36 protein-coding genes and 2 pseudogenes are annotated in these 41192 nt (G+C 67.2%); 17 read left to right on the forward strand and 21 right to left on the reverse strand.

Translation table 11 applies throughout. From position 1 onward, the window contains the following. The coding region (locus tag DM816_RS15105) for an AfsR/SARP family transcriptional regulator (protein ID WP_211588702.1) at positions 1 to 723 on the reverse strand (723 nt) is incomplete at its 3' end. A 148-nt stretch (positions 724 to 871) separates the two neighbouring features. Here DM816_RS15105 and DM816_RS15115 point away from each other — a divergent pair. From DM816_RS15115 to DM816_RS15155, 8 genes are all read left to right on the forward strand, one after another. Beyond that, positions 872 to 2290 (forward strand): DUF8189 domain-containing protein, encoded by a 1419-nt coding sequence (locus tag DM816_RS15115; protein ID WP_162907489.1) that lies wholly within the window; start codon positions 872 to 874, stop codon positions 2288 to 2290. A 17-nt stretch (positions 2291 to 2307) separates the two neighbouring features. Further along, on the forward strand, positions 2308 to 3339 hold the full coding sequence (locus tag DM816_RS15120; protein ID WP_162907490.1) for a hypothetical protein: 1032 nt from the start codon (positions 2308 to 2310) through the stop codon (positions 3337 to 3339). A gap of 342 nt (positions 3340 to 3681) precedes the next feature. Further along, on the forward strand, positions 3682 to 4083 hold the full coding sequence (locus DM816_RS15125; protein ID WP_117210875.1) for a hypothetical protein: 402 nt from the start codon (positions 3682 to 3684) through the stop codon (positions 4081 to 4083). Then, a complete protein-coding gene (locus DM816_RS15130) occupies positions 4083 to 4292 on the forward strand; it encodes a helix-turn-helix transcriptional regulator (RefSeq protein ID WP_117210876.1) in 210 nt (69 codons plus the stop codon). Before DM816_RS15125 ends, DM816_RS15130 begins: the two co-directional genes overlap by 1 nt. Continuing rightward, complete coding sequence (locus DM816_RS15135; RefSeq protein ID WP_162907491.1) at positions 4292 to 5725, forward strand: alpha/beta fold hydrolase; 1434 nt, start codon at positions 4292 to 4294, stop codon at positions 5723 to 5725. The genes DM816_RS15130 and DM816_RS15135 overlap by 1 nt, the downstream gene beginning before the upstream one ends. Positions 5726 to 6909: 1184 nt before the next feature. After that, entirely contained in the window at positions 6910 to 7413 is a 504-nt protein-coding gene (locus tag DM816_RS15145; RefSeq protein ID WP_117210879.1) for an ArsR/SmtB family transcription factor, read from the forward strand. Then, positions 7394 to 8464: a serine hydrolase domain-containing protein gene (locus DM816_RS15150; RefSeq protein WP_117210880.1), complete on the forward strand. Its 1071-nt coding sequence runs from the start codon at positions 7394 to 7396 to the stop codon at positions 8462 to 8464. The genes DM816_RS15145 and DM816_RS15150 overlap by 20 nt, the downstream gene beginning before the upstream one ends. Before the next feature lie 203 nt (positions 8465 to 8667). Then, positions 8668 to 9390 carry a polysaccharide deacetylase family protein gene (locus DM816_RS15155; protein ID WP_117210881.1) on the forward strand — a complete coding sequence of 241 codons (723 nt, stop codon included), beginning with the start codon at positions 8668 to 8670 and terminating at the stop codon, positions 9388 to 9390. On the opposite strand, the gene DM816_RS15160 is transcribed toward DM816_RS15155, so the two are convergent. Next, the gene (locus tag DM816_RS15160; RefSeq protein ID WP_117210882.1) at positions 9381 to 10637 is read right to left on the reverse strand and encodes a glycosyltransferase family 2 protein; all 1257 of its coding nucleotides are present in this window, start codon (positions 10635 to 10637) and stop codon (positions 9381 to 9383) included. The two genes, DM816_RS15155 and DM816_RS15160, sit on opposite strands and share 10 nt — an antisense overlap. A gap of 140 nt (positions 10638 to 10777) precedes the next feature. On the opposite strand from DM816_RS15160, the gene DM816_RS15165 reads away from it, so the two are divergent. Beyond that, positions 10778 to 11683 (forward strand): glycoside hydrolase family 16 protein, encoded by a 906-nt coding sequence (locus DM816_RS15165; RefSeq protein ID WP_117210883.1) that lies wholly within the window; start codon positions 10778 to 10780, stop codon positions 11681 to 11683. 2 nt (positions 11684 to 11685) lie between these two features. Here the strand turns inward: DM816_RS15165 and DM816_RS15170 are convergent, their stop codons facing one another. Genes DM816_RS15170 through DM816_RS15190 form a run of 5 tightly spaced genes read right to left on the reverse strand, consistent with a single transcriptional unit; the run spans position 11686 to position 18644 of the window. Continuing rightward, the gene (locus DM816_RS15170) at positions 11686 to 14193 is read right to left on the reverse strand and encodes a hypothetical protein (protein ID WP_162907492.1); all 2508 of its coding nucleotides are present in this window, start codon (positions 14191 to 14193) and stop codon (positions 11686 to 11688) included. After that, positions 14190 to 15497, reverse strand: a complete 1308-nt coding sequence (locus DM816_RS15175; protein ID WP_117210885.1) for a lipopolysaccharide biosynthesis protein — start codon at positions 15495 to 15497, stop codon at positions 14190 to 14192. The genes DM816_RS15170 and DM816_RS15175 overlap by 4 nt, the downstream gene beginning before the upstream one ends. Beyond that, positions 15494 to 16483, reverse strand: a complete 990-nt coding sequence (locus DM816_RS15180) for a glycosyltransferase family 2 protein (protein WP_211588703.1) — start codon at positions 16481 to 16483, stop codon at positions 15494 to 15496. The genes DM816_RS15175 and DM816_RS15180 overlap by 4 nt, the downstream gene beginning before the upstream one ends. Positions 16484 to 16500: 17 nt before the next feature. Beyond that, positions 16501 to 17784 (reverse strand): glycosyltransferase family 2 protein, encoded by a 1284-nt coding sequence (locus tag DM816_RS15185; RefSeq protein ID WP_117210886.1) that lies wholly within the window; start codon positions 17782 to 17784, stop codon positions 16501 to 16503. Then, complete coding sequence (locus DM816_RS15190) at positions 17784 to 18644, reverse strand: glycosyltransferase (protein ID WP_117210887.1); 861 nt, start codon at positions 18642 to 18644, stop codon at positions 17784 to 17786. Before DM816_RS15190 ends, DM816_RS15185 begins: the two co-directional genes overlap by 1 nt. Before the next feature lie 881 nt (positions 18645 to 19525). Between DM816_RS15190 and DM816_RS15195 the strand changes: the two genes are divergently transcribed. Together DM816_RS15195 and DM816_RS15200 are read left to right on the forward strand one after the other, a co-directional pair. After that, positions 19526 to 20368, forward strand: coding sequence for a hypothetical protein (locus DM816_RS15195; RefSeq protein WP_162907493.1), 843 nt, complete (start codon positions 19526 to 19528; stop codon positions 20366 to 20368). Between the two features lie 518 nt (positions 20369 to 20886). Further along, positions 20887 to 22068, forward strand: coding sequence for a chymotrypsin family serine protease (locus tag DM816_RS15200; protein WP_162907494.1), 1182 nt, complete (start codon positions 20887 to 20889; stop codon positions 22066 to 22068). Positions 22069 to 22466: 398 nt separating this feature from the next. Here DM816_RS15200 and DM816_RS15205 read toward each other — a convergent pair whose 3' ends face one another. The 5 genes from DM816_RS15205 to DM816_RS15230 all read right to left on the reverse strand — a co-directional run bounded on the left by DM816_RS15205 (position 22467) and on the right by DM816_RS15230 (position 28146). Next, complete coding sequence (locus DM816_RS15205; RefSeq protein WP_117210890.1) at positions 22467 to 23573, reverse strand: hypothetical protein; 1107 nt, start codon at positions 23571 to 23573, stop codon at positions 22467 to 22469. Continuing rightward, positions 23570 to 25417, reverse strand: a complete 1848-nt coding sequence (locus tag DM816_RS15210; protein ID WP_211588704.1) for a hypothetical protein — start codon at positions 25415 to 25417, stop codon at positions 23570 to 23572. The genes DM816_RS15205 and DM816_RS15210 overlap by 4 nt, the downstream gene beginning before the upstream one ends. A gap of 530 nt (positions 25418 to 25947) precedes the next feature. Next, on the reverse strand, positions 25948 to 26778 hold the full coding sequence (locus DM816_RS15220; protein WP_117210892.1) for an MBL fold metallo-hydrolase: 831 nt from the start codon (positions 26776 to 26778) through the stop codon (positions 25948 to 25950). Positions 26779 to 27048: 270 nt separating this feature from the next. Next, positions 27049 to 27480: a DUF6069 family protein gene (locus DM816_RS44450; protein ID WP_117210893.1), complete on the reverse strand. Its 432-nt coding sequence runs from the start codon at positions 27478 to 27480 to the stop codon at positions 27049 to 27051. A 105-nt stretch (positions 27481 to 27585) separates the two neighbouring features. Beyond that, entirely contained in the window at positions 27586 to 28146 is a 561-nt protein-coding gene (locus tag DM816_RS15230; protein WP_162907495.1) for a dihydrofolate reductase family protein, read from the reverse strand. A gap of 137 nt (positions 28147 to 28283) precedes the next feature. On the opposite strand from DM816_RS15230, the gene DM816_RS15235 reads away from it, so the two are divergent. After that, entirely contained in the window at positions 28284 to 30953 is a 2670-nt protein-coding gene (locus tag DM816_RS15235; RefSeq protein ID WP_162907496.1) for an ATP-binding protein, read from the forward strand. A gap of 538 nt (positions 30954 to 31491) precedes the next feature. Here the strand turns inward: DM816_RS15235 and DM816_RS15240 are convergent. Next, entirely contained in the window at positions 31492 to 32133 is a 642-nt protein-coding gene (locus DM816_RS15240) for a TetR/AcrR family transcriptional regulator (protein WP_117210895.1), read from the reverse strand. 101 nt (positions 32134 to 32234) lie between these two features. On the opposite strand from DM816_RS15240, the gene DM816_RS15245 reads away from it, so the two are divergent. From DM816_RS15245 to DM816_RS15255, 3 genes are all read left to right on the forward strand, one after another. Next, the gene (locus DM816_RS15245; RefSeq protein WP_117210896.1) at positions 32235 to 32975 is read left to right on the forward strand and encodes an SDR family NAD(P)-dependent oxidoreductase; all 741 of its coding nucleotides are present in this window, start codon (positions 32235 to 32237) and stop codon (positions 32973 to 32975) included. A gap of 128 nt (positions 32976 to 33103) precedes the next feature. Further along, positions 33104 to 33427 carry a DMT family transporter gene (locus DM816_RS15250; protein ID WP_246001951.1) on the forward strand — a complete coding sequence of 108 codons (324 nt, stop codon included), beginning with the start codon at positions 33104 to 33106 and terminating at the stop codon, positions 33425 to 33427. 342 nt (positions 33428 to 33769) lie between these two features. Then, positions 33770 to 34363, forward strand: a complete 594-nt coding sequence (locus DM816_RS15255; RefSeq protein WP_246001952.1) for a hypothetical protein — start codon at positions 33770 to 33772, stop codon at positions 34361 to 34363. Here the strand turns inward: DM816_RS15255 and DM816_RS45505 are convergent. Together DM816_RS45505 and DM816_RS15265 are read right to left on the reverse strand one after the other, a co-directional pair. Further along, positions 34337 to 34486: pseudogene (locus tag DM816_RS45505) on the reverse strand (IS110 family RNA-guided transposase); the annotation flags it as partial. The gene DM816_RS15255 and the pseudogene DM816_RS45505 sit on opposite strands and share 27 nt — an antisense overlap. 162 nt (positions 34487 to 34648) lie before the next feature. Beyond that, positions 34649 to 35431 carry a class I SAM-dependent methyltransferase gene (locus tag DM816_RS15265; RefSeq protein WP_117210898.1) on the reverse strand — a complete coding sequence of 261 codons (783 nt, stop codon included), beginning with the start codon at positions 35429 to 35431 and terminating at the stop codon, positions 34649 to 34651. 454 nt (positions 35432 to 35885) lie between these two features. On the opposite strand from DM816_RS15265, the gene DM816_RS42575 reads away from it, so the two are divergent. After that, positions 35886 to 36059, forward strand: a complete 174-nt coding sequence (locus tag DM816_RS42575; protein WP_162907497.1) for a hypothetical protein — start codon at positions 35886 to 35888, stop codon at positions 36057 to 36059. A gap of 86 nt (positions 36060 to 36145) precedes the next feature. On the opposite strand, the gene DM816_RS15275 is transcribed toward DM816_RS42575, so the two are convergent. Continuing rightward, positions 36146 to 36589: a VOC family protein gene (locus tag DM816_RS15275; RefSeq protein ID WP_117210899.1), complete on the reverse strand. Its 444-nt coding sequence runs from the start codon at positions 36587 to 36589 to the stop codon at positions 36146 to 36148. An 88-nt stretch (positions 36590 to 36677) separates the two neighbouring features. On the opposite strand from DM816_RS15275, the gene DM816_RS15280 reads away from it, so the two are divergent. Beyond that, positions 36678 to 37127 carry a winged helix-turn-helix transcriptional regulator gene (locus DM816_RS15280; protein ID WP_117210900.1) on the forward strand — a complete coding sequence of 150 codons (450 nt, stop codon included), beginning with the start codon at positions 36678 to 36680 and terminating at the stop codon, positions 37125 to 37127. An 881-nt stretch (positions 37128 to 38008) separates the two neighbouring features. Here the strand turns inward: DM816_RS15280 and DM816_RS15285 are convergent. From DM816_RS15285 to DM816_RS15305, 5 genes and pseudogenes are all read right to left on the reverse strand, one after another. Further along, positions 38009 to 38296 carry a zinc finger MYND domain-containing protein gene (locus tag DM816_RS15285; protein ID WP_117210901.1) on the reverse strand — a complete coding sequence of 96 codons (288 nt, stop codon included), beginning with the start codon at positions 38294 to 38296 and terminating at the stop codon, positions 38009 to 38011. Positions 38297 to 38316: 20 nt separating this feature from the next. Then, entirely contained in the window at positions 38317 to 39129 is an 813-nt protein-coding gene (istB, locus tag DM816_RS15290) for an IS21-like element helper ATPase IstB (RefSeq protein ID WP_162907498.1), read from the reverse strand. Then, positions 39126 to 39512, reverse strand: coding sequence for a hypothetical protein (locus DM816_RS15295; protein ID WP_117210902.1), 387 nt, complete (start codon positions 39510 to 39512; stop codon positions 39126 to 39128). Before DM816_RS15295 ends, istB begins: the two co-directional genes overlap by 4 nt. Continuing rightward, the gene (locus DM816_RS15300) at positions 39509 to 40921 is read right to left on the reverse strand and encodes a Mu transposase domain-containing protein (protein WP_211588705.1); all 1413 of its coding nucleotides are present in this window, start codon (positions 40919 to 40921) and stop codon (positions 39509 to 39511) included. The genes DM816_RS15295 and DM816_RS15300 overlap by 4 nt, the downstream gene beginning before the upstream one ends. A 124-nt stretch (positions 40922 to 41045) precedes the next feature. Then, positions 41046 to 41192 (reverse strand): annotated as a pseudogene (locus DM816_RS15305) (transposase); the annotation flags it as partial.

Genomic DNA, 41192 nt, shown 5'->3' on the forward strand with positions numbered 1-41192 from the left:
CTTGGCGCCGGGTTCGACGCCGAGTTCGGCGGCCAGCAGCTGCCGGCACTCCTCGAACGCCCGGCGCGCCTCGGCCGGCTGCCCGGCCGCGTGCAGGCCCTCGATGACGTGACACCACAGGTCTTCCGAGAGCGGGTCGCGGCCGAGCGCGTCGCGTGCCAGCGCTACCGCACGCCGGTGGCTGCCGCAGGCGATGTGCAACGGGAGCACATCGTGCAGCAGCTCGGTGCGCCGCTGCTCGATCCGGTTGAGCCAGGCCCGCCACGTCGAGCAGATGGGCAGGTCCTCCAGCGGCTGGCCCTGCCACAGCTCGCAGGCCCGGTCGAGGATTGCCAGCCCGCCGGCGCGGTCGCCCGAGCCGACCAGGTGCCGTCCTTCGGCGGAGAGGGATTCAGCGAGCGTGACATCCAGGTTGTCCGGGCTGACCATCATCCGGTACCCACCGGGCAGCGTCACGATCTGTCCCGGCGCGGCGGTCGTTTCCAGACAGTCGCGCAACACGCGCATATAGGTGCGCAGGTTGGCCCCCGCCGACTTGGGCGGCCGCCCCTCCCACAGCGCGTCGGTGAGCACCTCGGTCGAGACGAAGTGGTTCGCGTGGATGAGCAGCGTCGCGATCAACTGGCGCGGCTTCGTCTGCGTGATCATTTCACGGACGGGCGCGCCGTTGATCCGCAGCGGCCCGAGGATCTGAAACGGCGTGTTTTCCGAGCGTGTGGACAACCCTGTCGGTATCGCAGCCATCGAAGCCCTCGTGTGATCGCCGGGCATATCACGCAAGCATGCTTGCCTGGCGACCAATGTACGCCCGATGTGCCACCCCGCGACATCGTTCGTCGATCGATGAATCGACAAGGAGGAGGGGATAGTCGTGTTACATCGCATGTTCGCCACCGCGCTGGCGGTGTCGGCGGGGGCGGTGTTGACGGGGGCATCGCTGGCCAGCGCACCGGCCGGCGCGGCCGAGGAACCCGACCGCCCGCTGTTTCAGATGCCGTTCCCGTGCCACGAGGTCCGGCAGGGCGCGACATACGCGGGTCACGGCGGCGCGGGCAATCACTACCCGATCGACTTCAACCGCGGCGCCGGCTCCACCGACTTCGGTGATCCCGTGCTTGCCACTGCCGCCGGGACGGTCCAGACGTGGGTGGAGGCCGATGGCGACCGGGTGGTGCAGATCCGCCACAACGCGGTCTGGACCTCGGACGTACGTCACCTGTCCCGGGCCACCGTGTCCGACGGCCAGCGGGTGCAGCAGGGCGACAAGATCGGCGAAGTGGGCCGATCCGGCACGAGCTCGCCGCACCTGCACTATGCCCAGAAACGCAACGGCGTCGCCGTACACCTCTTCTTCGACGGCGAACCGCTCGACCCCGGATACTCGTTCGTCTACAACGGACCGGACTACAGGAGCCAGAACTGTCCCGACAACGCGCCCTCGGACCTTTCGGTTTCGGGTGTCGCCGACCCGGATGGGACGTTGACCGTGTTCGCCCGGCGTGGTGGGCATCTGGAGACCAATAACAAGACGCCGGACGGCCAGTGGGGCGGCTGGGTGGCTCGCGGCGGCGACCTGGCCTCCGGGCCGGACGCCACGGTCAGCGCGGCCGGCTACTACCACGTCGTCGCGCGTGGCGACAACGGCAACGTGATGTACAAGCGGCAGAACGCGAACGGCTGGGGTGACTGGAACACCGGCTTCTCCGACTTCAACACCCCGTTCGCCCCCGCGATCGTCAAGGTGGACAACGACACACTGATGGCCTTCGCCGTGCGCGCCAGCGACAAAGCGTTGATGAAACGCCGGTTCGAGGCCGGCTCCGACGGCGGCTGGGAAAACTGGACCGTCCTGGGCAGCGAGAAAGGCTTCACGTCCGGGCCCGACGCAGCCGTCCGCGACAACGGGGTCATCGACGTCGTGATCCGCGGCGCCGGCGGATCGGTCCGGCACGCGGCCCGCGGCACCGACGGCTCGTGGAACGACTTCCACGCCATCGGCGAGTTCAAAAGCGCCGTCGGCGCGGCACCCGCGGTCGCCGCACGCGGCAACGTCGTCGACGTGATGGCCCGCGGCGAGCAGGGCTCCCTGTGGCGCACCATCCGCACCGACAGCGGCTGGTCCGACTGGAACCTCACCCCGCTCGGCAAGTTCAACCAGGGACCCGATCTGGTCACCGACAGCCGCGGCGGCGCACTGCTCATGCTCGGCCGCGACACCGACGGGCGCATCGTGCGCGCCGGCTGGAACCCCGGCGACGGCTGGGGCGACACCCTCGCCATCCCCAACTGAACCCACAGAGGTGAGTCATGAAACACAGAATCCGTTTGGGCGCGGCCATCATCGCGGCGCTGACCGCCGGTGCCCTCATCGGCCCCGCACCCGCCAACGCCTGGGCACAGCTCAACAACGACCCGGACTTCATCCAGGTCTACGTCAACAACATCGAGAACCTCGAAGAGGTCGACGCGGTGGAATGCCCCGGCGACTGGGAAGACCTCATCTACTACATGAAGACCTACGAGACCAGCCCGGACCTGTTCATCGTGCAACAGCTGGCCGGGCCGGGCGAGCTCAACAGGTTGCTGGACAGGATGAACACCCTGCTGGCTGGGGAATTCGACGGCATCCTGGCCAAGCCCGACCCGGAGCAGATGGCCTCGCCGTGCCGCGGGGAGAAGGACCACCAGACCAACGCCATCATCTGGCGGGTCGGCCGGTTCAACCTGGTCGCCGGGTCGAAGATCACCTGGCAGTCGTTCGCCAAGAACGGCAACCCCGAATGCGGCCTCAATCACCAGGACCGCACCATCAACATGGCCGCGCGCTTCTACGACAAAATCGCCGACAAGCACATCTCCGTCGGCAGCATCCATTGGCCCACCGGCAACAGCGAAGGTCCGGCCTGCGCGCCGCAAAACGCCGCCAAGGCCGTGGAGAAGGTCGAAAGCATCAACGGCGCCCTGCACATCTGGGGCGGCGACGCCAACGTTCCCGACCAGTCCAGCGGAGAATGGCGAGGCTGGTACTCGGCCACAAACGGCCAACTCGGCGGCCGGCACAACTACCGCGACGTCGCCTACGCCGACTGCGCGGAGAGGCACGACACGGGCCCCGGGGTACGCACGTGCCTGCGCGATACACATTGGACCATCGGCGGCGACTCCCGCATCGACTTCCTGTTCGCCCGCAAAGGCGGCGGAGGCATGCCCTTCGTGGGCGCCGAGCACACCGTCACGTTCGCCGAGGGCGACCAGGCCGACATCCAGGTGACCGGCACCGACCGGCAGGACCGCAGCTATTCCGACCACCGCGCGATCCGCGCCCGAGTGCACTACTAATCCCACGCACAGCCGCCGGGCCGGGGGCACACACCCCCGGCTCACGGCGCGCGGCCCTGCTCTTCTTCTCCACCCCGACCGTGACCGGAACCTTTCCAACCTCGCGCAAGTTCTACGACCGCAACGAACTGAAGGCAAATGTCACACCCAAGCCATCCTCGCCCTGGCCCCCGTCGTGTGGACGTCCTGTGGGCAATGAACCGCGACGGCCGTCTACAAAGCCAAATAGAGACTTCGCTCTAACGCGTTCGGTGGAGCACGTGGGCCGGCGGTTGCTGACTCGACCAACTGATGTAACCTATAAGTTACTTGATGGGCAGTGAAGGTTACATGGGAGGTATCATGGGAGTCTCTCGTCTCTATGACGGCGCCCTTTTCGCGTGGGGCGCGGCCGCGGCGTCGGCCCTCGCCGCTAAAGGAATCCACGATGTCCGGGCGACCGACGGCTGGCCGCGAGGGCTGGAGTTGGCCTATGCCGCGGCGGTGGTCGTTGCGGTGGTTTCGGTCGTGTTGGCCGGCGTGCTGAAGCTGCGGTTGCGCGCCAGGGGAACGGTATTGGCCGACGAAGGGACCGCGGACACGCACCGGCGCTCGATGGCGGCGGCGACCTATGGCGCCTTGACCGTGCAGCTGCCGTTTTTCTTCGGCGTGCAGGTCAGCTCGATCGCGCAGGCGCAGTTCACCGTGGCGGGTGCGTTGCTGTGTTACGGCGCGGCCCGGCTGTGGCTCGGCCGGGAGCATTGATGGACCATCCGTTGCGCAACCGGATCAAGCTGGAACGCGCTCGGCACAACCTGACGCAGGAACAGCTCGCCGTCCTGGTCGGTGTGACCCGTAAGACGATCAACACTGTCGAAATCGGACGGTTCGTCCCGTCGACGATCCTGGCCCTCAAACTGGCCAAGGTGCTGCACACCACGGTCGAGGAACTCTTCTATCTCGAGGAGCAATAGTGGGTACCCCCCTCATGGTCTTGGTTTTACTGGCGAGCATGGTGAACGTGCCCACGGGCAAAGCGCCCGAACTGGCCTGGACCTCATGCCCGGCCGACGTCAGCAGCCACCCCCGTCAGCGATGCGCCAATGTGCGGGTGCCGCTGGACTACCGTGACCCGGGCGGGCGTCAGATCACCGTGATGATATCGAGGATCACTGCCGCGGACCCGAAGCGGCGGCTTGGCACGCTGGTGCTGAGTCCGGGTGGACCGGGCCTGGGTGGGTTGGCCGAACCAAGCAAGCTGTACGCAGCCGGGCAGCCGCCGCAGCTGCGCGACCGTTATGACCTGGTCGGTTTCGACCCCAGAGGAGTGCGGCACAGCAGCCCGGTCAGCTGCGGTCTGCCGGTACAGGACCGCGGCACCCGATACCCGATGCCCGACGGTGGTATCGACCACAGCATCGCCTACGCCCAAGCCGCGGCGGCTGCATGCCTGCGACACGGCGGCGACCTGTCGCGCCACATCACCACCGCGAACACCGCACGCGACCTCGACCGGATCCGCACCGCCCTGGGCCAGCGCCGTATCTCCTTCGTCGGGCTGTCTTACGGCACCTATCTCGGTGCCGTGTACGCCAGCCTCTATCCACATCGGACCGGCAGGTTCGTGCTTGACAGCGCCATCGATCCCAACCAGGTGTGGTATCGGTTCATCCGGCTCGGGGCGCCGGGCCTGGCGATGCGGTTGCCGGATCTGGCCACCTGGGTAGCGGCCCGGGACAGCATTTACCGTCTGGGCGCCACCGATAGCGAGGTGCGGCAGCGTTACCAAGACCTGACCGCTGCCCTGGACAACGAGCCGCTGGTCTACCCAGGGCTGATCGTCGACGGCAACTGGCTACGCGACTTCACCCGCGACAATCTCGAACAGCCCGACGATTCAAGTTTTGAGCTGGTGGCCGCGGTATGGAGCGAACTGGCCGGCGGCGTGGCGACCGCCCGGTCCGCCCCGCTGCAAAACGCGCTGTCCATAACCGACAATCGGCAAACCGTGCAGTGGGCCGTGTTCTGCGGCGACGCGGTCTGGCCACGCGATCCCGAAACGTACCGGCGCGAGGTGAGCATCAGCCGGCGCGCGTTCCCAGATGACGCCGGTCGATCGGCGAACATCACCCCGTGCGCTTTCTGGCCCGAACCAGCCGAGCCACCCGTCATCGTCACCAGCCTCGGGCCGCGCAACGTGCTGATTCTGCAAAACATGCGCGACCCGGCCACGCCGTGGATCGCCGGCCTGGCCATGCGTCAGACCCTCGGCAGCCGGGCCGCCCTGATCACCGCGAACGCCGGCGGCCATGGTGTCATCGGCAACAACGACTGCGCCACCGCCTTGGCGTTGTCATTCTTGGCAGCCGACAATACCAACCTGCCGCAAGACACCACATGCCCCTAAGGCGCGCTCCCACCCGCCTCACCCGTCTGTGCGCAACTTGGCCTGATCGCCCGGGGTCGCCGTCGTCGCATCCGAGAACCGCGAACTGTGGCTGACCGCGCTGGCGGAGGTCCTGGACGACAGCGGCGACCCGCCCACGCATCAAGTCCGCCCGGCGAGAGGCGGGCCATCCGCCTGCTCTAGGTCACGGATTCAGGTCGGCGGAGGCGGCCGATGTGTCTCGCGGAGCCCAGCACTGCTCGCCAGGCCCACGGCGTGCGCGGGCAAACCCCCGACCACCCAGGAAGCGCCGGGCTCCACAACGTCAGCCTCAGCGGTGCATATGGCGGAATCCAAACAGGTGCATGACAGTCGCATGACAACGGCCGAACCGAGCATGGGCAAGGCCTAAGGTGTGCGATGGTCTGCCAGGGCCGTGTGAGGCTGCTGGCGCAGCCCTGTTCCGCCCGGTGTCCTTCCCCCTGTACGCGAGGCGGGCGCCGGTCCTGGCAGGCCCGCCCCCTGCACGAACCGGCCACCGGCGGCTCGGGTCGGCTCTGTGCCGATCTGCACCACGCGCGCCTTCCCTGGTTGGGGAAGATGTTCGGTGTTGGGAAAGGACGTGCCAGGCGAGCACGAGTAGGTGGCGCCGTGAGACGTTCTTGCACACGGCTGTTCCTCGCCGTCGCGAATGCGTTTTACTGACGATTGCGGCGTGCGGTGACGGTGGTCAGGGTCCCGGTGACCCCGGCGAACCGAAGCGGGGCGGCACGCTACGGCTGGTGGGTCAGGGCAGGGTCGACCATCTGGACACAGCCGCGGCCTACTACACGGCCACATAGGCTTTGGAGCGGGCGTTAGCCCGGCAGTTGGTCACCCACCCGGCAGACACCGACCCACAGCGGTCACCGAACTGGTCGCCGACGCCGCGACACAGGTGCCGAGCAAGGACAACGGCGGCATCGGCGCCGACGGCAAGAACTACACGTTCACCGTCCACGACGCGGCGGCGAGCCATTGTGCGGTCTGCCGGTAGAACTGCGGGACATCACCGGACGCGGTCGCCCTCATGCTTTACACCGGTGGCGGCACCACCGCCCACCCTGCAGCCGAGTTGTCCGGCCGAGCGGATCGGAAAGGATCAGTGGCGGGGCTCGGTAGCCAAGAAGTTTGTAATTCCGTAAATTCGGAGTACCCTGTGACAGGTGGCAAGCAGGGATCTGGCGCGGCAGCTGGCGGAACTGAAGAAAAGGGTGGATCGGTTGGAAGGCCGAGCCGCCCCTGCCGCTGCGCCGACGGCCGATGATCCGCACGTGACCTACTCGGGCACGGGACCGTGGCGCGGCGGTCCCGTCGTGTGGCAGATCATTCGCGGCTGGACCGATGTGCTTGCCGAGACCGGCGACCGATCGGCGACCCTGTTCAGCGCCTTGGCCAGCACCCCCCGTTTGCGCATCGTCCTTGAGTTGATGGACGGCGAGGTGTTGACGACGGCGGATCTGGCCCGCCGCCTAGACCAGCCGTCCACCGGCCAACTGTTTCACCATCTCAAGGAGTTGCTCGCGGCCGGCGTGATCTACCAGCCGGGCCGGGGCGCCTACGCGATCCGCCGGGAGCACGCCGTCCCGCTGCTGGCGATGCTGTGCGCCGCTATTGACATCAGAGAATCCACACTCACGGAGGCCTACGATGACCACCCGCACCGATGAATTGACGGCCAAGATCCGGGCATTCCGCGACAGGCACGGGCTGCCCGGCATCGCTGCCGCCCTGGTGAGCGTGGACGGCATCCGGACATCCACGGCGGGAGTTCGGGTGCGCAGCGGAGAAGAACCGGTCGGCGCCGCCGATCCGTGGCACATCGGGTCATGCGGAAAGTCCATGACGGCGGTGCTGTACGCACGGCTGGTCCAACGTGGCCAAGCACAGTGGCACGGCACGGTTGGAGACCTGCTGGCCGACGTCGACCCGCATCCGGCCTGGCGTGGCGTGACCATGACCGATCTGCTGACCCACTGCGCCGGACTGCCGGGGAATCTGACCCAGCACGCGATGAAGGCGGCCTATTCCGACATGCAGCCCGAGGCCGCCCAGCGTACCCAGGCAGCGGAACGGGCGCTTGCCGAACCGCCTGTGAAGTATGGAAAGTTCCTGTACTCCAATCTCGGCTATATCATCGCGGGCGCGGCGATCGAACGAATCACCGCAGTGTCCTATCAGGAGGCGCTCCGCCGCGAGGTGCTACAGCCACTGGGCATGGACAGCGCCGGTTTCGGGGCGCCGACCGGCGACGTGCCGTGGGGCCACCGCCCGCGTTGGCTTGTCTACGGCAGCGGCGAGGCGGTCGACCCGCACATCATGAGCCTGCCGCACCCCGCGGATAATCCGCCGGTGATGACACCGGCCGGCCGGCTTCACCTGTCGCTTGACGACTGGGCGCGATTCATCCGCCTCTTCATGCGCGACGGCGGCGGCATGCTCACCGACGATTCGCTGCAGCGCATCACCACACCGCCGACCGGCCGCACGTCGTACCAAGGGATGGGGTGGGCTGTCCCGACTCGCGAGGCGTCTCCGGTCGCCCATGTTCAGCAGGGCTCGAACCTGCGCTGGATCGCGACGGCGTTGCTGGATCGCGAGCGTCGCAAGGCAGTCCTCGTCGCCACCAACGACGGCCGCCCGAGCCTGCTCAAGCCGTGCCTGCGGTTGGGCGTTGAACTGCTCGAACCGTTGCTGTGGACGCACCTGTCAAGCCGGTAGCGACATCAATGTGGCGCCGGGGACGATCCTGCCACCGCATCCCGCATCCATACTGCTCTCGCTGAACGCTGACCGCACGGCTGCCGCCGACCCGTTGCCATAGTCAGGAGTCGGACCGTCTGTCATGCGCACGATCGATACCTGTGGCCCCGAGCGCCGCCGCTGCGGCGATACCGGATGGTCCTCTGGTAGCGTCGGCCGCCATGAGCTTGGCGTCTGCTGTCATGCCGGTGTACCGGTGGGCGACCCGGCCCGTGGGCACGGTCCGCGCCGTGACGACGCGGCAACCGCACGTCGTGCTGACGTTCGACGACGGTCCCGACCCGGTCGAGACGCCCAAGGTGCTGGACGCGCTGGAGCGTTTCGGCGCCACCGCGACCTTCTTCGTGCTGATGACGAGGGTGCGGCGCTATCCGGAGCTGACCCGGGCGATCCTCGACGCGGGCCATGAGATCGGCCTGCACGGACTCGACCACACCCGTTTGACCAAGCTCACACCGCAGGAGGCCGGCGGCCGCACAGCCGAGGGGAAGGCGCGGCTGGAGCAGTTCGTCCAGCGGGAAGTGCGCTGGTTCCGGGCGCCCTATGGGGCGATGCTGCCGCGCCATTGGCTGGCTGTGAAACGCACCGGCCTCACCCCGGTGGGCTGGGGCCCCACGCCCGCGGACTGGCGCGAGCTTCCCGAGGACCAGCTTGCCGCCGACGGCATGCGGGGCTGCGGGCGGGGCTCGATCATGCTGGTCCACGATGCGATGGCCGACGAGCGGGACGGGGTACCGGATGATCCACCACCGCCGCACATCGACCGTGGCAAGTTAGCTGATCTGCTGCTCGCCGGTATCGCAGAGCGGGGCTGGACGAGCAGATCGCTCGGCGAGGCGCTGACCGGCGGCCGGGCCCGCAAGTGGGGCTGGTTCTACCGCTGAGGGAGCTGTGACGCGGCTGCGGCCCACCGTCGCACGGTGCGGCGGCTGAGCAGATATCGGCCCGGCCCGGCCAGCAGCCCACGAAACTCCAGTTGAGACAGCTCGCGCGGGTAGGCGCCCGCGGTCACCGCCTCGCGCCGCTTGCCCGTGAACTTGCGGACCAGCAGCGCGGCCGCGCGCAAGGCGAACCCGGTCAGGCCGAGCAGGTGGCGCCGGTCCGACCACACCAGCCCGGTCAGCATCGCTGTGTAGCCGCACCCGTAGCCGAACATGGTGCGCTTGAGCACCTCGTAGTCGCTGATGTGTGTGTGCAGGATGAACACGCGCGGGTCGAACGCCATGGTGTGCCCGGCGAACAGGAGCCGGACGAGCACATCCGGATCTTCACCCGCCAATGAGGGGGTACCCAGCCCGAGCGCCGGCTCGAACCCGCCCAGCGAACGCAGCACGGCGGTGCGGAACGACATGTTCGGGCCGTCGCCGAAATGGCCGGCCTGATAGAGCGAAAGCACCCGCCCTTCGGATGTTGCCACGCGGAACGTGCGCGGCAGACGGCGGAACGTGATGCGGGTGAAGGCGTTACCGGCGACGCCGTCGGAGCGCTCGAACCAGATCTGTGACGGCGTCTCCAACTGGCGCGGCAGCAGCGGCCCGGTGACGCAGGCGACGTCCGGGTCTTCGGCGAAGCTTCGCGCGATCGCCGCCAGCCACCCCGGTGTGACCTCGACGTCGTCGTCGGTGAAGGTGACGATGTCGCCACGGGCGGCCTGGAGTCCGCGGTTGCACGCTGAGGATCTCCCTCGCACCGCTTCGCTCACGACCCGTACCGGAGCAAAAGAGGTCAATCGCTCCACGATGCGCGCGTGGTCCTCGGCGGGCCGGTTGTCCACCACGATGATCTCGAAGCGTGGGTAATCCTGTTTGAGCAGCGACTCGACGCAGCCGAGGAGCAGATCGGCGCGTTCGAACACCGAGGGGACGACCACGCTGATCAACGGCGGCTCGCCCGGCAGCGTTGCGGCGGGCACCGACCGGCGATTCCCCACCAGTTCGTCGATGCGCTGGCGCAGATCAGCCTCGCCGATGCCGCATGGCACGTTGAGCCGGGCTACAGGTACCCCGCCGTCGAGCAGGATCAGCAGGGCGCGGTCGTAGCGGCCGCCCAGCGAGTCCACCGGCGGCAGCGGCCCGCCGAGCTCGACGAGCATCACCCGGATCGGGGCTGGTTGGTCTGGTGTCGGGTTCATCGGGGGTGGGATTCCCTCCTGCTGCGGCGGCGAAAGGTTCCTATCACGGTCTGCGGTCGTCCCAAGCAGGGCACTACAGTGTGCGCAGGCGCGAGCGGCGTAGGTGCGGCGGCTCGCGATGACCGGAAGGGGCAGCAGGGATGAGCGAACCGCGTGCGGCCAGGTTCGCGCGCCGCAGGCGGCGCAGGGACATCATCGTGACAGTCGTCTGCGCAGTGCTGCTCGCGGCCGCCGGTGTCTATCTGATCACACGGCCCGGCCGTGCGCCGGCCCAGGGAATACCTGCACCGCAGACCTCCGGCGGCAACATCGCTGCCCCATCGGTGGTCGCGACGGGCAGCGGCGAGCCCACTGGGCACGTGTCGGGCCTGCCGATGCCGCGCGGGGATCTGCCCGGGTGGAAGCAGACGTTCGCCGACGACTTCACCGGGCCGGTCAAGACCAACTGGGGCATCTACGACGGGCAACCCGACGGCGACCCCGGCGGCTGGTTCGCGCCCCGGCAGGTGAACTCCCAGGGCGGCGAGCTGGTTATTCGCGGCTCCCGGGGCGACACGCCCAACGGCAACATCTACGTCACGGGCGGCATGAGCTCCAAGCTTTCGCAGATCTACGGTCGCTACGAGGTGCGGTTCCGGATGGACCGCGGCCGCGGGATCCAGTTCAACCTCATGCTGTGGCCCACCGACGACAGCTGGCCACCGGAGATCAATTTCGCCGAGGACAACGGCAAGGAGCGCACCGGGTTCGCCGCCAACATGCATTATGGGCCGCCGCATAAGGTCGTGTCGCGTCACCACAACATCGACACGACGCAGTGGCACACGGCCGGTGTGGAGTGGACGCCGGGCAAGCTGACCTACCTGATCGACGGGCAGGTCTGGGCGACCGTCGAATCCTCCCACGTGCCGAAGGTGCCGATGTCCATCGCCATCCAGACTCAGGCGTGGCATTGCGGCACCAGCTGGGCCGGCTGCCCGAACTCCTCCACGCCGCGGGAGGTCAACCTGCACGTCGACTGGGTGGTGGCCTATACACCCGCCTAGCATCACGGTGCCACCTCGGCGGCCGGGACGTAGCGGAAGATCTGCGTGTCCTCGTTGAGGTACCAACTCATCCACCGAGGCGAGGTCTCCAGCAGTGCGCGCAACTTGTCCAGCTTCTCCGGCGCGAAATAGCCGAAATAGCGGGCCGCGTTGGCCTGACTACGGCTGATCACCAGATAAACCGGCACGTCATAGCCGGCGAAATAGCTGTTGATCGCGTCGAGGTCGGCCTGGTTCATCGCCTCGCCCACGACGACCGCACCCTCCGACGCCTCGTCGGGAAGTAGCGTATCGGTGGCGCCCACGGCCCCTAGCACGTCGGTGTAGCGCGCGCTGATCCGGTCGGGAAAGTTGGAGCCCGCCATCACGACCGCGCCGCCGGACGGAATGTTGGCATAAAGGTATTGCGCCGCACGGATTTCCGCCGACGTGAACCTGTTGACCATCAGCTGGCCGTGCTCACCCTGGATCGCGGCGAGCGTGGCTATCGCCAGCATGGGCGCGGCAAGTCCCACCCAGACGCGACGGCTGAGCCGCAACCGCAGCACGCCGGCCGCGATGAGGTACGCGCACCAGGGGCTGGAGAACAGGAACACCCGGAAGATGGCCTCACCGCCGTAGCTGTTGCCCAGCAGCACCGCGAACGGGCCGGCGGCCAGGGCGGCGGGCACGGCGAACGGACCCAGCCGCCTGCGGTTGGCCACCACGACTAGCGTCGCGGTCAGCCACACCGTCAACGCCAGAATCTGTACGACCAGCGTGGAGAAGGTGCGGCCCGCGCTCACAGCGCCCGCCGTGGGCGCGAGCGGCTGGGCGTTGGCGAACAGGTTGAACCCGTCGAACAGGCCCCAGCTTTCGACCAGCCGGTAGCGCGGGATCAGCTGCAGCACGGCGATCACACCCAGCATGGGAACGATCTGCACCGGTTGCACGAGCCGGAACGCGATCAGCACGGTGGCGCTCATCGCGATCAGATATGGCGAGAGCTGGTGTGACACGGTGACCGCCGTGTACACGACATAGAGCATGATCAGGGCGAGCTTGCGGGTGCGCCCGGAGGTGTAGGGCACCTGACCCACTCCCGTCTGCACCCACGCCCACACGCGATTCAGCCAGGCGGTCCGTCCCCGCGGCGGGGTGGGGTCGCGGCGCAGCCAGCGCAGCATCATCAGCACCATGCCGAGGCACAGCGTGAACGCGAACGCTTGCGGCGCAAGGTAATCCTGGGCGACCCAGTTGGTCGCGGTAAACAGGAAGACGGCGACGTAGGGCACCCGCCGCTTGGCGGTCAGCGTGCGGGCGATGGCATAGACCGGAAGGAGGTTCGCCAGGCCGAAGAAGACCGGTGCCCACGACGCGACCCGTAGCACCGACAGTCCAGAAACGACGGTCAGCTGTGCCACCAGCGCGAAGAACGCGGGCCACTGCTGGTAAACGTCGTAAGCGTTGGCCAGGGGACGCCCGATGGCTATGAGATCGATGACGCCAAGGTGTTTGTAGGTCCAGGCGTACTCGGGTTCACGCACCAGGATCGGCACGGTCGCGTGCATCATCAGCACGAGCAGGACGGTATGACCGCACATCACCCAGGCGCGCGGCCGCCGGCGAGCGACCTCGGCGGTGAAGGCGAGCGCGCATACGGCGATCCCCGCGAAGAACGTCGCGGGCATCGCCGAAAGCAGCCCATAGTCGTCGACGGCGTCGATCCGGGCCAGCGGGAGCGAGGATGTCCACAGCAACCAGACAGCGAGCAGGCCGAGTCCGGCCAGGGCGAGTTCGGATTGGCGGCGGCGCAGCCGCGCAGCGGCGGATACGCTCCCCGCCGAGCGCTCGGTCACCTGCGGCAGCATCATGGTGGCGTCCTCGACGCGCGGGATCAGTGCCGTGTCGTCGGCCGCCGCAGGCACGCGTGGCAGGACCGTGGTTTCGTCGGCCGCCGCAGGCACGCGTGGCAGGACCGTGGTTTCGTCGGCTGCCGGAACGCGTGGCAGGATCGTGGTTTCGTCTCCTGCCGGAACGCGCGGCGGGATCGCCGTCTCGTCGGACGCCGCGACGACAGGGATGAGCGCGGTCTGGTCAGAAGTGTCGGGCTCGCCATTGGACACGAGTGCGACTACGGGCGAACCCGTCGCGGATGCCGGCAGCTCCTTGGCCAGCAGGCCGAACGCGCACGAGGCGGCCGACAGCCCGGCCATGATGAGCAGCCCAGCCACCGGCTCCCACCACTGTGCCCAGGTCAACGCGACCGCCGCGACCGCCGACAGCGACATGCTGAGCACGAGCACCACAGCCCATGCCGCGACCGGATCGCCGAGCCGCACATGACACACGCAGGCCGCTCCCGGCGCGACGCAGGCGAAGGCGAGCAGCACCAGAAAGCCGATCCCGCTCGGCGGGGACACGAGCGCCGCCACGGCCGCCAGCCCAGAGGTGATCACCCCCGCCCACGCCACCGTCCGCTGCACGTCGACGAGTGGTTCGCGGTAGCGCAGGCGCTCCCACAAACTCACGACACCGCATCCTCGGCGGTCGCCAGAGACAGCCCGCCTGTGCCGCGCACGCGGGCCGGAGTTTCCGCTTTGGCGATGAGGATGCGGTACCGGATTATGACCGGCCGCAGCAACAGGAGGCCCACCACCGCTTGAGAGAGCAGGAATGCCGCGGCCGCGCCGGTGACACCGAGCACATGCATGCCGGGGATCGCGGCGGACAAGAGCAGCACCGCCGCCACGGCCTTGGTCCACAGGCTGACCGACGACTTGAAGTCCATCAGCTCGGCGGCGTGGAAGAGCGACACGATTGTGGTGAACGGCAGCGCCAGTGCCAGCAGCCGCAGCGCGGGCGTGCCGCCGTCGGCATAGTCACTGCCGGCCACGGCGAGCAGATAGGGCGCGAGAATCAGCAGAGCGCCGGTGCCGCCGAAGGTCAGCACGGCGCCGAGCCGCAGCGTCAGGCGCACGTGCGTGCGGGTGCGCACCGGATCGGCGCTGGCTTCGACGACGAACGGCACCACGATGTTCCACAGCAGGCCGATCAGCGCCGTCGTGATCGTCCACGGCAGGAAAAACACGGCGTTGGCCTGGGGTCCCAGCACCAGAGTGACCAGAACGGGCGGGAAGAACAGGGTGATCGCGTTGACGATGCTCGCCGCGTATTGGCCACCGATCAGGCGCAGCACCCCGCGGCGCGACGGCGCATCGCCGGCCGGCGTCGGTGCCGCTGCCTGAGCCGGGATCGTCCGTCCATAAAGGACAATGTTGAGAATCACGATGGCGAGCACCGTCGGCACCGTCCAGGCGACGAGAATCGCCGCCGGCGTGTTAGCGAGCGCGAGCAGGGGGAGCAAAGCCATCCGCGCTACGGCCAGAATCGAATTTTTTACCGGTACCCAGCTAGCCCGCGACAGCGCGACGAACGCCCCGTCCTGCACGGCCGACATCGCGGTCGCCACGACGGCGAGCGCGAAGCACAGCACCGGGACCGGCCGCGGCTCAAGGAATCCCTCGCCCAGCCCGGTCGCGACGAAGATGCCCGTCACCGCGAGCGAGGCGCACGTCATCAGTGCGTAGGACCAGGTGATCATGCGCCGCAGCCGGCTGGTGGTCATGGTCGGCAGCACCCGGGCGAACACCGCCGTGAGCGCGAGCTGGCCCAGCGCCGCGAGCAACAGGATCGCAGCCGCCCCGGCCGACGCCCGGCCCACCTCGATGGGGGCGAACACCCACGCCGCCACGGCCCAGAACGCCATGCCCAGCACAGCGGTGGCCGCCGTGGACACGATGAGCGCGATCGAGCTGCGCATGAGCCGGCTCATCGGCTGATCCCGGCCTTCCTGCTGTGCGCGGTCACATAGCCGAATCCGGCACACGCGAGCCCGGCGACGATCAGCGCCGCGGCCTTGAATCCGGCGAACTGACCCCGCATTCCCCTGGCGAGTTCGCGAAGCACGCCGCGTGGCAGCACCCGCCGCACATAGGACCGCTCACTGGACAGGCCCGCGTCTTGACCGACCAGCGCCGCGACGCGTGCCTTGGACCGGCCCTCGCCCAGGCAGCGGCGCAGGAAATAGAGTGCCGTCAGCCGGTCGGCCGACACCCTGTGCCGCACTTCGATACTGGGAAGGAAGCCGATGCGGACCTCCGGTTTGGCCTGCCGGACGCGGATGCACAGCTCGGTCTCCTCGCAGCCGGTCGGGATCGCCCCCACCCTGCCGACATCGGTGGAGAAGCCGCCGACGAGCTCGAACACCTCACGCCGGAACGCCATTCCCGCGCCGATCACGTTGCGCACGTCGGCCGCGTGAGCCGGCATGCCAAGGTAGGTGCAGCCGACGACCCAGTCGAACTCCGGCGGGAACCAGGCAGGCCGCGCCCCACCCGGCCAGCGCGGGACCACCGCACTGCCCGCGCCGACCATGTCCACTTCGGACAGTGCCGATCGCAGTCCGTCCAGCCACCCCGGTCCCGCGGTCGCGTCGTCGTCGAGGAACGCGACCAGTTCACCTCTGCTCGCCGCGACACCTGTGTTGCGCGCACCCGACAGCCCTCGTTTGTCCGCATTGGACATTACGTGTACCCCGTCCGGCCCGCCGAACGCGTGACTCGCCTCGGCGAGCAGTTCCTCGTTGTGGTCGATGACGACAAGGCACTCGTCGGCGGGCGATAGCTGGGCCACCACCGACGCGACCGCCGCGCGCAGGTCGTCCCAGCGCTCGAGCGTGTACGCGCAGATCACCACCGACGCCGTCACGCTGCTGTGGCGTCCCTGCGTATGCTCCGCGGCGGATGCCTGTTGATTCACTCGGGGCAAACCCTGGGTCATGGCACCGCCTCCGCTGGCTGCGCGACCGGCTGGGATGTGTTCTTGTGACGGGCGATCGCCCGGCGGCTTCGCAGGTATGCCAACGGACCCAGCAGCAGGCCACACCGCTCGATCCACCGCAGGCGGGCCGGATATTGCACGACGGTGCGCACCTGCCGCCGCTTGGCCGCCACGCGGGCGACGCGACCGGCCAGACGAGCCAGGCCGAACAGGTGGCGGGCATCGGAAAGGATCAGTGCGGTGAGGGCCGCGGCGTAGCCCACGCCGTAGCCGAACATCTGCTTGCGTAACCCGGCGTAGTCCTCGCGGTGATGGTGGCTGACCGCGACGGCGGGATCCATCGTGATCCTGCGACCGTGATACAGCAGGCGGGTGAGCAGCTCCAGGTCTTCGCCGCCCTGTGCCAGGCTCCCCGCGCCGAGCGACTCGTCGAATCCGCCGAACTGGGCCAGCACGGACGCACGCACGGCGAGGTTGCCGCTGCCGCCGAAGATGCCGCGATAGATGGGTGTCCGCTCGGCCAGGAGGGCTCCGGCGCGCCAGGTGCGTACCGTGTGACGGTCTGTGTCGTCGCCTTGGTGGCTCAACACGGCGAACTCGTCGCCGATGGTGCTGCCCGAGTTTTCGAACCACACCTGCGCGGGCGTTTCCAGCGAGGCCGGGAACACATATCCCGACACGCAATCGGTCTGCGGGTCGGCCGTGAAACGGTGGGCGATGGCGGCCAGCCAACCCGGGTCCACGTCAATGTCGTCATCGGTGAACGCGACGATATCGCCGCGGGCTTCGGCGATGCCCCGATTGCGTGCGGCGGAGGCCCCGGGGACGGGCTGGCACACGATCCGTACCCGGGAGTGCTCTGCCAGCTCGGCATGCAGGGCGGCGCGCTCGGCCGTCCACACTGGACGGTTGTCGACGACGATCACCTCGAACGACGGGTAGTCGAGCGTTGCCAGCCGGGAAACGCATCGGGCCAGCTGGACCGGACGCTGCATCGCGCTGGGGACCACGACGGTGATGAAGGGCGCCTCGGCCGGTAGACGACGTACAGGTGCGCGTTGTACGTCGTGCCACAGACCAGTGAGGTATTCGGCCAGCTCGCCTGCCGTCACCACGCGATCGGCGAACTCGACCCGGCGCCGACCCACCGGCACCCCGCCGTCGCGCACGGTAATGTGCGCGGCCGCGTAGCGCGTCCCGTCGGCGCGCCATGGCGACAGGTCCGGCAGAGGCTGCCCCACCTCGACCGTGGTCACCAACATGGGCGCTGGCAGATCCATCAGGATTCCTCGGGCGCCAGAGCGGGCATATAGGCCGGCACCTGTGGCGCGGGGTGTGGCTGACGCAGCTCCGGCACAGGCATGGGCGAGGTGCGCAGCCGGTGGCGGACGGCGTATTCGCTCAGGATCGTACGCAGGACACGGATGCCGTCCCGCGTCGCGCTGAGCTTGCTCACGCCGTGGATCCGCGACTGTTCGACGCTTGGCACCTCGGCGATCCGCATGCCCAGAACGGCCGCACGGATGTTCACCATCGTCTCGATCTCGAAGCCGTCACCCCACTGCGGCTTGCCGCCCGCGGTGCCGTCATCGGCCGGCGGAAGCCGCAGCTCGGCCAGCCTGTGCCGCCAGATCGCGTTGTAGCCGTAGCACAGGTCGGAATAGCGGGTGCGAAACAGCGCGTTGACCACGCCGTTGAGGAAACGGTTGCCCCAGCTGCGCATCCAGGTCAGATCGTGGCTCGCGCCGCCGTCGGCATACCGGCTGCCCTTCGCGAAATCGGCACCTTCCACCAGAGCTCTGACAAAATTCTCAATCTCCTCCGGTGCGGTGGAGCCGTCCGCGTCGATCATCACGACGATGTCACCCGTGCAGGCTTCAAACCCGCAGACGAGTGCATTGCCCTTGCCTTTGCGCGTCTGCCGGACGACGACCGCGTCGGGCCGCAGTGAACGAGCCACTTCCACTGTGTCATCGGTCGAACCGCCGTCCACGATGACGACCTGGCTCACCGACGCCGGTATTCGAGGCAACACATGCGGCAGGCTCTGCGCTTCATTGAGAGTCGGTATGAGGAGGCTGACAGGTGGCCATGGCTGTGCCCCAGTAGGGGTAGGCATGGCAGGGGTAGGTAACGACATGTCTCTTCCGATTCGAGTTGCCCGGGGCACAAGCGCGAAAACAGGCCACACCGAGGCATGACCTCGCGAGAACATAGCAGCTTGGACTTACCGGGACGGTCGGCAGAATGGCCCATTCGTGCAGCCGAACCATACTTATTGCCCGCGCATCGCGATTTTTGTATGCCTTTGACCGAAATTTCTGTCGCTACGACGACAAAACGGTCCAAACGCGGTCGAGATCGTTGTGGCGGTGATTCCGGCGACGATCTGTCACGTGCCGGCAGTACCGCTGAGGCGCCCGGCAGCCACCCGTGCCGTCGTGTCTCCCGCGCCACCGGCTCGGCGCGCGGCCAAGCCGCGCAAGGCGCACAGTGGGCGCGGAAAGGACTTGCGCTCCGCCACCCTCTCCTGACCGCGATCCGCGCAGTATGCGGTGGCCGTTGCCGTTTGATCGTGACGGCTTCGGCGCCGTGTAGAAGCTCTGGCAGAAGTCGTCCGCACAGGAGCATCTGTCGGTGATGTACAACCGCTCGATCTGCTCTTTCAGTCGAGCCTCGCCGCACGCGTCCAGAGCCTCTGCGAGTTCGGCGGTAAAGATCGGCCAGGTAACGTCGTGACCTTGCCACGGGTTCTCACTCGGCTGCCCTATCGGACAGCAGTGACGTCGTCTCGCATCGGACCGCTGACTGAGGCGTTTTGTTCTGGCCGGTTCGTCGGAGAAGCTGGGCAGCCTTGGTGAAGCCGACGCAAGGTCTTCTGCAGTGCCGGTGATCGGGTACGTCGTCCTTGTGGGCGTGTTGCGGTTGCTGTGGCTGCGTTGCCGAGAATGGGAAAGGCAGCCCATCCATCGATCACCTGTTATATTGTGCTCACGTCTGGCCCGGCCCTGTGGAGAGCCCGTGCGCGTATTCCTGTTGATGACAACCGCCCTGACCGCCGCGGCAACAACACTGGTGGTCCCATCCTTGGCCTGGGCAGCTCCATCCACCTGCACGGTCAACGGTGTACCGGTGACGGGCACCAACATCACCGGCACTTCCGGCATGGACACCATCAACTGCGCCAGCGGCATCAACGCAGGCACCACGGTCGACGGTGGTGCAGGCCAAGACCGGATCAGCGTCGTCGGTTCAGCGGGGACCGTGGGCAACGCCGGCACGATCGCCGGCGGCGCTGGGAACGACACCATTACCGTCAGGGGCGGCACCGGCAACCCGGGTGCACCCGGAGGTCCGGCCAATACCGGCACCATCGACGGTCAGGACGGCCTCGATACGATCATTCTCACCGGGGGGCCGGGCGGCGCCAATCCGACGGGCACCGGCGGCAACGGCGGGGTCGGCAACGCCGGAACCATCCTTACTGGCGCCGGGAGCAACAACCGGATCAACATCGATGCTGGTAAAGGCGGCGATGGTGCTACCCCAGGCGCGGGCGGTGCGGGCAATACCGGCGGTATCGAAGGCGGGCCGGACATCGATCTGATCAGCGTCCATGCTGGAGCTGGCGGCGATTCCACGGTGGGCGGTGCCCAGGGGCCTGGAGGCGCAGCCAACGTCGGCACGATTGAAGGACTCGGCGGCACCGATGCCATAGATCTGGAAGGCGGCGTGGGCGGCCCGGGCGGCGCCAGCAATGCCCCCGTCGGAGTAGTCGACTGTGGCGCGGCCAACGACACAGCTTTCTTCATGCCTGCCAACACCGGCATCATCATCAGCTGCGAAGCGGGAGCTGGACACTGACCACCAACGAGCCGCACGGTGAAACCACCCGGCCACGGTCAAGGGATCACCCGATTGCCGATCCGCCAGCGGGCGGGGCCGGGGCCGCTCGCTGAAAGCCCCACGATCACCGCCATCTGGCGATACGTCAAGATGTGTAGGCCGATCGTAAAGATTGTCGCTGTTCTGCCTGATGCCGTGTGCGCCAGACTCTGCGGCCATGGGCCTCTCGCTGCACACATCGGACGGCGTCCATTCGCGCCAGGATCGGCGCGACTATTCCGGCTTCATCGACATGGCCTGGCACCTCAGACCTGGCACGTGTTCCACAGCCTGACGTCCCGCTCTCCGCCCATCCCGAAAGCAGTCTCACCCCCGACCAGATTGGGTCCCCAATGCGAGTTCATGTGCATCGACCAACCAGAGCCGTATGCCTTGCCGTCGCGACGACACTCGTGGCGATTGGCCTCGTCGCACCCCAGGCTTCGGCCGCCTCGGCCACCGGACAGTTCAGAGTTGCCGCGCACGGAGTTCCCGACGTGGAGTCCGGACTGGACAAGAACCGCCTCAGCGACAAGGCGTACATCGAGGCGTTGTCGAAAACCAGCGAGAAGGTATCCGCCGTCAAGGCCAAGCTTCTCGCCGGGCGCGCCGACCTCCCCGACGCGGTGGACTTCGGCGTGGTGCCGGGGTCGGACCAAATGATCGTGTACTGGTCGGGTTCCACCGACGCACCCGCCCTGCAGCAGATTCGGCAGTTGGCCAACGCCTATGGGCTTGGCCTGCTCGTCGCCGCTCGCAAGGTGAGCAAAGCTCAGCTGACCTCGGCGACCGACTACCTGGAGGCCAACGCGTCGCGGTACCTGAGGAAGGGCATCGCCCTGTCGGCGTACGGCGGGTTCTCGGCGGACTTTGACGGCGTACAGGTGTATGTCGACAAGGACAAGTCGCAGCTGAAAGACATCGGCGCCATCAAGGAGACGCTCGAGGCGGAACTCGGCATCCCGGTGAACGCCGAATTCGGAGCCGGGCAGACGTACGTCGGAAAGTACGACGACACCTCGCCCTACAACGGCGGCGGCATCATGGTGGGCACCAACAGCTTCTGCACGACCGGGTTCGGTGTCATCTACGGGGCCAGCGTGTATCGCTATATTTCGGCCCGGCATTGCGACGACGGCCCTTACTACACCTTGAGCGGTCGGCCCATGGGCAACCGAGGGCTGGTCGGCACCGGATACAACGGCGCCGCCGTCTACACCGCGGCCGGTAGCGATATGATCTTCGCTGGATCGAATGTCGGCAATCCAACCAACGTTCGCTACCTCACGCAGAGGGACCCGGGCCTGAGCACCGTGGGCGTGGTCGTCTGCCAGGAGGGCGCGAACATGGGCCAGCGTTGCGGCACCATCCGGCAGGTGGCCCTCAACTTCAATGACGGCTACGGCACAATCCGCGTGAACTACGTCCGCAGCACAGGCGGAACGATCATCGCCGCCCAGGGCGACAGCGGCGCATCCGTCATTACCCTGCACACTCAGGATCGCGCGTGGGCCGTAGGAATCCTGCAGGGTGGCATCCGGAACGAGTACAACCGGACCGGCTCCGCCTGCGGTGCCCGCTATTGGAACGCGTCGCTGGTCTGCTCCGACAACTTCGTCTTCACCAACGTCGACTACGCTCTGTCCGGATTCGCCGGCTACGGCATCAACTACTACTAGAGCTCGCCATCTCCTGGCCGGCGTACCTCACGCCGGCCAGGAGGCTACTTTTCGTCCGCTCAGCGTCGGCCGGCAGGTGTTGGCGTCAATACACGATGTGATGTGCCCAAAGCTGGATGGCGTCAGAAAGGCGGAAAGGAACCCGCGCTCCGACCGTGGCGGCGGGCCGAATGGTCCTCCATGCGGACCGGCCATGAGAACAGCGTCAACTGGCCCAGCTCTGCGGTTGACAGCTGATACGGTCTTTGGCCCGCTCGCCGTGTGGGCACGAGACCGGCGACGAAGGTGATGGTCGGCCGGTGTTGGCCTGGTGCGCAATCGGCCATGAGGGGACGACTGCGTCGTGGACTTGCGCATCGGTATGGTGGCAAGCGTGAGCGATGACGAAGAGAGCGAGTTCAAAGGGTTGGCGTGACAGGGGTTGTCGTGCCGCCGGGCATCCAGCCATCGCCGGTGGTGTGGTCGTGGCCGTTGGGGAAGATGGTGACCCGCGATACGGCGTAAAGGCGGACGGCGGTTGACGGCTGGCTGCTGGCGGCTGCCATGAAGGCCCGGTAGCCGGATGCGCTGGGCGGGATGTCGTTGAGATGCCGGAGGACGTTGCGGTATGCCTGTGCGGTGGAGGCGTGTGGGTCGAAGGGCAAGGGCAGGATGGCGCCTGAGGCGTTGGCGAGCACAGGCGCTGTGAGCAGCCATGGCGCGAGGTAGGTGCCCAAGGCGGGCAGGCTTCCGGTGGCGATTCGGTCGATCGTGGATTTCGCGGCTGCCCACCCTGCGGTGATGAGCACGGGATGGCCTGGCTGTGGTTCGGGAAGCACAGATAGTCCTTGTGCGCCAAGCTGTCGCCGCACCAGCTCGCCTGCGGCGACGGAACGGGCCGAGGAATCGCCGATGAGCGCGATCGGAGTGCCTCGCCGGGCGAGGAAACCGGCCAGTTTGGACAGCGCGATAGCATCGATGTCAGCGAGTTGGTCGGTGGGGCATCCGGTGAGCACGGTGCCTCGCGTGGTCAGGACGGCGCCGAGTGCGGCGCTGGCGCATTCGGGCGCGTCTGGACCGCTCAAGCCCGAAAGGGTTTGGGCTTGGCCGCCTGGGTGGGCTGTGGCAGCACCCGTGTCGATGGGGAAGCTGGCGCGGGAGGGGCCGCGTTGAAACCACATTGTGCCGGGCCCGGGCGAGAGCCAAATCAAGGCCCAGCGTCCGCCCGCGGCGGGGTATTCGGTGAGCGGGGTCATTGCGGTGAGGGCTCGGCCGACGGACATGTCGCCATCGGTGCCAACATGGATCAGGTTGATGCCGGGACGGCCGGGCGCGATGAGTACGGCCAGATGCTCGCCGTCCAGAACGACTTCGCGTAGCTGCACCGTTCCTGGCGCCGGGCCGCTGGTTGCGGCGCTGGAAATCCCCAGGCCGGCAGCCACGGCGACGGCGATCGCCAGGGTTTCGAGGACGGCGAATACGGTGAGGGAGAGCCGCGTGTGGCGGCTCTCCGGGCGGAGTTTCATGATGTGACGACAAACAGCTGGGAGTGTGGTTTGGCGTTGCCGTTGGCGCCGTGCGGCCACGTCAACCGGTTGAAGCTGACGCATACGTCGCCGGTGTTCTCATCACGGAAACTGTTGTCCATAGCGAGTGTGCCGTTTCCGGCGACGTTGACCATGCAGACGAGATGGTTCCCGTCGCGGCCGGTGCGGGCAACGAAGTAGTTGGAGGTGGCGAAGCGCTCCACCGGGGCGTTGTTGGCTGGGGTGATCTCGGTGTAGGTGCCGTTGGCGTTACGTCGGAAATTGTCCAGGGCGCCCCAGTGAGTGCCGCCGCCGGTCGTGTCGTGAATGATCAGCCTGCCGGCCAGGGTCGGGCAGTCTGCCTCGGCGCCGCCGTCGAGAACCTCGGCGATGGTGTCGATGTTGCAGGTGAAGCCGGTGCCGGCGTTGACGAGATTGGTGATGTCGAGGGTGTACACCATGGATTCAATGCCGGGGTCGTGTGCGCCCAGGGAACCAGCCGGGCGGCCCATTACCGCGTGATAGAGGTACTTGTCGTCCAAACTGGTTTGCAGCCAGCTGCCGCCGTCGCAGGCGCCACCTTGATACAGCACCGACCCGGTGATGGGCACTTCGGCTCTCGAGTTGTCGAAGACCTGACGCCATACCGGATTGGGGTTGGTGATGTCCGGGGTGTAGTAGACGGCGCCACCGCACATCGACTCGGCGAAGGCGCCCTTGTGCCCGGGCAGGTTGGTGACCGTGGTCTCCATCATGCCCCGAAACTCTTCATGCACCCCGAAGCTCTCATTGCGTGGCCCGTCGGGCATGAACGAGACGGACACGAGAGTCGGGTCGTTCCGGTTGGTGATGTCGAATATCCGTACCGTTGGCCGGAACACGTTGGCATCCAGGTTCTGGATCGGGTGCAGCACGATATTGCGGGGCTCGGCATAGTCGCTGGTCACCATGCGGTTCAAATCTTCACGGACCTGGATGCCGTGTGGGTTGGCGCATGTCGAGAACGGGAGGGGGATGATGCTGCCAACGGCCGGTATGACCGTGCACACGGGCGCTCCGGATTGGACATTTCCGTAGATCGGCGGTGCCGTCTCGGACGGGACGATGCCGAGCAAGCCGGCGGGTGGTGCCGCAGGGATTTCTGCAAGCGTCGCGCCGGATTCCGAGAGGCGCACGATCTCGCCGGGTGAGCCGGCGAACCCATTACTGGCCAGGATCCGGCCATTACTGTAGGTGCATACTCCAGGAACATCCGCACCGCCCATGTACGTGCCATATGCGGTGCCGTCGTTGAGAACCCAGTATGCGTCCGGAACAGTGCCACACGGCGTGGAGGTTGGAAGGTTGATCCCGGTCAATGTCACTATCGGCAGTGCGGACACATCGAACACGTAGGTGATGTCCGAGAACAGGCCACCAGCGAAGACCTTGTTTCCTTGATGCCAGATGTACTGCATGTGGTGCGGCTCGTTGAGCACGATCGGGCCCACGGTCACGGTGCCGACGACTTTGCCATAGGTCGCGGTGTGAGTCGGCTCGGCGTCGATGACGGCTAGGAAGTCACTCTTGACGGTCGCGCCATCGACCGTCTGGGGAAGATCGTTGATGTTGATCCCGTGCAAGATGGTGTCGGTGCCGAAGCTGTTGTTGCTGTTGGCATCGCTCGCGTTGGCGTCTCCCGCCCACACGAGCAGATACTTGCCGGGGCCGGAGACGGCCGATGCTGTGACATGGCTGGTGGCGGTATAGGTGACGCCATCGCTGCCAAGGATTGATGATGTGACCACCGTGACGTTCGCGGTGGCGGGTCCCTCGCTTGCGACGACACCGCCCGCGACGGCCAATATCATGAGTGTGGACAGCGCCGTTGCACGCCGGAGCGCTAAGCGGCTCCTCATGGGAATCCCCTCTCGGCGGCGGAGCATCGTGTAAAGCTCCGCTAGAGATTCAGAGTAGGATTGCTCCCTCGTTTAGCGAGTACTCATTCATGCCAAGGTGATGAACTAATGTAATGACACGCCCGGCGACAGGTCCTCCTTTCCTGCCGGAGCCGGCCGTCGGTTCGGCATGGGTCCAGAAGGCCCTGCTGGCTTGAAAATTCAGACCCCGAAGTGGGGGCGCACGGCACGCGTGCTTGAGCAGGATGAGCGCGCCTTCATCCCGCGGTGCGATCCGGATGAGGAACATCCGTTGTGCGCAAAAGCTTCTGCCGTCGGCAGCGGCGCCCGTGGTCGTGACGTACTCGTCGATCGGGCCGGGACGGTTCGTCCCAGTCATCCAGCCCATCTCGTGGTGCGGGCCCGCAACGAAACCGTCCAATGACATCGGAAGTGCCAGAGCACCTTGGCCTGCGCAGTCTGCGGCCCGGTGTCGTTCATTCGTTGTCCTGCTCTTTCTTCTTGGCGAACTGCTGCACCTGTCCTGCGTGTATGTCGCTCACCCATTCCCAGCCAGGCTTAGCCGACGGGCCGATCCGCGGGTCGCTGGAAACACCGCCATCACGCAGCGCCTGCACGTACGCGCGGTCCAGCTCGATCCGTGTGCGCAGTTCATCAGCTTCGCCGGCGGAACCGTGGCCGGGAATGACGACATTGGCGTTATCAGCCACGTTCTCGAGCAACTGCAGCCCAGTGAGGTATTCCTCGATCGGGTCGTTGGTGCTGTTCAAGTTGTCGAGCATCGGGACGAAGACATCAGAGAGCATGTCGCCGGCAACGAGAACCCCGCGTTCCTCGATCAACAGCGCCGCATGGCCCGGGGAATGTGCCGGATGCTCGATAATCCGGACCTTAGGACCATCCCACGGAACGTATGCCGTTCCGGCGGGCAGACCGGCAATGAGGCCGAAGAGGTCCAGCGGTATCTCCTCGGCGATTTCCTCTGGCAGCCCCTCGGCGGCTCGGGCCTTCCAGCCCGCCTTTGACCGCAGATCTCGCATATCAGCCGCACAGCGGGCTGTACCGTAACGAGGCCCTTCGCCGAGCGCGTCGTGCCAGAGCACATGATCCCAATCAGGGTGCGTCGAGAAGCCTGCCACGACGGGCTGGCCCAACTCGGACAGGTCATTGGCGAGGCAGGCCATTTCGCCGCCTGTTATTCCGGCGTCGATGAGCAACACGCCGGCCCGGCCTTGCACGACAACGGTGTTGTTCTGAAGTAGTGCGCTCTGGTGGATCAGTACACCTTCTGCGATTTGCTTTAGCATGGGATTCCTTCCGTTTGTGGTATGCAACCGCTTGTCGAGACGGTTGCGACCGGACCAAGACAGTTGGGCGTCTGGTACTTCGGCCGGTTTGCGTCACTGGCCGGTGACCGGGCGGCGGCGCACGTTGAAGATTTGTTCGCGTTTGGCCGCGGTGAGGGTGTTCGGGTTCTGGTCGCGATGTTCCGGTGTAACGCGAACCAACGTCACCGAACGATTCCTGTCCCGCCGGAATAGCGGCGCCCACGATCTCGCGTACCATTCTCCGGCACCCTACCTGCCGGCGTTCCTTGAGGTCGCCCGGAACACCGGTATGAGCACCGCGGCGACCGCGACGTGCGCGAGAGCGAGTACGACCTTGGTCCCTCCCGACGCCTCGATGGTGAACAGCGGGAAGAACGACACGGCCAGGAACACCAGCGCCACGACCGTCCAGACCAGACGGGCGCGGGGGGCCACGCGCTCCAGCAGGGCCAGCAGCGCCCAGCCCAGCAGGGAGAAGAACAGCGAGAACATGACAATCGCGCTCGCCCCGAGGTCCTGCGGCTCCTGTCCCTCGGCCTTGATGATCATGTCGTAGCCGAGCAACGGTTCGCCCACCACCCATACCAGGACCGCCGCCACGACGGCCCCCACCACCGCGAAAGCCCGATTGCGCCGGCGCGTTCCGGCACCGATCTCTCGTACATCACTGTGAATCGTCACGTCTACTCCTTAAGCGGATTCATGGTTCAGGAACTGTGCATGAGTGCGCGCTCGCCATCGCCGGCGACGCTCGCCGTTAAGGCTTGACCAGCCGGTACCGCGGCATCAGGCAGCCGACCCGGCGATCGGCTGGTAGGCGAGAACGACGAGACCCGAGGAGAACGTCCTGGTCTGCACAAGGCGCAGCTTCGCTGTGCTGCCGTCCCGGAAGAGCAGGTCGCGCAGGTTTCCGCTGCCGACCAGTACCGGGTGCAGCCAGATCCGCAGCTCGTCGAGCAGGTCGTGGTACATCAGCGTCTGCGCGACCGGGCCGAATCCGTACATCAGGAGGTTCTGGCCGGCCCGCATCAGCTTCGACACCTCGCCGGGGAGGTCACCGCTGATGATCGTCGTGTTGGGCCACTCGACCCTGTCCAGGGTGGACGACACGACGTACTTGGGCATCGTGTTCATTCGCGTTGCCACGTCCGAGCCGGTGGGAGCGGCCGACCACGCCCCGGCGAGGGTCTCGTAGGTCCGGCGGCCCATGACGAGCGCGTCGCTTGCCAGGAGCTGCTGGTGGGCGTACGCGGCGGCCTGGCTGTCGTGGTGGTCGAACATCCACCGTTCCGGGTGTTCGATCACCCCGTCGAGCGACATGTCGACCGATGCGACTGCTCGCCTCATGTCCGATCGCCTCCACCTAGCCTCGGTTCTTGCTCGCCAGGACAGCGTCCTACGGGACACGATGGGCACACATCCGTGGCAGTACGGAGCCACCACTGACTGACCCGGACCGACCTCGGATCGGTCACACTGTCGTTGTGCATCCGGTCGAGGTCTCCGAGCGCGAGGCAGAGGTGCTCGCGGCGGTTGGCGCACGCCTGTCCAACGCTCAGATCGCCAACCGGCTGCACATCTCCGTACGCACGGTCGAGAGCCACGTGTCATCCCTGCTGCGCAAATACGGCGCCACCGACCGGTGGGACCTCGCCGAGCAGGCACAGCTCGGCGCGCCCCCACCCGGTCACCTGGCCGGCCTGCCGACCTCGCGCACGACGTTTGTCGGACGGTCCCGCGAGCGCGACCTTGTCATCGGCCTGCTCGCGGACACCCGGCTGGTGACGCTGCTCGGCCCGGGCGGGATCGGCAAGACCCGCCTGGCGGCGGTGGTGGCCGAGGCGGTGGGGCCGTCGTTTCCGCTGGGCGGCGCGTTCGTCGACCTGGTGCCGGTGCGCGACGGGTTCGTCGAACGGGCGGTGGCCGCCAACATCGGCGTGACGGAACGGCCGGGTCAGACCCTGGCGGACAGCATTGCCCAGCGGCTCGGCCGCGGCCGGTCACTGCTGGTCCTGGACAACTGCGAACACGTCATCGACGCCGCGGCCGGGTTCGTCGAGCGGCTGCTGTCGACCTGTCCCGACGTGACGGTGCTGGTCACCAGCCGGGAGCGGACCGGCGTGCCGGGAGAGCGGACGGTGCCGGTCGAGCCGCTGCCACTGGCCTCCGACGCCGAGCGGCTGTTCCTCGACCGGGCCACCGCCGCTGATCCCGACTTCGCGGCCGACCCGGCCCTGGTCGCCGAACTCTGCGGCCGGCTGGATGGCCTGCCGCTGGCGATCGAGCTCGCGGCCGCGCGCAGCGCGTCGCTCGGCGCCGACGGGCTGCTCGCCGCCCTCGACGACAGCCTGCGGGTGCTGACCGGCGGCAGGGGATCGGTCGAGCGGCACCGGTCGGTGCGCGCGGTGCTCAGCTGGAGCCACGACCTGCTGGCGGACGACGAACGGGAACTGTTCCGCCGCCTGTCGGTCTTCGTCAGCGGGTTCGACCTGACCGCGGTCGCCGCGGTGGTGCCCGGGCGGACCAGCGGCGCGGTCGCCGATGTGCTCGGCAGACTCGTCGACAAGAGCCTCGTCATGCATCAGGGGGGCACGCGGAGTAGGTGGCGGCTGCTGGAGACGGTGCGGGCGTTCGCCGCGGAACAACTCGACGCGAGCGGTGAGCGGGCCGAGGTCCAGCAGCGGCACCTGCGGTGGGCGGCAGCGGCCGGCGCTGAGCTGGAGGGCAGGCTGGACGGCCAGTGGCGGGGTGACTTCGACGCGATCGTCGACGACTTGCGCGCGGCCCTCGCCACCGCCGCTCCCGGCTCCGAGGTCGTCCCGCACCAGCTGGCCCGTTCGTTGGGGCACCTGACCTACGCCCGCCGGTTCCTGCACGAAGCCCCTGGCCACTACGAGGAAGCCGCCAGGCGGGCGCGCACCCCGCAGGAGGCGGCACGGGACCTGCGCAGCGCCTCCGACAGCGCGCATGCCTTCATCGACACGGGCCGGGCCTTCGACCTGCTACTCGCCTCGGCCGAGCAGGCGCGGCTGGCCGGGGACGCCAACGCCGAGGCGATCACGCTCGCCTTCGCCGTCACCACAGCCAACCGGCACCCCGCCGGGTTCACCGATGAGGTGCCCCACGAGCGGCTGCGCGCCCTGCTCGACCGGGCCACGGCCATCGGCGACCACCAGGATCGGTTCGTGGCCGCCCACCTCGCCGCCGCGCACGCGTGGAACGCCCACGGAGCGAAGGTCACCCCCGACCCCGGCCTGATAACGGCCGCGGTGGCCACCGCCCGCGCCACCGGCGACCCGGTGCTGATCAGCGCGGGCCTCGACGCGATCGGCATCGCGGCACTGGCCGCCGGCCAGTTCCGGCAAGCGCACCGCGTCGCCACCGAGCGGATGGCCCTGCTCGACGACATGTCCCGCGACGACCCGTACCCGGCACCCGAGATCACCGATACGTACCACATGGCCGCCACCTGCGCGGTCACCGTCGGCGACCCGTTCACCGCGCTGTCCGTGGCCAGGCTGGCCGCGGCCGACGATCTCGTCGGCGGGCAGTCGGCCGTCGCCTTGAGCGCCCTGCTGCCGGCGCTGGTACTGCTGGGCGACATGAACGAGGCCGTGCGCAACGGTCGGGCCCTCTGGGACGTCTGCGAGCGGGCCAGAAGCCCGCTCGCGTGGCTCTCACCGGCGGTCGCGTCGGTTGCGCTGGCTCACGGTCTCCTCGGCGACGACGACGCGTTCCATCTGTGGCGAGCCAGGGCCAAGCAGGTCGCCGGCGACGCCCGGTTCCGGTACCTGGACGCGTACGCTGCGTTCGTCGACGCCCGGGTGGCCCTCCACACTGGACAGACGAACAACGCCGGCGTGCTGACTGAGCGCGCCTTTGCCGACTTCCCGCTCCAGGACTGGCACCGCGCGTTCGCCCACGCCGCCGGAGCAGAGCTGGCTGTCGCGAGTGGACTGCCCGACGCTGCCGACCGGCTCGCGGCGGCGTCGGCCACGGCCACCGAGAACGACTGGGCGATCGCCTGCCTCACCCGAGCCCGCGGCCGGTTCGACCACGACGCGGACGCACTCAACACATCCCTCGCCGCGTGGGACCGCATCGGTGCCCGCTTCGAACACGCCTACACCCTGCGGCTGATCCAGGAACTGTGACCGGCGGACGACCTGAAGGTCGGTCTCGCCGTCGACCCATAATCCAAACCGCCGCGAAAAAGGCATCGCGCATAGCTAAGACATAGGAGACGAAGGCTGATGCTCAGGCCGATGGCCGCAAGATGGCCACGCGTGACAAGACTGAGCATCGCCGGTCGAGAACCACACGGTCGCGAACGAGTGGCGCGATGGCGCGTGCAGGCACAGGTCGCAAGTGCGCAGCAGGACCTCTGCGGGTGAATCGGACCACGCGGTGCCGGCGAGGTACTACATGCCTTCGGGCACCAGGACGATGGTGTCCGGTCTACGGTCCGGCTTGCGTCCATTCCAGACGAGCTGGTCCCGCAGTCCCTCGTAGCCGGGTCGTCCCGGTGGATGACCCGGTCCGTCACCCGTCTCTGGAATTCACGGATGTCCATAGGTGTGGCGCCAGGCCGCGGTCGGGCCGGCCAGAATCGCGCGACTGAGCCATTTTGCGCGTGTCCGTGGAGAGCCTTCGGCCGGTGCACCACCGTGCCCTGAGCGCCCGGCCCGACCATCATCGGTCGGTGGCGGTTTCGACAGCGGCGGCCGGGGCGTCGCGGTGCACCATGCGATCCCACGCGGCCATGGCGGCGTCGGCCACCTGGTGCAGTTCCTCGCGGGAGGCCCCGTCGTTGGCCTGGATCGACAGGCCGTGCAGCACGGTCGCGAAGAACGCGCTGATGGTCTCGATGTCGGTGCCGGGCGGCACGTCGCCTTCTTCGATGCCGCGGCGCAGCCGCTGCCGAATCAGCTCGATGGTGTTGCGCCGGTAACGGGCGACGTAGTGGCGGATTTCCTCGTTTTGACTCTTGCCGAGGTTGGCGGCCAGGACGATCATGCACCCCCGCGGCTTGCCGGGGTCGGTGTATGCCACGAGGTTGTTGCGCAGCAACGCCTCCATCGACGCGCGCGCGGTCGACGCGCGCAGCGCCGTCATGGTGGCGTCGCTCTCGGTCTCGTCGTAGAACGCGATCGCCTCGCGGAACAGTGCCTCCTTCGAACCGAAGGCGGCGTAGAGGCTCGGTGAGTTGATCCCCATGGCGGCGGCCAGCTCGCTGATGGACGTGCTCTCGTAGCCCTGCTCCCAGAAAAGGTCCATCGCCCGCCGCAACGCCTCGGTCCGATCGAACGTGCGGGGCCGCCCCCGACTCACCATGGCCTCCAGATTTCTGTAGCGCTTAGCACATTTTTACCTTGACCAACAATTCCTGTCTACGCTAATATTATTGTAGCGATCGATACAGAAATGGGGGAGCCGTGAAGCAACTCGCCGGAAAGGCGGCGCTCGTGACGGGCGGCAGCCGGGGCATCGGTGCGGCCATCGCCAAGCGACTGGCTCAGGAGGGCGCCGACGTCGCGATCACCTATCTCCAGTCCGTGGAGAAGGCCAACGACGTCGTCATGCAAATCAAGGCTGCCGGCGGCAAGGGCATGGCCATCGCCGCCGACAACGCCGACATGACAGCGGTGGCGCGTGCGGTCGACCAGTGCGCCCAAGAGTTTGGCCGCCTCGACATCCTCGTCAACAACGCCGGCATCTTCCCGTTCGGCCCGGTGGAGCAGGTGACGCTCGATGAGCTGGAGCGCACCCTCGCGGTGCACACCAAGGCGACCTTCGTCGCCACGCAGGCGGCCGTGCAGCACATGGCCGACGGTGGCCGGGTGATCAACATCGGCAGCAGCCTCGCCGAGCGCGTGCCCTATGCCGGTGTCGCCCTCTATTCGATGAGCAAGTCGGCGCTGATCGGCTTCACCAAGGGCCTCGCCCGCGACCTCGGGCCACGCGGCATCACGGCCAACGTCGTGCACCCCGGTTCCACCGACACCGATATGAATCCGGCCAACGGCGAGGCGGCGGCAGACGAACTCCCGTTCATCGCGCTCGGTCGCTATGCGATGCCCGAGGACGTCGCGGCCATGGTGGCACACCTGGCCGGCCCGGGCGGACGCAACATCACCGGCACCTCGATCGCCGTGGACGGCGGGGTTACGGCCTGACCGGCCGTGGTGGAGAGCTGGGCGAGGAGCTGGCAATGCAATCCATCGGCACCGGGCCCCCACCACCCCGCCAACGGGGTGAGCCGGGTGAGGGCGATCCGGAAAAGACAAGAGCGAGGGCGAAGACCGTGACTGTAGCGTGGTTGATTCTGATCACCGCTGGGCTGCTCGAAATCGTGTGGGCGATCTCGTTGAAGAACGCCGACGGCTTCACCCGGCTATGGCCGAGCATCATCGGCATCACCACCGCGTGGATCAGCTTCGCCCTGCTCTCGTTCGCGCTGAAGAGCCTGCCGGTCGGCACCGCCTACGCGGTGTGGGTCGGCATCGGCGCGGTCGGCGTTGCCACCGTGGGAATCCTGCTTCTGGGCGAGGAAGTGTCCGCACTCAGACTGTCCTTCCTCGCAATGATCACCATCGGCATCGTGGGGCTTCGCCTGATCGAACATTGACGCATGAGTGCGCGCCTTGCAGATGGCGCGAATACGGGATGCCCGCGCATGGGCCTCTGCCCAGACTGGTTGCGTTCTTAACCCCTTGTCCCGCAACCACGGAGGGTCCATTCCGGATGAGCCGGTTGTCCCGTAGAACCTTCCTCACTGGCGGCGTTGCGATCGTCGCGCCCGCGGCGCGGCCGGGCGCGGCCGTGAGCCTCTCCACGCCGCGGTGACCAGCAGGACGCATGCTAAATGAGAGCCACACCAACACTTTCCGGTGGGCAGCCGAGTTGAGCACATGAGGTTGCCCGAGACAATGGCGTTGCGCCCACGTGGCGACGCCGATATTTTGCCGGCGTGGAGATCGTGACTCGTACCGATCGGCCTGAGCTGCACGAGGCGGCGGCCGTCGTGTTCCGAGAACGCTGGCCGGAGTTCATTTTCCACGACGATGTGCCGAAAAGATACATGGGCCGGGTCGAGGAGTACTTCGCACGATACGACATCATGGTGCTCGACGAGGGCGCTGTCGTCGCCGGCGGATGGGCAGTGCCGATGGCTTGGGATGGCACCATCGACGACCTGCCGTCCGGCTACGACGACACGTTGATCCGTGCGGTGGAAGGCCGAGAAGCAGGCATCGAGCCCACAAGCCTGAGCTTCATGGCGGTCGCCGTGGGCTCATCGCGTGACAAGCGCGGCATGGCCGGTGTCGTGCTTAAGGAGTTGGAGCGGCGAGCGCACAAGCTCGGTGATGAGCTCGCAGGCCAGCTGGCGTCGGGTACGTCCGGCGATGTCACGCGGTCGTACCGTGGTCGGCAAGGCACGTGCTTGTGGTGCGGACAGAAACTTTTTGGCGCTGCCGGGTACCAGCTCCAGAAGCAGGCCGTGCAGGCGGTTGATCAGCTCGGTGCGGGTCCGGCCCAAGGTGCTGCGGCGATCGACCAGTAGCCGCAACGCCATCGCGGTGTCGTCTGCGACGACCTGCCGTAATCCTTTGGTGCGTAACGCAGCCACCGCGGTCAAGTGGGCATCGACGGGGTTGGTCTTGCGGCCCCGGCCGGTGGCGAACACCCGTGCCCGCGCCGACAGTTTCGAGGGCAATCCACCACGGTTTCACCGTCGGCTGTAGGTTCCGCCGTTCGCGTGTCAACGCTAACGCTGTGACCAGGGCATCCGCGTTTGTTGGTCGCTGATTTGGGCAGGGCCGCCCGCAGGTGTCTAGCAATCCAAGGTTTAGGGCCTGGGCTTGCGGGCCAGCCATAGGCTGGTGGTAATCCGGTGTTCGAGCACGCCGCCATGCCTGTCGATGAGGTCGGCGAGGGCGTTGTGCAGCGGCACCCGCTTGTCCTCGGGCAGCATGCGATGCCCCGAGAAAGTTGACAACAGTGTGAGATAGCGCTGCGTGTCGAAGTGCACGATGGTTTCCAGATGCTGCGTCTCGACATCGGCGAACAGCCCGGACTCGGCGATCTCGTCGTGGTGGAACGACCTGGCGCGATCGAGTCTCTTGTCCGGCGGGTCGGCAATCTCGGGGGCGATCTCGTCGTAGATCGCGTCCATCTCGTCGAGGAACGGGCCTTCGGCGAAGCCGTAGTGGTGGCCGAAGATGGCGAGTGCTCCTGCAGGGGCGAGCGCGTCATAGGCGAGCTGGTTGCGTCTGGTCGGGTCGACCCAGTGCCAGGCCTGTGCGCTGGCCAGCAGCTCGACCCCGCCAGGTGGCGGGGTCCAATTCTCGAACGAGCCGAGGAACACCTCCACGAGATCGTCGCCTGCGAAGCGTCTGCGCAGCACTGCCGCCATAGCCGGATCGGGCTCGACACAGGTCAGCGGGGCGGCAAAGGTGCGCAGCACCGCGGTGCCCTTGCCGGTGCCGGCGCCGGATTCCACGATACGAGCTGGTGTGTGGCCGAGATATGCGGCTACCCGCCTGGCGATCTCCACCGGATAGCCGGGCCGCACCTCGTCGTAGGCGTCCGCCACCTCACCGAAAACTCGTCGCTGCTGCCGCGTTGTCATCACGGCACCCTATCGAGCCAGGGGCGGTGTGTGCCTGCCGATATGGCTGAGAGAAATCGCCCATGCCGCTGGATCAGAATCCGCGCTCAGGAGGTCAGTTGCTACGCCGTCCGCGGAAAACGGCCAATTGCTACTCCATTGATACGCCGTTTGAGAACTCAGTGAGTTCGGGTGTGGGCGAGTCGTTTGGACATCAGCATGATCATGGCGATGTAGACCATCGCCTCGTGGGTGCCGGTAGCCGTTTCCAGTCGTGTACCAGCCGGCGGTGCGTGAACAATCTGGCCAGGGTCCGCTCCACAATCCACCTGCGCGGCTGCACAGTAAAACCTTTGACCTCGGTGCTGATTGCCCTGGCCGGGATCGTTAATGCGGGGAGGGCGTCTCCGAGGAAGCCGTGGCACGGGTGAACCTCACAGCGCGTCATCCCGGCTCGCACGTAGGGTCTCCGGCCATGATCTCCGCGGCTTCCTCGGCCGGCACGGACATGATCGCGACGCCGGCCACGGTGTCGGAGGTGACCGGGGCACAGGATCGCGATCACCCCCTCAGCGCGCAGAAACACCATGCGTCGCTGGTGTTCGAGTTCGATTGCGTCCGCGCCGTCCATGGTCCGCGCCGGCCCTGACTGAAGGAGCGCCAGTCTGTAGGGCTTGCGGTCGCGGCCAGAGCCCGAATCTGTTCGTCAGTCACGATCGTGCTCATGAGGTCTCCCTACTTGTCGATGCGCTCGGCCAACGAGACGATGATTCCTTCGGGCCCGCGGACGTAGGCCATCCGCCACACCCCCTCGTATTCGCCGATGCCTCCCACCAGGCCGTAGCCGTCGGCTGCGGCCTGGTCTACCGCGGCGTGGAGGTCGTGCACCTCGAAGGCGACGTTGCGCAGGCCCAGCTCGTTGGCCGGCGCGGCAGGCGAACCCGGGAGGTGGTCCGGCCGCGTGAAGCTCGAGAGCTCCAGCGTCGTACCTCCGCCGGGCGGTCGCAGCATGACGATCTCGGTGCGGGCGTCGGTCATGCCGATCACCGTGTCCAGGAACTCGCCTTCGACGGCCATCTTCCGATCGGCCTCCAAACCGAGGCTGACGAAGAATGCCGTCACGGCGTCAAGGTCGGCGACGGTGATGCCGACGTGGTCGAAGCGCCTGATGAATGTCATCGGATCCCTTTCGAGGTTTCTTTAAGAGACTCTGAGGAAAGTACCACTCTAGGTTCCCTAAGGGAACCCCACTTGCTAGATTGCTGCCATGCAGCGAACGCGGTTCGGGGAGATGGCGTGTTCCATCGCGCGTACCTTGGACGTGATCGGCGAGCCCTGGTCACCGCTGATCCTGCGCGACGTGTGGGCCGGGGTGAGCCGCTTCGACCATATCCAGGCCGACCTCGGGATTTCCCGCAAGGTACTCACCGAACGGCTCAACCACCTGGTCGAACAGGGTGTGCTCCAGCGGCTGCCCTACGACGCCCGCCCCCGCTACGAGTACCACCTCACCGCCAAGGGCGCCGACCTCGTCGAGATGCTCATGGTGATGGCGCGGTGGGGTGACCGCTGGCTCGCTGGCGAGGCTGGGCCTCCGGTCCTGTACCGCCACCATACGTGCGGGCAGATCGGCCACGTCGACCCGCGCTGCAGTCATTGCGGAGAGCCGATGCACGCCGACGACGTCGACCTCCTCCCGGGCCCGGGGTCGGCCTGATGACCAAGGACGTGACGCCGACCGGCCGCCGGCGACAGAGACTTCCTGTCGACTATCGAGTCGTCGCAGGCCCGTGGCCTACAGGTGAGCGTCTGTCCCGGTCCCATGCGGTCGGCCGACGTTTGCGCGACGCGGCCACCGAGTTCATCGAACCTGATCGGCTGCCTACGCGCGGTCTGCGAGCACGCGTTCGCACACCTGAAGACTGGCGCATCATCACCAAGCTCCGCCTGCACGCGCGTGACACAACCGCGCTCCTGCGCGCCCTGCTCGTGCTGACCAATGTTGGTTCGGGCACGGCTGAAACACTCAAGGATGTTTTCAGCTTCCGGCCTACGTCACGTAAGGCCGTGCCTACTTCAGACGCAAGCCGGCGGCCGGCAAGACAGCGATGGAAACGATGCGCTGCCTGAAACACCGCCTGTCCGATGTGGTCCATCAGAAGATGCTCGCCGATGCCAGCAAGGCGGACCCCCGGGAGGGCACACGGGGCAACACTCATATTCAGCGCGGCCGACTTAACCATGACAGCCGACTCTTCGGACAAGCCACTACAACGAAATAGCCCGCCTCGCCGTCGCCCCAACGGACCGGACAGCGCTGCTCAACGTCGTCCCGCCCATCACGGGATGCCAGTGTTTCCCGATCAACCGCGAAGATAGCCAGCCTTCGCACGCAACGAATCCACTGGCCCGCTCGTGCAGTCCAAGGTGGACGTATACCGGCTGGAGTGCGAACCGGCCTAACGCTTCCTCATCAAGGCCACCACCAAGGCGACGACGCCCGCAACAAACACTGATAGGGCTCTGGAATCGTCCTCAGAGTTGCTCGCTGAAATTCCCCACTTTGGGCGGGTTGATTCTATCGGTGTAGTTCGGTAGTTATCGGAGGTCGAACGGCGTGTCGAGCCTGGCGACCTGTGGTGTGGTCAGCAGCGCGACGATGGCGACGGGTTCACCGCAGTGCGGGCAATCGCGCAGCGTCATCGCCGGTGCGGCAGCGGATGTTTTGCGCGGGACGGGCTGGCGATCGGTGTCGTCGCGGTGCTCGCGTTTCCAGGCCGCGCTTTTGCAGACCGCGCTGCAGTAGGTGCGGCGCGAGCCCGCGGGCAGGGGTGTGTGGCAGGCGGCGCAGGTGCGAATACTGCCAACGGTTTCGTTGGTGTCCATTGTGGATGCTCCGTTTCTGGTCAGGCGGCTGCTCGAGCGGCTGCGCGGATGGTGTCGGCGTGGCGTTGGTGGGCGCGTAGCCGGTAGGACGGGCCGTCGATGCCCACGACGGTGGCGCGGTGCAGTAGCCGGTCGAGCATGGCGGCGGCCACTGTGGCATTGCCGAAAGCCGTTGCCCAGTCGGCGATCCCGACGTTGGTGGTCAGGATCGTCGAGGACCGCAGATAGCGTTGGTTGATCACCTGGAACAGGGCGTTGGCGCCGCCTTCGGGCAACGGCAGATACCCCAGTTCGTCGATCACCAGGAGGCGGGGTCCGGCGAAGAACCGCATGATGGTGTTCCACCGTCCTTCCAGCGCGGCCTTGTGACATTTGGCGGCCAGGTCGGCGGCGGTGATGAAGTAGACACGGTGCCCGGACTCGACCGCGGCCCGCGCGAGCGCGATGGACAGCATGGTCTTGCCGACGCCGGGCGGGCCGACGAACAGAATGTTGGCGGCGTCGTCGAGGAAACGCATGGTGGCAAGGTCGCGGACGAGTTTCTCGTCGACGCCGGGTTGGGCGGCGAAGTCGAAGTCGCCCAGCGTCCACGGTTCGGGCAGGCAGGAAAACCGCATCCGGCCGGCCAGGCGGCGGGCCTCGACAGCTTCAACCTCCACTTCCAGCAGCCGTTCCAGCGCCGCGGTCAACGAGAGCCGGTCGATTCGCGCCGCATCCAGGACCCGCGGCAAGGCCTCGGCGGCGTCATCGAGCTTCAGATAGGACAGGTGAGCGCGTAGTTGCTGGTAGCGGCGGGCTTCGCTCATCGCCGGCGCCGTGGTCGTTGCGGTCATGCAATCTCCTTGTTAGTTGAATCGATGGTGGTGTCGGGGTGGCGGACTGGCGGGGCGATCCCGGCGGCCTCGGCGGCCTGGATGGCGTGTTGCAGCGACCAGGCGTAGAGCCCCAGCTGGTCAAGCAACACATCCGCGCCGCTGACCGGGTGCCAGCCCAGCCCGGCGCAGAAGGCCCGCAGCTGGGCGTGCACCGTGCCGCTGCGGTGGTCGCCGCGGTGACGGCGGAAGAACTCGTCGAATCGCAGCAGGACCTCGATCGCGCCGTAGACGGTATCCGCGCTCACGGGTACCAGCGGGCCGGGTTGCCCGTCGCCGACGGCGTCGGCGCACGGGGTGAAGGTGTGCTCGGTGTCAGTGCCAGTGTCGATGGCTGTGTTCATGCCCTCTCCTTGTCGTTGCGCTTGTCGTTGATGGCTTGGCCGTCGGTGGGCGACGGTGGGCTTTGGTTGAGGCGGGCCGCCACGGCGGCGTAGGCGGCCAGGTCGATGACCACCCGGGCAGCCGGGTCGCTGTCAGGCATCCCGCGCAGCCGGGCCGCCTCGGCCTGCGCCGCCTGCGATGGCGGGCGGCGGGTCTTGTGCTTGCACGGCCTGCCGTCGGAGAACGCTTTGAGCACAGCGGTTTCCAACGCGATCACATGATGCTCGGCCCGGACGATGCTGCCCGCCCCGTCGGCGGCTCGCTGATGCTCGGCGACCACAGCGCCGCCGACGGTGGCGATCTGGATACGGTCGGCGCCGAGCCGCAGGCGCACCACCACACGGGTGCCGGTCATGCCCGGCGGCACCGAGTACTGGTTGCCGCGCAACGACACCAACGCCTGCGCCGACACCACCCGGACCACCTCCAGCTGCGCCGGATACGGTGCCGCCGGCGGTGGCCGCAGCCGCTCACCGGCGGCCAACTCGGCCACGCTCACCTTCACCCCGTCGCGGGTACGGCGCCGCTCATCCATCAACACGGCCCGTTTGTCCAAACCGGACTGCGCCGCCTCGACGCTGATGCCATCGGGCAGCGTGCGCCACCAGCGTTGCGCCGCAGAGTGATTGGCCTTCTCCACCACACCCTTACGGTTGCCATGCCGCGGCGGGCACACATCCACCGCCACGCCGTAATACTTGGCCACCGCAGCGAACGCCGCCGTCAGCCGCCCCGAGGTCGGCGAGCACACCGTGGCCATCCGGTCGAAACGCCACCGCCGCGTCAGCCCACCCAAGCGGCGCACCACTGCATCGAGCGCCTCCACCAGGTGCGGCAGGTCCTCGGCATCGGCGAGCACACCACGCCACTTACCCGAATGCGACAGGGCACCCACCAACAGATGCGCATGCTGACCAACGCCCCACGCCGCAGGCGGATCGGGTAGCTCCAACCAGTCCCACTGCGTTTCCTCACCCGCCGGATGAGCGATGATCGCATGGTCGCGGCCCTTCGCCGCCGCGCACGGCTCGCAATGCGGGCGCAGCTTGAGCTCCCGCACCGCCCGGGTGAACGTCGAATAGCCACCCGGATAGCCCAGCTCCCGAATCTCATCATGCAACGTGACCGCCCACAAATGCGGGTCGTCGGCCAGCCGCACCCGGCAGTACTCCACGAACGGCGCGAACTCGTCCGGCACGCTGCGCTGCCGCACCCCCGGAACCCGAGTGCCGTTCAAGTAAGCGCGAACGGTTTTCCGGTCTGCATTCACATGCCGGGCGATCGCCGAGATCGTCCAGCCCTGCGCCCGAAGCGCATGAATCTCCACATCAGCCTCCCACGACAGCAACCCGAAACCCTTTCGCCTCACCCCACCGCCACACACGGCCGGAACGAGACAACGAGCCTCGCCAAGCAGCCCGCACGGGACCGCCCGCAAGGTCACCCAAAGTGGGGCGCTTAGCTCAGCGCAACTGGGGATTTTCGAAGAGCGCCATCATTCGCCGTATCTCCAGGTCGTAGTCCAGGAACGGGATGAACTCGGCCCAGGCGTTGTCCCACAACCGAACCACGGCTGGATAGCGTTGCCGCCACGTGTCGGCCATCGCCTCGAACGCGGCCCGCGCGGCGTCGGCGTTGAC

It is taken from the genome of Allorhizocola rhizosphaerae, from assembly GCF_003426775.1.
GTDB lineage: Bacteria > Actinomycetota > Actinomycetes > Mycobacteriales > Micromonosporaceae > Allorhizocola > Allorhizocola rhizosphaerae.

Excerpts from the sequence above, each read along its gene's own strand:
- DM816_RS15150 (WP_117210880.1), top strand. The coding sequence starts at position 7,394 with ATGACCACCCGCACCGATGAATTGACGGCCAAGATCCGGGCATTCCGC.
- DM816_RS15240 (WP_117210895.1), bottom strand. The coding sequence starts at position 32,133 with ATGGTGAGTCGGGGGCGGCCCCGCACGTTCGATCGGACCGAGGCGTTG.
- DM816_RS15175 (WP_117210885.1), bottom strand. The coding sequence starts at position 15,497 with ATGAGCCGGCTCATGCGCAGCTCGATCGCGCTCATCGTGTCCACGGCG.
- DM816_RS15285 (WP_117210901.1), bottom strand. The coding sequence starts at position 38,296 with ATGGACACCAACGAAACCGTTGGCAGTATTCGCACCTGCGCCGCCTGC.
- DM816_RS15205 (WP_117210890.1), bottom strand. The coding sequence starts at position 23,573 with ATGAAACTCCGCCCGGAGAGCCGCCACACGCGGCTCTCCCTCACCGTA.
- istB (WP_162907498.1), bottom strand. The coding sequence starts at position 39,129 with ATGACCGCAACGACCACGGCGCCGGCGATGAGCGAAGCCCGCCGCTAC.
- DM816_RS15185 (WP_117210886.1), bottom strand. The coding sequence starts at position 17,784 with ATGGATCTGCCAGCGCCCATGTTGGTGACCACGGTCGAGGTGGGGCAG.
- DM816_RS15295 (WP_117210902.1), bottom strand. The coding sequence starts at position 39,512 with ATGAACACAGCCATCGACACTGGCACTGACACCGAGCACACCTTCACC.
- DM816_RS15265 (WP_117210898.1), bottom strand. The coding sequence starts at position 35,431 with ATGACAACGCGGCAGCAGCGACGAGTTTTCGGTGAGGTGGCGGACGCC.
- DM816_RS15275 (WP_117210899.1), bottom strand. The coding sequence starts at position 36,589 with ATGACATTCATCAGGCGCTTCGACCACGTCGGCATCACCGTCGCCGAC.
- DM816_RS15165 (WP_117210883.1), top strand. The coding sequence starts at position 10,778 with ATGAGCGAACCGCGTGCGGCCAGGTTCGCGCGCCGCAGGCGGCGCAGG.
- DM816_RS15190 (WP_117210887.1), bottom strand. The coding sequence starts at position 18,644 with ATGTCGTTACCTACCCCTGCCATGCCTACCCCTACTGGGGCACAGCCA.
- DM816_RS15230 (WP_162907495.1), bottom strand. The coding sequence starts at position 28,146 with ATGAGGCGAGCAGTCGCATCGGTCGACATGTCGCTCGACGGGGTGATC.
- DM816_RS15130 (WP_117210876.1), top strand. The coding sequence starts at position 4,083 with ATGGACCATCCGTTGCGCAACCGGATCAAGCTGGAACGCGCTCGGCAC.
- DM816_RS15125 (WP_117210875.1), top strand. The coding sequence starts at position 3,682 with ATGGGAGTCTCTCGTCTCTATGACGGCGCCCTTTTCGCGTGGGGCGCG.
- DM816_RS15160 (WP_117210882.1), bottom strand. The coding sequence starts at position 10,637 with ATGAACCCGACACCAGACCAACCAGCCCCGATCCGGGTGATGCTCGTC.
- DM816_RS15155 (WP_117210881.1), top strand. The coding sequence starts at position 8,668 with ATGAGCTTGGCGTCTGCTGTCATGCCGGTGTACCGGTGGGCGACCCGG.
- DM816_RS15280 (WP_117210900.1), top strand. The coding sequence starts at position 36,678 with ATGCAGCGAACGCGGTTCGGGGAGATGGCGTGTTCCATCGCGCGTACC.
- DM816_RS15220 (WP_117210892.1), bottom strand. The coding sequence starts at position 26,778 with ATGCTAAAGCAAATCGCAGAAGGTGTACTGATCCACCAGAGCGCACTA.
- DM816_RS42575 (WP_162907497.1), top strand. The coding sequence starts at position 35,886 with ATGATCTCCGCGGCTTCCTCGGCCGGCACGGACATGATCGCGACGCCG.
- DM816_RS15120 (WP_162907490.1), top strand. The coding sequence starts at position 2,308 with ATGAAACACAGAATCCGTTTGGGCGCGGCCATCATCGCGGCGCTGACC.